Raw genomic sequence first — 57671 nt, 5'->3', positions numbered from 1 at the left:
CGGGTCGGTAATTTTCAGGGGTTCACCATTGATGCGAATTTCTCCAACATCTGCAATGTAAGCGCCTGCCAGAATTTTCATCAATGTGCTTTTACCTGCTCCATTTTCACCCATGAGGGCGTGAACTTCTCCCGGATAAATCGTGAGATTAACATTTTGGAGTGCAGATACACCATGAAATCGTTTGGTAATCCCTTGCATTTGTAATACAGGGGTGGTGGTTGGTGCATCAGGAAATGAGGTTTCAATACTTGTTGTCATGAAAATCTCCTCTAAAAATAATTTAAAAGTCGCAATTTTGAGTTATCTTATGTCCGCTCAATTGTTTATAGTTTTGGCGTTACCCCTCCCTAACCCTCCCCTTATAAAGGGGAGGGAACCGGATTTCTTATTTCCCTGCTTTACAAGGGGAGATTAAGGGGGGTAATTCTACTTGTGGGTAATTGAGCGGATTTGATATTAGAAATTCAGAACTGATGTGAAATTAAAATTATCACAAAATCAGGTTTTTAAAACTGATTCCTATCTTAGAAAGTTATGAATATCGCCTTTCGATATTCATAACTTTTTACAGATGCACATATATACATCATGGGTATGTGCAAAAACTATGTCAATGTATCAAAAGACTCAATTCAGATTAGACATTATTTTTAATAATTGTAAATTTACAAGTATTATTATTTCCAGCCTTTTTCTGTGCCAACATTATCTTTTGTAATCAGCTTAACTGGAATCAAAATGGTAGGATTGCTAGGTTTTTTGCCATTTAAAATGTCGTTTCCAACCTGAACTGCTTTTTCGGCCATCCCTCGCGGATTTTGAGTAGCGGTGGCAGCATATATACTATCTTTCGTTGCGATCGCAGTGATTGCTTCTGGCGCACCATCAACCCCGACAATAAAGAAATCTTTCCGTTGTGCTTGGTTTGCTGCTAGTTCTGCGCCAACTCCACTCGGATCGTTGATGGCAAAAACTGCATCAATTTTCGGGAAGGTTGTGAGTAAATCAGTCATAACTCTCAGTCCTCCATCCCGACTCCCTTCTGCATTCTGGTTTTTGGAGAGAATTTTGATATCAGGATATTTGGACAACACATTCTCGCAGCCACTAACTCGCTGAATCACCGAGTCAACTGGCGGCCCGTTAACTATGACAACATTGCCTTTACCTTTGAGGCGATCGGCAATATATTTACAACTCACTTCTCCAGCTTGAACATTATTAGTAGTGATGGTGGCATCCACACCTCCTTCAGCACCTGTATCTACCGCAATGACAATTCTACCTGCAAGTTTTGCTTTTTCAATTGCTGGTTTAATGCCGCTTTTATCAGCAGCATTGACGATAATAATGTCAGTATTAGAAGCAGTAAAGTTTTCAATTTGATTGGATTGTTGGTTCAAATCATAAGCACTGGAAACTACGGTTACATTGACATCTTTACCGCCAATTTTCTTTGCTTCTGCCTCAGTTGCTTGTCCCATGAGGACGAAGAAAGGGTTACTTAAATCGCCAACCGTGAAGGCAACGGATCGTAATTTGGAATTTCCAGTGGCAGTTTTAGTCTCAGCACTAGTATTGGTAGCAGGTTTTGGATCGGGGTTAGTAGCAGTGTTGTTATCGGGAGAGGCATTTGTACAGCCGACAACGCCACCACTGATGATACCTAATATGCTAGCTGCGATTACGCGAAGCGTAATACTAGAAGTGAACGCAATCCTTTTCATATCTATATATCTCCTAAATGTCTAAAAACAGGGTCAAGTATTGTAACCCTCGTATATCAAACCTTCTCTTTGTCTTGTAATTACGAATTACGAATTACGAATTACTATTACCAGCCTTTGTAGCTACTGAGGTTGTCTCTAGTAACCAAGTTGACTGGAATTAGAATGTCAGGTGACTCAGGTTTTTTACCCTGAATGATATCGTTGCCAATCTGAACTGCTTTTTCGGCCATCCCTGCGGGATTTTGAGCCGCAGTTGCAGCAAATACCCCATCTTTGTCTTCCATTGCTTTGGTTGCATCTGGCGAACCGTCAACCCCAACAATAAAAAATTCTTTGCGTTTTGCTTGTCTCGCGGCTAAGTCTGCACCCACACCGCTTTGATCGTTAGTGGCAAAAACGGCATCTATTTTGGGAAAGGTTGTGAGCAAATCACTCATAACTCTTAATCCTCCATCCCTTGTCCCTTCAGCGTTTTGGTCTTTAGAGATGAGTTTGATATTAGGATATTTGGATAATGACTTCTCGCAGCCACTAACTCGCTGATTGATTGAATCCATCGGCGTACCGTTGAGGATAACTACACTACCTTGACCTTTGATGCGATCGGCTATATATTGACAAGCAACTTCACCAGCTTGGGTATTGTTGGAGCTAATCATTGCATCTACATCTGCATCAACGGCTGAATCTACTGCAATGACAACCTTACCTGCAAGCCTTGCTTGATCAATTACTGGTTTAACTCCTTTTTTATCAACAGCACTGAGGATAATTAAATCAGTATTCGCAGCAGTAAAATTTTCAATTTGGTTGCTTTGTTGGTTCAGATCAAAGCCACTGGAAACCGCATTAACTCTAATATTACCGCCGATTTTCTTAGCTTCTATTTCCGCACCCTTTTGCACTGCATTATAAAAAGGGTTTCCCAAGTCACCCAAGGCAACACCAATTGTTTGCAATTTTCTATTTGGACTATTAACTGTAGTCTCTAAACTAGTGTTGGTAGCAGTATTAGTGCCAGTATTAGTAGCAGAATTGTCATTTTGAGCGCGATTTGTACAGCTAACAACAGTTAAACTTAGTATGCCAACTATGAGCAAAATTCTCTTCATATTCGTCTATTTTTAAGCAACGGATTTAAACTTCATAAAGTTAAGCAGAATATTAACTAGGTGTAATAAGTTCTGACCTAACCTAGATATACTGCTAGCTTTGTCAATATCAACTCTTACTAAACGTCTTATGAACTGACGTAGTTTGAGTTTGCTAATATTCAGTTCACCAAACTAGATATTTTATTTATAAAGCAATCTCTTGACGGCTAAATTACATCAAAAATTCACATTATTTTTTTGTAAAAATGCTTTTTTAATGTGTTTATAAAGAAACCACCTTTTCAACAAAAACCTAGAAAATGATCTTCTTAAAATTGCAAGTTTATACTTGTTTAATTAGTTTATCCCTCTTGAGTAAAAAAATGAGTTTTCTTTATCGATCTTTACAAAATAAAGAAAGCTTTTTAATCTCTCCTTATGTCCAAGCTCTAAGAATTACAGCATTTGCAAATATTAAGTATTTTTGAGTTTAGATAAAATTCAAAAAACTTAATATTGATATATCAAAGTTTCATAATCTAGCTTGGAGTTCGATCAATTTTAGATTTTAAATTTTTGGTAATGGAGTTGAAAGATTTAGAATCTTAAGTTTAAAGCTAGTTTTAGAGCCACTATCTTTAGGTATAGAGTTGATCTAAAATCTCAAATGCAAAATTGATCTAGTATTGCATTTTCTAGAAACAAGGGGCGTGATTAGCGCACAGCAATAGCTAGTTATCGAGTGTCATCAGTTTAAAACTTTAAGGTCGCTGGTAAATATTTAGCGACTAAATCTTCATAGTATGGTCTTAATTTTTGCCAATCAGGAGGAGTAGGGTTTTTTGAATACAAATCATAAGGATTGAATAAATTAACCCATTTAAACATCTCTCGGTCGTGATTATCCATCAAATGATTATATCCGTTTTCGCGGTGTTGAGGATAAAATGAGTGATAGCGAAGCATATACAACGCAGGTTCAGGTAAATAGTTTTTCATTATCTGATATAAATATTCATCATGTCCCCATGAAATATGTACATTACTCAATCCACAATTCGGCTCGTAAACACCATATTTAGTGTTGTAATTGGGATTATTGTAATCAGGGTTTTCTTGGAAAAATTCTGAAAAAACAATTTTATCAGAGAATGCACAACCCACAGGATAAGTATCACCTACGGTAGCCCATTGAGGCTCACCAAATAAACACAGCACTTTCCCCATATCGTGAAAGAAGCCGGTAAGTACCATCCAGTCAGGATGACCATCAGATCGAATGGCTTCTGATGTTTGCAATAGATGCTGTAACTGATCCATGTCTGTATCAGGATCTGAATCATCTACTAATTGATTCAAAAATTCAATCGCATCCCAAACAGACATTTCTTTTTTATCAAACTTGAGAAAATTCTTTTCTTTCTCAAATACAAAATTATATGTTTGATTAATATGATTTAAGCGATAAAATTCTTTTACTGTGTCTCTGGTAGGTGTTTCGTAATTTCTGTACGCTTCAGTAGTTTTACCTTCTTTAACTATGCTGTCTGGATTGGGATAGCGATTGAGTAAGTCTTCTTCCCACTCTTCTAGCGAATGTAAGGGATTGTATTGAGCTTGTTCGATGGAATTCTTGAGAATTTGAGACATATATTGTTACTCGTCGATATTGATTTGTTAAATATGCACACCTGTGCAAAACCTGTTATGAACTTATTCTTGCACACGTGTGCAAGAGAGTGTGTTAAGTTTCTTTTCTATCTGCATAACTCTGTACAACATACTTCGTTAAGCGTTTTTTACAATCTACTCGGAGCGGGATTAGGTAAAAGATTGACAAAGTACACGAAATGTAGGGCGCAGACTTAAGACCAAGTACTTATGCGATCTGGGTAGAGATAACCTTATGCCTATAGACGATTCATCTGTTCGATAGATTTTTCAATAAATAGCGTTATGCACACATCAGTAAAATCTCTCTTAAGTTTTTTGTCGGCTTCACCTAGAGGTGTGTTAATTTGCCAATTGTATGGTCTAGGAATACTACTACAGTTATGTGGTTCCTTTTAAACCTCTTTAGACTTGTTTACGACGTATTTGGTTGCTAAAAGTTCATGTTTTCCTAGAGACGTGATTAATCTTAATGTTACGGTTGTAACCAATAAGCTAAAGTCTCAAAGCCGCTCTAATGTTCTGCACGATCATCTGGGGTGGTTGTGCAACATCCATAGATATGGTATCTAATGGTTCTTCAAGGGTATCAAACTGGCTATTGAGGAGTTTTTCGCTCATATAATGATTGCTACGCTCTTGCAACCGGATTTGAATCAACTCATAAGACCCTTTCAGGTAAACTAGTTTAGTAAGTTCCCTATCCAATACCAAAAATTGCCGATAGCTGTCTTTTAAAGCCGAACAGGCCAGCACGACATTTTTATTTTCTTGTAGCCAATGTTTTATGGCTGTTTGCAAATCTTCTAACCAAGGTATCCTGTCAGCTTCACTCAACGCAATACCGCACTGCATTTTCTCAACATTTTCTGGCGAGTGGAAAGCATCAGCGTCACTAAACTCCCAGTCTAAGGAGTCTGCTAGCAGTTTTCCTATGGTAGTTTTACCAGAACCAGATACACCCATGACGATGATAATCATATTTTTTTGAAGAAAAGCTAAGTTATTGAAACTAACACAGAGCAAAATGTGAGTTGTATTAAAATCTCTTGACAAATAACGATTATTTTCTATAATACATACAAATGCACACGTGTGCAGTATTTAAAATCTAAGATAAAAATGAATAAACGAAGAATTTCAATTGAAGATATTGCTCGGAAAGCAGGCGTTTCTCATTCCACAGTTTCGCGGGCTTTGCGAGATAACGCTCTCATTAGCCCGAAAGTGCGAGAAGAAATTAAGCAACTGGCGCAGGAGATGAACTATGTGCCAAATGCGATCGCTCAAAGCTTGCAAAATAAACGTACTAATACCATTGGTGTAGTAGTAACTTCCATCGCAGATCCTTTTTTTGCTGAGGTAGTAGACGGAATTGAACAGATAGCTAGACCAGCCGGCTTGAGTGTTTTGTTAAGTGCTTCACACCGAGATTTTGAGCAAGAAATTGCAGCTATTGATACTTTTCATCGCCGGAGAGTAGACGGAATATTAGTAGCTGACTCACGAATTAGCAAACAGCATACAAAGCAACTAACTCAAATTGCTATACCAACAGTTTTGATTAATAGCCAGACTGAAGATCAATCTGAAATATTTCACTCAGTAGCAATAGACGATCGCTTAGGTGCTAAATTAGCCACACAGCATTTAATAAGTTTGGGACACACCGCTATTGGTTATTTGGGTGTGAGCGATCGCAGCAGGTCGAACCGCGATCGCCTAGAAGGATATAAAATGGCTCTTGCTGAAGCTGGTCTATCACAAAATCCTGATTGGGTTTCAATTAGTGACGAGTATGATACTAGAATCAGTGATGTCGCCACCGGACAAAAGATGCTATCTAAACTATTGACTGCTGAGGTAACAGGCATCTTTTGTTACAACGATATGGTGGCGGTTGGCGCTCTATTAGCTTGTCAAGAACTAGGTATTTTAGTACCGCGAAATTTAAGCCTGGTTGGATTTGATGGTATTGCTTTAGGTAGTTATGTTACGCCAGCACTTACAACAGTCAGCCAGCCAATGTTAGAAATTGGTGGCATAGCTATGCAAATGTTACTCGATTTATTAGAAGAAAAAACTGTGGAAAACCGCGTTTTATCTCCTTTTTTAGTAGAGCGTGGTAGTAGTGCAGCATTAATAAAATAATTTGAAATCGTGTCTAGCTTGAAAACTGTAGTTTTTGTGTAATCAGACTAAACCTACAAGAGAAAATATACTCTCCTTAAAAACTTCAGCTTTTAAAATGGACAACTCTTACTCTGTACGTAAGACAAATTCTTATTTACACTCAGCAACACTAAAAATTCTAATTAAACAAAAATATGTTAACCAAAAAACCGATTTTATCTCCCGATCGCTGCTTTTCTCCAGAACCAGTTCAAAGACGAGTAGCCCATCAATTTTTTGACAGCATATCTGCGTTACCTCTGGTCTGCCCACACGGACACGTAGATCCAGCCCTGTTAGCTAATCCAGCAGCGCGTTTTGGTTCACCAACAGAATTATTTATTATCCCCGATCATTACATTTTGCGGATGCTTTATAGTCGGGGCATACCTCTGGAAGCTTTGGGTATACCTACTCGTGATGCACCAACCGAAACTGACCACCGGAAAATCTGGCAATTGTTCGCCGAACATTTTTATCTATTCCAGGGTACTCCATCCGGGTTGTGGCTCAAAGACGAACTAACTAATGTCTTTGGGGTAGATGAACCTTTAAATTCTCGTAATGCTGGACGTATCTATGATTACCTGGAAGGTTTATTAGCCTTACCTGAATTTTCCCCTCGTGCTTTATTCAAACGCTTTAACATCGAAGTGCTTTGTACTACCGATGCAGCCAGTGATAACCTAGAAAATCAGCGATCGCTCCACGAAGAAGGTTTCACTCAAATTAGACCGACTTTTCGACCAGATGCAGTAGTTAACTTAGATGCTCCTGGTTGGCGAGAAAATCTCACCAAATTAGAAAGCAGCGTCGATAGAGAAATTAGCACTTACGCTAATTTTGTCCAAGCTTTAGAAGAACGTCGGGCTTTCTTTAAAAAAATGGGCGCAACAGCTACCGATCAAGGTGCAGCTACACCTTATACCACACGTCTTTCCGAGCAGGAAGCAGAAGCTATATTTGCAAGAGCATTAAACGGCAAACTCAATCCAGAAGATGTGGAGCAGTTTACCGGTCATATATTCATGGAAATGGCTCGGATGAGTGTAGAAGATGGTTTGGTGATGCAAATGCATTGTGGTGTTATGCGTAACCATAACTCGGCTCTATTTGAGAGATTTGGATCTGATAAAGGTGGTGATATTCCCCTCAAAATCGAATGGACTCAAAATCTGCACCCGTTGTTGTCAGCTTACGGGAACGATCAACGCTTCCGGTTAATTCTTTTTGGCATGGATGAAAGCACTTATAGCCGAGAGATGACTCCCTTAGCTGGTCATTATCCTACTGTCTTGCTTGGCCCGCCTTGGTGGTTTCACGACAGCGTAAATGGCATGGAACGCTACTTCAATCAGGTTATGGAAACAGCCGGAATTTACAATACTGCTGGGTTTAATGATGATACCCGCGCTTTCGTTTCTATTCCGGCTCGTCATAATGTTTGGCGGCGGGTAGCTTGTAACTGGTTAGCCGGATTGGTAACACGGGGATTAGTTGATGAAGAGGAAGGGTATGATATGGCCCGCGCTTTAGCTTACAACCTCGCTAAGAGTGCTTATAAATTGGACTAAGGGACTTCCAACAAATAAATTACCCAATTTTGTGGGGTGGGCCGAAAAGCCATTGGTGTCAAGTTAACGTGAAACCCTTATAAAAACTGGATATTGAGTTCACTGACTTGCGATCGCGATCCGCGTTACCCCACCCTAACCCTCCCCTTATAAAGGGGAGGGAACCGGATTTCCTTCCTGTTTCCCACCTTTATAAGGGGGGATTAAGGGGGGTAATACGACTTGTGTACACCATAGTATTGATTTTTGAATTACGAATTGAAACAAGATGTCAGATTTTATTTTAAATAAGCTTTTTAGCCTAAAAGAGCAGGTAGCAGTAGTCACAGGCGGTTCAGGCGTACTTGGTGGAGCTATGGCACGAGGTTTAGCCCTTGCTGGAGCGCGAGTAGTGGTTCTGGGTCGCAATCAAGGACGGGCGGAAGCGGTAGTGGCTGAGATTACAGCTAATGGTGGAGAAAGTATGGCTGTATTAGCAGATGTTAGCGATCGCTCCCAATTAGAAATAGCCAGAGATAAAATTGTACAGCGTTGGGGTCAAATAGACATCTTGGTAAACTCGGCTGGCGGTAATATTCCGGCTGCCACAATTACCCCTGATGCGACTATTTTTGATATGCCTCGCGTTGCCTTTGAGGAAGTAGTTAGCCTAAACTTACTCGGTACTCTACTCCCCAGCCAAGTTTTTGGTCAAGCAATGGTCGAAAAAAAACAGCCCCACGGTTGTATTGTCAATATTTCTTCTATGTCTGCTATCCGAGTAATTAGCCGCGTGGTTGGCTACTCAGCCGCTAAAGCCGGGATAGATAACTTTACTCGTTGGTTAGCCGTCGAACTTGCTCAAAAGTATGGGGATGGAATGCGAGTAAATGCGATCGCGCCAGGTTTCTTTATTGGAGAACAAAATCGAGATTTACTCCTAAATGCAGATGGCAGTTTGACCGAACGCGGGCAAAAAATTATCGAGCATACCCCTGCTGGACGTTTCGGAAAACCAGACGAATTACTCAGCACCTTGATTTGGTTATGTAGTCCTGGTTCTAGTTTCATCAATGGGGTAGTAGTGCCAGTAGATGGTGGGTTTAGTATCTACAGTGGAGTTTAATTATGCATTCACTAGCTGTAACTAACGGAACACTTTCCGACGAGCAAGTTTCCGGGCTAGTTCATCAAGCTTTGGCAGACCGTCAGTTAGATGGACAGCGTATCTTAGTCTTAATTCCAGATAGCACCCGCACTGCTCCCATCCCGCAAATGTTTCGATTGCTGCATCAGGAGTTAGGAAAAAGGGTAGCGGCTCTGGATTTTTTGATTGCTCTCGGTACACATAATCCCATGAGCCAAGAGCAAATTAATCACCTAATAGGGGTAACACAAGAGGAACGAGAGACAACCTTTAAAAAAGTTTGCATCTTTAACCATCTGTGGAATGAACCAGATACCTTTACTTCTTGTGGAGTAATTTCAGCAGATGAGATAGCAGAGATTAGCCGAGGAATGCTACATCAATCCGTTGAAGTTCGTGTTAACAAGCTTGTAAACCAGTACGATTTAATCATGATTTGCGGCCCCGTCTTTCCCCACGAGGTTGTCGGTTTTTCTGGTGGAAATAAATACTTTTTTCCCGGTATTGGTGGTCAAGAAGTAATTGATATATCCCATTGGTTGGGTGCTTTAATCACCAGTTACGAAATCATTGGGACATCGGGAATAACCCCAGTTCGGCGCTTAATTAACCGAGCCGCTAACCTAATTTCTACCCCGAAACTTTGCTTGGCGATGGTGGTTGCACCTAAAACGAATCAGCTAGCTGGACTTTACATAGATAAACCAGAGCCAGCCTGGGAAACTGCTGCAAAATTATCCGACAAACTGCATATTACTTATGTAGATCGGTCTTTTAAACAAGTGCTTTCAATAATGCCCCAAATGTATGATGACATTTGGACAGCAGCTAAAGGAATGTATAAGCTAGAGCCAGTAGTGGCCGACGGAGGCGAAGTAATTATATATGCCCCTCACATTACCGAGTTTAGCTATACACACGGCGAAATCCTATCCCAAATTGGCTATCATGTGCGAGATTATTTCCTTAAACAGTGGGATAAATTTAAGGTTTATCCCGGTGGAGTGCTGGCTCATAGTACTCACTTAAAAGGTATGGGTACATTTGATTTTATAGAAGGCGAACAAGCTCGGATTCGCGTCACTTTAGCGACAGGTATTTCTGCTGAACGCTGTGCTGCTCATAACTTAAACTATCGAGATCCGGCTACCATTCGACCCACAGAATGGGCTAACCGTGAAGATGAAGGGATCTTGCTTGTGCCAAAGGCTGGGGAGATATTGTATCGGATAACTACTCTGTAATTCGTAATGACTTATACCAATTCTGTATGAAGATGCACATAATAAGTCCCCCCTTCACAAGGGGGGACGGCGTAGCCGGGGGGTAAATATATGCAGCTTCACAAAAAAATGGTATTAGCGTAATTGTAGAGAGTCCGCGAAGGTAATTAAGTTGAGTCAATTTTTTGGCGTTGGTGACAGGGCGATCGCAGAAGCACAGAGGATGCTTTGTAACAAAATCTGTAACAGCATTACTATTTGAGCTAGCACTCGTATAGATTGATGAGAAATCTACGGGTAATCCCGGAATTTAAGGATTAATGCTGCTCAAAGATATACGAGATTATCAAATTCTCTTTCTTGGCTTGTTCCTAGTATTGGGAATCGGTACACGAGACTGGACGCTACGACCAGAGTTAATTGGGGTAGCGATCGCCACCAGTCTTGTAACCCAATGGATATTGTCATTAGTTACTGGTAAAGAACAAATGGCAAATCTTCGCAGTGCTTTAATTACCTCCTTGGGACTAAGCCTGTTGTTACGGGCTGATTGCTGGACGACAATGGCAATAGCCGCAGTAATTGCGATCGCTAGCAAATTCCTCTTCCAAGTTGGCGATAAACATTTCTTTAATCCCACCAATTTTGGCATCATATCTGCCTTGATTCTGACCCCCGATGCTTGGGTTTCACCGGGACAATGGGGTGAAGAGTGGTGGTATGGGCTATTATTTGCCGGCACTGGTGGCATGATTTTGCAGCGCGTTGGTCGCTGGGACACCACAGCAGCCTTTTTGGGTTCCTACTCCTTACTAGAGGCGATTCGTAATCTCTGGCTGGGTTGGACTTGGGATGTTTACTGGCATCGATTGATGAGCGGATCTTTGCTGCTGTTCGCCCTATTTATGATTACAGATCCGCGATCGATTCCCAATTCCCGAATTGGGCGGGTAATTTGGGCAATCTGCATCGCCGGATTAACTTTTATTCTGCGAAATTATTTCTTTATTTCCACAGCAGTTTTCTGGGCGCTGTTTGCCCTTGCGCCATTGACGATCTTGTTAGATGTTCTGTGGTTAGCCCCAAGGTTTTCTTGGCAAGAGGCAGATAAAGAAGCAGGAGAAGAAGTGCTTCTTGTACAGAAGCGATTAATCGCGTCTCTAATTAAAAATGCAGAGGTATAAAATGAGATTTTTTCGACCTTTAACGCCATTATTGTTGACAATTGTAGCTGTTTTGTGCTTTGCACCAGCAGCTTGGGCATTTTGTGGATTTTATGTAGCTAAAGCTGATACAAAACTGTATAACAAAGCTTCTCAGGTGGTAATCGCACGAGATGGCGATCGCACCGTCTTAACAATGGCAAACGACTTTCAAGGCGAAGTCAAAGATTTTGCAATGGTAGTACCTGTGCCAACAGTGCTGCAAAAAGAGCAAGTTCATGTCACTGAACCCAAAATTATCGAACGCCTAGATGCTTTTAGTGCGCCGCGATTGGTTGAATATTTTGACTCAGATCCTTGTGCTGTAGGTGATTTGGTAGATCGACCTGCTCCGGCATCTAGAGCAAGCGCAGTCAATGAGGAAGCTAAAAAGACAAGCGATCGCAGTTTGGGTGTAACAATCGAAGCACGTTTCAACGTCGGCGAATATGACATCCTGATCCTTAGTGCTAAAGAATCTGGCGGACTAGAAACTTGGCTCAAACGCAATGGCTACAAAATCCCCAGAGGTGCGAAAGAGTTACTCAAGCCCTACATCCGCTCCTCAATGAAATTCTTTGTTGCCAAAGTCAACTTAGATAAATTCGAGAAATCCGGCTACCAGTTCCTTCGTCCGCTACAAATTTCCTACCAGTCACCCAAGTTCATGCTGCCAATTCGTTTAGGCATGATCAATGCCACGACAGAGCAAGATTTGATTATCTACATCCTCTCGCCCCAAGGACAGGCAGAAATCACTAACTATCGAACGGTAAAAATCCCCTCTGACGCAAATGTTCCCTTGTTTGTCAAAGATAAATTTGGTGAATTTTACAAATCAATGTTTCAAACTGCCTACACCAAAGAAGACAGGAAAGTTGGTTTTTTGGAATACGCTTGGGACATGGGTAGTTGCGATCCCTGTTCAGCCGATCCTCTAACCCAAGAAGAACTCAAGCAAGCAGGCGTATTTTGGCTAGATGATAATTCTGGAAGTAATGTACCAGTATCTCCAAGCTTTCGTCGTCCCTCTCCTACAAGCAGCGTCTTCATCTCCCGGTTGCATGTCCGCTATACCCGCGATAAATTCCCTGAAGACTTGATATTCCAACAAACTGCTAACAGTGAATCTTTCCAAGGGCGTTATGTTTTGCAACATCCGTTCCAAGGGGAACTCAAATGTCAGGCGGGTAGAGAATATAAGCGAACTTTGCCCAAGCGTTTTGAACAAGAAGCGCAAACTCTGGCTAAACTAACCAACTGGAATATCCAAGACATTCGCAACAAAATGAAGCTGAGTGTTGGTAATCTGAGATATTCCTGGTGGGAAAATTTATTTTCTTGGCTGGGATTATATTGAGGGGCATGGGGTATGGGAAAGAAGGAAGGGAGCAGGGAGATGAGGGAGACAAGGGGAAATTATTTAACAAGTTTCTTCCCAAATTCCCAATTCCCCAAATATTGACGAAAGGTAATTTTTTGTGCGGTTATTATACGCAATACTAAGATATTCTTGCTTTCTTTCTGCCCCAACATTGTCATGGTTCACTTCGATGAACAGCTACGCCGCTTAGTTACCGAAGCCTGTGGACACCCACTTGGAAGTCCTCAGCGTCAAAAGCTGCTCACGCAAATTATTCGTTTGACAGCAAATAGACTCTGGAGGGAAAGTACTCCCTACTATCAAGATGCACTACAACAAACTTGGTTGTATTTCTGCCGCAATGTTTGTGATGGTTTGACTGGTCAAATCTATGACCCCACCTATGGCAGTGTCATCACCTGGCTGAATGCTTACCTAAAACGGAGACTACAGGACTTTTACATTAACCAGAACCGCGAACAAGCCATAACAGTCCCTCTTCGGGTTCGTCAGTCTACATCAGGTGGAACAGGTCAAACAATCGATCCTATAGATAACCTTCCAGCTACCCCCCAAGCACCTCCCATTTTGGAAGAGTTGGAGACATGGGCTAGGACAGATTCTGAAGGTGAACTGCGCCGTACCCATATTAAAGGGCGGCCAGATGTCAATTGTCAGGTGCTAATTCTTAAACGCCTACCCCCGGAAGTTAGCTGGAAAGAATTATCTGAGGAATTTGACTTGTCAATTCCGACATTAAGCAGTTTTTATCAGCGCCAGTGTGTACCACGTTTGCGTAAATTCGCTGAATCGGAGGGATTGTTTTAAACAAGAAAGAAGGCAGAGGTTTAGAGGTTATTTATAAAGTAAAAATAAAATTCCTGTAGGGGAGCCAGTGCGTCCTTCCGTTTTCCCGACTTGTTCGCTTTTAGCGTTCTCGCAGGGTAATCTTGCAGCAACCAAGAGAAACGAGGAAATACGTTATTAACGGTTTGTGAAGCGATCGCTAGCTGCCCGTCCTTAGCTTTTACAAGACCTCTAATACTTATTATTATCTTGGTATCTATTTCAATACGTATCTTTTCAGAAATGAAACCTGATTCCTATACAATACGGTTCGGTTAACGTTTTAATATGTCTGAATATCCCCCCAACCCCCCTTAAAAAGGGGGGCTTTTAACCATCTTTTACCCCCTTTTTAAGGGGTCGCCGCAGGCGGGGGGATCTTAACCGAACCGTATTGGATTCCTATATATACTGCAATTATCAAGCAACGAATTAATAAGCTCCTAGTTTTAGACCTACCAGGAGCTTTTTTAATTAATTATTCATTGGAATTAGAGTAGTTCATCACAAGAAGTAATGGCATTCATCCTCAAGGCTATTTATAGTTGATTCTGCTGGTAGATTGAATATCAATAGTTGGATTGCTATTGTGTATTTGTGAGTCAAAAAGATTTATCAGATTGAAACAATGAATATTCTTGCTTGGATTGTTTTAGGTCTAATTGCTGGTGCTATTGCAAAAGCTATCTACCCCGGTCATCAAGGCGGCGGAATCTTAGCAACAATTTTATTAGGAATCATTGGAGCTTTTATTGGTGGTAGTCTGGGTATATTTTTCAGTACGGGAACCTTGGCTCTAGCGGCTCCCACTCTTAGCATTCCTGGTATTGCAGTAGCAGTTATTGGTGCAATTGTTGCTGTTTTCTTGTGGAACTTGCTACATCGTCGCAGTGCTGTGTAATCAATTAAATTGGAATTAATTAATAGTAAAAATCAGGGAACTCTTTTCACTATATATATTTTTTCCCTGAATTGAAATAAAACAATAGCGCTTACCTATATTAAGGTAAGCGCTATTGTTTTATTTTGTTGGGGTGCGATGCTGTTTAAGCGAACTACGGTTAATAAATCAGTTACAAAACCTGTTACTTGATTGAAGCATAAGCAGTCAAACAATTGACTGTCACAGAAAATATCATCTTAGAGGATGTTTGAAAAGTCATCTTTTCGGTATCAAAAGTTTTAGATCCCTCTAAATCTCCCGATAAATTGGGAGACTTTGATTCCGGTTCGCCCCTTTTTAAGGCAGTAGGGGGATCTAAAAGTGCCTAAAATCACAGCAAAACACTTGTTTATTCAACCTCTTAGTCGGGAAGTTTGGGAAATCTACACCTCCGAAAGCTTTAGGTACTCCCTATTTTGGAGAAAATCGCCACTCCGACTAAAAAAACGTTCCTTCGACGAACTAAAAAACAGCTTATTTTTTACTTTATGAACTACCAGTCCTTACTTCGTTGAAGGACTGGTAGTTCATTGTTCACCCCAGCGATTCCACTGGCGAAAATTAGTTCCGGCACTCACAGCTAAACCAATTTGGTGCTGTGAGGATAGTTCATCATAGCCACCTTCGTTTGCGCCAATATAGTACATACGAAAACTGCCATCATCCATTGCGACTATACAAGGCGTGCCTACCGCTCGTGCATCCCAACGACCAGAACCCTTTTCAGCATGGGAAAATACTGAACCTCCAACTTGCTCTCCCGGAACTTTTTGCCAATGAATCCCATCCTCAGAAACAGCTAGACCGATGGAGTGATAACCACTACTGTTAACACCTTCGTAAAACATTACATACTCTCCCTTTATTTTCAGAACATGGCGAGTACCAATGCCTCTCTCATCAAAACTTCCAGATTCACCTGGTTCTAAAATCTGACCGACTTTTTGCCAATGAAAACCATCGCTAGACACAGCTAAACCCACTAAGAATCCTTTCTCAGGATTTAAGGTATGGTAGTACAATTTCCACATTCCATTATCATCAGGTAAAACTTGTGGCCAGGCACAAAACAAGGCATCAAACTCCCCTGGCTTGCCTAAATCTAGAAAGGCTCCTTTGTAAGTACTTTCCAACCGTACCCAATTAATCCCATCACGCGATATAGCAGAGCCAGGGAGCATATTTAACCCTTTCGCTTTAAACCCTCCCCGATCGACAACTGTGCCATCACCCCCAAAATACCACATCCAATAAAGACCATCCTGTTCGTATACATTGCTTACACCAACATGGGCTGAGTCGAACCGATTTGGATCTGGATGAGGCTCAAAGACAGCCCCCCTAGTTAATAATCCCTGGACGCGTTGCCAATCAATTCCATCAGCAGAAATCGCTAAACCACATCTACCTGTGGGCAAATTTATTTCCCGATCAAAGGACGAATCCCGACCGTAATACCACATCCTCCAAGTTCCATCGGCACAAAACAAAACCTGTGGCGAAGATACTCGTTCGGAATCCCACCAACCTTCAGAGCCTGGCATGAAAATTAATCCTGGTTGATGGTTTGAGGTTTTTGAGTTACTCATATCTAGAATCTAATTAACTATTAGGGCTATCAACATAGTCACGGGGGCTAATAAAGATTAAATAACTACTCATAGTACCTTGTCTAATTAAATATAGAGGTACTTCAGTCCCCGCATGATGTATATTTGGTAAGTACTGATAACCAGATAATTGTAAGTACGACTAAACACTAGGATGATAAGCGATCGCATTTATCATCTATAAGTCTTGGTTAAGTGGAATAGATAGCAGATAGCTTTCAGTACTAAATACTGGCGGATTTCAGTCCTAATTGAAGGAAAAATTTAACTTAATCTTATCCTTTTGTTGATTTGTTCTTAGTTGTGCTGAGACTTTTAATACAATATATTCTACTTAATCAGTATTAAATCTTCTATAAAAATCCAATTTTATTTTTGAAAAGCTTCACTACTGTTAACTTTGAGCGTTCTAAATCAGAAGCTCAGTATACTTAACAAGATTCATACCGGATTCTTAAGAATTCTATGTGATATTGTCAAAGTAGATTTAAATATTTCAGCCTGACTGTTTGGTATCGTACTCACTAAAGCAGGATAAACTCTATGTATCGATTCCAGATCAGTGCATACACGCAAACTGGTGAATCCATCGGTCTGGTCGGTTCTACTCCAGAGTTGGGACTGTGGGATATCAAAAAATCTGTCCATCTGCGAACAAGTGGCGATCGCTATCCTTCATGGTGGACAGATATTGACATTCAAGAGTCAGGCAATCGCCAGAGAGTTGAATATAAGTATGTACGTCTCAATGCCAACGGTAACGTCCAATGGGAGAGTTTACTAGATACAAATCGGTGGATACCGATTGATTATCGGGATGATTCAAACACGATTATTGTGGATGATGGTGCATTCGGTTACTTACAACCTTACCCCTTTGGATACATTGAGAAATCGGCTGTCAAGATGCCCGTGGTGGAACAAGGGGCTGAGAGACTCAAAATCGTGGTCATTGGCAGTTCCGTCGCATTAGGTCATAAAGCCTGGTTTTTGAAAGGTTGGGTCTGGTTGTTGGCACAGGCTTTAGAGCAAAAATATGGGCATCAACTAGTGAATGTGTCAGAGGTGGGGGTGAATGTCAGCAAAACGATCGCTAGATTCCCTTCAGTTGTCATCCCAGAACAACCGGATATCGTGATTATTGCTTTATCTCTGGGCAACGAGGGATTAGCCTACTGTCCACCTCACGAACGGCGGGCAGTACAACGGCGGTTCGAAAGTGGCTTACAGCAGTTAGTGAAAATGACGCGGGACATCGGCGCAATTCCAATTCTGGGGGGTGTGTATCCCAATGACGACTATTCTCTGGAGCATTACTGGCTGCTCCAAGACACACACAAGCGGATGCTAAGTTGGGACGTAACTGTACTAGATTGGTTGGCAGCCGTGGATGATGGACAAGGACGATGGAAAGCGGGGACATCCTTCGATCCGGCTCACCCAAACATTCTCGGTCATAGCCTCATGTATGAGCAGATCGACCAGCACCTATTCGACATCGATAAAGACGAACTGACAGAAAAACAACGTTTCCAGCAACCGAATGAGTTTCCCGTCTACTTTGACAATGCTGGCTTTCATATCTCTGTGTGTATCGAAGAGAAGCGTTTACGGATTGTTAATTCATCACAATACAGTTACACGATCGCTCCCTATTGGCAGGAATTGCAAACTGCATTACAAAGTCGGGCAGGATTGATACCAGGTATTTACGTTGCAAAGTCTGTTAAACCAGGGATACTCCCCTTCTTTGCCGTGCAAGAAGATGGTGCGATCGCAACCACAGTAAATATCCCCCCTGGTGCAGACTTAGAATATAGCGCTGGCTTCAATCTCTTTTTGCCGAACAACTCACAAGTTTTATTCTATGACGGGCATCTAGGGATTTTGCAAGCAAACGAACGGCAGATATGGGCGATCAACGAATCAGATAACGAGTACAACATCCAACCCATGTGGACAGAGGTTTGCAACGCCCTTAAAGCCATGCCATCGGGTGTTTACGAAGATCCGCTTCATCCCGACATTCCCTTTCGGACAATGATAATTGGCAAGGATGGGCTAGAAAGTCGGGTGAAAGCACCACCTAAGTCTGCGGTGTTTTTCCAATACAAATGTAAGTTATCGGATATTAGCCGTGTCGCCATTCTTCCCCTTGGCGATCGCTGTGCCGTCCGCATGATGCTATATAAGATGGAGTACGATGGCCCCGCCTTTCCCTTTGATCTAACACGCACAACTAATATTGCAGATGTTGCGGATGCGATCGAAAACGGTTTTTATGATATGTGGAATCCTGCCTTTCTGCACTATAGCCCCGATGCGGAGAGAATTTACCATAGTAAGTGGTCGGGTCTATCCTTTGCCCATGAAGTCGAGGAGACAGACGATCCAATAAACGATATGTCTCCCGTTCATGAACGGATACGCATTCGATATACGGCACGTTCTGAAAGGTTTTGGTACGCATTGCAGCACTGCGACAAAGTGCTTTTTGTTCGTACAGGAATTAGCGATCGCGGTGGCGTAATCGATCTGGTCGAAAAGCTAGAAAAAAAATGTCAGGGGAAGCCATTTCATCTCTTGCTGCTTTCTCCCCAAAACGATGATGAGTTTTTAGACCTTCCCAATGTGCTGCACTACAATGTCGAGTTTAACCCCGATCGCATGTATGACGATTTGGGACACTGGATGTATTGCACAGAAGTGATGCGAGGAATTCTGGAATCCCTTGGGGTGTCTAGTAAGAACCTCTTTTGGTGTCCGCCCAAAACACCGAAAGGGGTGAGAAATTAGTTAAGTGTGATGCCTATTCCAAAATCAGTTTTGTTACTACTAAACTCAAATGTCCCTGAATATGAGTATCAGAAAAACATAAATAAATACTAATATCTTTATAGTTATATATAAATTAATAGTTAAATAATCTTAGGAGAAATAAAAATACCTGGATCTAAATCAGCAGTGGTACTTGCTGGATAGACTGATGCAGATCCTCTCTAAACCTAGAATAACAATCTTCTCGCTGGCACTGGCAGGCATCCTGAGTCGGTGACTGCCCAGCAGCCTTGCGCTTGAACATGAAGGAAGCAACAATGAGTAGCAATCTTGCCATTAAACTGCGTTCTGGAACTCAACAAGCCCACACATCAGCAGAAAATGTGGGATTCATGAAATGTTTTTTGCAAGGAGTTGTGGATAAAGACTGCTTCGCCAAATTTTTAAGCAACTTGTATGATGTCTACAGCGAACTAGAAGCAGCATTACATCACAATGTAGACCATCCTCTGATTAGTGCAACTTACTTCCCTGAACTTAATCGCCAATCCTCCCTCGAAAAAGACATGGTGTTCTATTATGGAGATAATTGGAGAGAGCAAATTACACCCTCATCTGCTACCCAAAAGTACATTGACCGCATTCGGGAAATTTCTGCTAGTGAACCAGCCTTATTGCTAGGTCATGCCTACACTCGCTACATGGGCGATCTTTCTGGGGGTCAAATGCTTCAAAAGGTTGCTCAATCAGCCCTAAAGCTTTCTGGCTATGAAGGCACGTCCTTTTACAATTTTGAGCAAATTCCTGATAAAAAAGCATTTAAGGATAAGTATCGTCAGGCATTAAATGCATTATCCGTTGATGATATAACAGCAGAACGGATTGTTGCAGAAGCTAATAATGCCTTTGGGTTCAATTTGCAGATGGCTCAAGAGTTAGAGGGAAGTTTAATTAAAGCACTCGGCCAAGTCCTGTTTAATAGTCTAACTCGTTAGTCATTAGTCATTAGTCATTGGTTATTTCCCCCTCCTTACTCCTCTGCTCCCCTTAACCTCACACACTCATTGGAAAGCAACTCAATGGTTTTTCTATTACCTGGTGTCAAGTTTGATCTGGATCTGATTCAAAAGTACGACACTCGCGCACCTAGATATACCAGTTACCCGCCCGCTACAGAGTTAAGCGAAACATTTACTGAAACTGATTTTAAGGCCGCGATCGCAGCATCTAATCAACGCCAAACTCCACTTTCTTTGTATTTCCACATTCCCTTTTGCCAAAGTGCTTGCTACTTCTGCGGCTGTAACACGGTAATTTCCAATAACAAGAATATTGCTAAACCTTACGTGGAGTCTTTGGTTCAAGACATCAAAAATACCGCAGCTTTAATCGATCCAGACAGAAAAGTGTTGCAAATCCATTGGGGAGGCGGTACTCCTAATTACTTGGAGCATCACCAAGTAGAATTTTTATGGAAAAACATCAATCGCTATTTCAACATCGATCCACAGGCAGAAATTTCAATTGAGATTAATCCCCGCTATATCGATAAAAACTACATCTTCTTTCTGAGAGAGATTGGGTTTAATCGCATTAGTTTCGGCATTCAGGATTTTAATCGCCAAGTTCAAGTAGCTGTGAATCGCGTTCAGCCAGAAGAAATGCTCTTTGATGTCATGAGTTGGGTTAAAGAAGCTAAGTTTGAAAGTGTGAATGTAGACCTAATTTATGGTTTACCTTATCAAACCCGCGAGACATTTCAAGAAACAGTGAAGAAGACAATTGAGTTAGATCCTGACCGAATTGTTGTCTTTAATTTTGCCTATGTTCCGTGGCTAAAACCGACACAAAAAAATATTCCTCAAGAGGCGCTACCACCAGCCGAGGAAAAGTTAGATATTCTGAAAATGACCATTGAAGAATTGACCAATAACCAATATCTCTTTATTGGCATGGATCACTTTGCTAAAACTAATGACGAACTAGCGATCGCTCAACGCAATGGCACTCTAAAACGCAATTTTCAGGGCTACACTACCCATGCAGAGACAGAATTATTTGGCTTTGGTTCTACATCCATTAGTATGCTAGAAGATGCTTATGCTCAAAATCACAAGGAATTAAAGGATTATTATCAGACAATTGCATCAGGTAATTTACCTGTTAGCAAAGGTGTCAAGCTGACTCAAAATGATATTATCAGACGGGATGTAATCATGGGGATTATGTCTCACTTTCAGTTGCATAAGCAAGATATTGAAAACAAATATCAGATCAATTTTGATGAATATTTCTCTGAGGAACTAGAGGCGTTAAAACCAATAGAAGCTGATGGTCTGGTCAGTTTATCAAAAAATGAGATCCAGATTACAGACATCGGTAGATTACTAGTCAGAAATATTGCCGTTATATTTGATACTCACACTAAAATGCGAGAGACAAAATTCTCCCGTGCTATTTAAAACAGTCGTTGATTCTGCCTAACCCTTCTTAGCTCGACTTTATCCATTTTTTAGCAACGCTCAAAGCTTTGTATGATGGTAGTTTTACTTTTTAGTTTTCACCGAAAATCAGTGATATGAAAAAAGTTTTTGCCAAAAAGCTAGGGTTTTGCCGATACAAGAGATCCAAGTTATTAATTTTGGATAAAGTCGAGCTTAGAGGGTGAATGAACAAGTATTTCACTATGATTTTAGGCACTTTTAGATCCCCCCTAACCCCCCTTAAAAAGGGGGGAACCGGAGTCAAAGTTCCCCTTTTTAAGGGAAGCCACTGTAGTGAAATTTTACAGTATTTAGCTCGCCGACTTCTTAAAGAAGTTGGTAAGCTAATTTTTCAACATCACAGCATTAATTTAATTTTTAAATAAAAAGGATCAAAAATAAATTCTATTAAATCTTGCTCAACTTGATAACTAAATATTTTTTTTACATCTTCAAAAAGTTAGATAGTATAATTACACCTTCAGATAGATATAGCGGAATTAAGATTAAAAACCTCTATCAAAAATCGGAAAATGTGTTAGTTTCAAAAACTTCGCAAAACCTAATATATTAGAGATTAAATAATTTAGGATTTATTTTGTCGACAAAAAATCATTGAGCATTTTTATGCTCCAAAGCCTAAATCAATAAATGCAAATTTCCATTCAAATCTTGATGTAAACTCTTTTGTCTAACTTTTGGATTTATCATTTACCCCATCTGGTAGAAAGAATCTGGAATCAGAGTTGATAACTTAGACACAAGTGAGATTGTTGAGGCAGTTATTGGCAGTTACCAAGACTGAAATGACTACTGTATTTTAGTAGTCTTCTACTATACCAGCCTGAGAAGCTATCAAATATCAAATTAGCTCTCCCTGGAAAATATGAGAAGACCAATAATCCACTTTTCTAACATCATAATTTTTGGAAGTGTAAATCTATGTTTTTTCACAAAAAAGAGCCTATTCATGCAGTTAACGTTAGTGAAGCAAACCCTCGTTTTGCTCAGTTACTTCTAGAGCAGTTTGGCGGAGCTACTGGAGAACTTAGCGCAGCCCTGCAATATTGGGTGCAATCTTTCCATGTAGAAAATGCTGGAATTAAAGACATGCTCCAAGACATTGCAATCGAGGAATTCGGCCATTTAGAAATGGTTGGTAAACTCATTGAAGCTCATACTAAAAATGTGGATCAAACCGAGGCTTATAAGAGTACTCTGTTTGCAGTTCGAGGAGTTGGGCCTCATTTTCTAGATAGCCAGGGTATTGCTTGGACTGCAAGCTACTTGAACGAGGGTGGAGATGTCGTGCGCGATCTAAGAGCTAACGTTGCAGCAGAAGCCGGCGCTCGTCAGACTTACGAATCATTGATCAAATTAGCAACTGACAAAGGAACCCAAGAGACTTTAGTCCATCTGTTAACCCGAGAAATTTCTCATACCCAGATGTTTATGAAAGCTCTAGATTCACTGGGTAAATTGACAGATCCATTCTTTGGTAATATTAAGCCAGATGAAACAGTTGCTCTCTACTACAACCTATCTACAAATGGTGATGGTAAAGATGAGCGTGGCCCTTGGAATTCTGAGCCTACATTCAAATACATTGCTAATCCTCTAGAAAGTCACTCTTAATTCTATTTAGACTTCTGCAATTCTCCTTGAAATTTCGCAGCGAGGGGAATTGTGGGATAAATTCTGGGGTTCGACACCATCTAGAAAAGTAGAAAATTTAAGGTAGCACAGCTAGTTGTGCTACCTTTCTGTCTTTGTCTATAAAATCAGGGGTTTGTGGGGAGATCGAGTTTTATCCGACTCGTCTTAGGATGACAGGGGCTTCCCCAACAAACCTGTCCAGAAGGCATATTAGTCAAAACAGTACTACGAGCGCCAATCACAGCATTAGCCCCAATTTGCACTCCTGGCCCCACGAAACAATCTGCTGCTACCCATGCACCATTGTTAATAGTGATACTCGCTGTTTTTAACCCAAAAGCAGGATCTTGGATATCATGACTACCAGTACATAGGTAACTTTTTTGGGAAACTACGCAGTGTTCACCGATGTGTATCCGAGCGAGGCTGTATAACACTACGTTATCTCCAATCCAACTATAGTTGCCAATGGTAACTTTCCAAGGATAGGTGAAACGGGCGGTGGGTCGAATTAATACGCCTTTGCCGATACTAGCGCCAAATAATCGTAGCAAAGCACAACGCAGAATATTTAACGGTTGAGGAGTGAGGGGAAATGCGATCGCTTGTACAAGCCACCACAATAATACATACCAACTTGGCCGTCCCCGATCAAACCAAGATTGGTCATATTTGCGTAAATCTACGAAAGGTTGGTCATTTGTCATTGGTCATTTATTATTTATCAGGAATCAATGGTTAATAGCTTTACCTCTGCTCCTCTGCTTCCCTGTTCTGCTACTTCTTCCTTTGCAGTATTTAAGTGACCACCACAGTTGCGTAATTCGTAAAGTTTAACGCCAATTTGATATTCATATTGACTCAGCAAGCGTGCATAAATATATCCGGCTTTGCCATCCAAAAAACCGCGTTGAATTATATAAAATAAAACAAAGCGTAAAATTGGTTTAAATGGCAGGTGTACCCACACTTTTTTCAAAAAGCGCTTGCGTTGCACTGCATCACCAAATAGATTCGCATCGATGGTGCCGCTATCATCTTTACCTGTGAGAATATTAAAATAAACGCTGGCTTCCCAGTTGGAATAACGGTTATGACGTTCTAACCAGTGATAAAGATCGCGGAAGTCTTCGTGGAGCATATCATTTTTGAGATACCCAACTTTGCCCTGCAAAATCACATGTTCGTGAACTTCGTTATCACCAGTATTAGGAATATCTTCTGTATGTAGGTTTTCGTAGCGGCCTTTTTTATGCTGAAATAAACGGAGATTCCAATCGGGATATTTCCCACCGTAACGAATCCATTTTCCTAAGAAAAATACGCGGCGGTTGAGGTAATAACCTGTATATTCATCATTTTGAATTGCTTGGTCAATTTCTTCCCAAAGTTCGGGTGTGATGCGCTCATCGCAATCGACAATTAGCACCCATTGGTTACGAAAAGGGAGATTATCTAAAGACCAATTTTTCTTTTTCGGCCAGCGTCCATTAAAGTTGAATTGCACGACATTCACACCGTGACTTTTCGCAATTTCAATGCTGTTGTCGGTACTTTGAGAATCTACTACAAATATTTCATCTGCTCTGCTGAGGCTAGCGAGGCAGGCTGGCAAGTTTGCTTGTTCGTTTTTTGCCGGAATTAATACAGAAACTGGTATTTTAGATGACATATCACTATAAATTATGTTATTGGTTATTTCTTATTTGATGTGAATAAAAGACCTTGAATAGCAGCATTTAAATAGCCAATCTGACCGTAAGCATATACAAGTTTGTCAAACCGTTCTGCTGGATCGGAAAAATATTGCAATGCTTTATACAAGCCACGCACAAACCGTTCGCTACCTCGCTGCAATTGAGCGATTCCAGCTTTACCAGCGAGTTGTTCTCGATAGCATTCACTGATCCCCTGCCACCAGCCTCGGTTTAAAAACCAGGTGCGTTGGAGGCGTTCTGGGGCAACATTGTGAGCAACTAGCGCTTCGGGAAGATAAGCGACTTGCCAACCACGCTGTAGGGCAAACTCGGTCATTTGCAGTTCTTCATTTGATAACAGATTTTTCCCCACTCGACCGAGATGAGGATCAAAACCGCCAATTTCTTCTAGGAAACTGCGGCGGATGGAGTAATTTAAGCCTCTGGGTGTTGAGCCAGGTTGCTCGATGTAGATGTTACTGTCACCCAAGTCGTATGCACCCAGATTTGCAGCTAGCCCTGGAGATAGCCATCGTGGTTGTTCGATTCCTGGGGGCCATAAGAGAGTGACTTTGCCACCTGCGATCGCTAGTTTAGAATTATTGTAATAGGCAAGATATAAAACTTGTAGCCAGCCAGGGCTAGCAACAGCATCGTCATCCAGATAAGCAAGAATATCACCATTAGCTACTTTTGCGCCTGTGTTACGGGCGACAGATAAACCAATGGTGGGTTCAAATACATACTTTAGGTGTGGATTGTGGGTTCTTTGTTCTACCACCTCACGGGTGCGATCGCTAGATCCATTATCAACTACTACAATTTCAAAGTCAGCAGCAAAATCCTGCGCTAAAAGACTATCAATAGCAGCCCCTAAATAGGTATCTCGATTGTGGGTACAGATAATGGCAGAGATTTGGATGTCTGGCATAGATTTTATTTTGGATTTGAGATTTGGGATTTTAGATAAAAATCTTAAATCCAACGTACACCTGCTCAGAGTTAATCTAAACCAAAAATTACCAACCCACCAACCGAGTTTCTTCGGAAATATCTTTAAAACTTCACGTTTGTTGAATATGACTGTGTAAAACTACAAGTGTTTGAGCCAGTTGACTCAGGCGGGTTTCTAAAGATTGCTTGCGTCCTAATAGTTGACGTAACTTTTGGTAACGTGCGATCGCCATACTAACATTAGGAACCTGATCTGCTGGACATGGGCGTGACCAGACTTTACCAGCATCATCCACACCACAAAGGCGGTAGCCAGTAATCGATGATTTATAAGATACTTTCCCACCAGTAGCGCAAATTTCTTCTACGTAGTTCATCAGGCGGTCAACTTCTGCATGGCGCAGTGTTGCAGTTCCTCCCGCTTCTGGTTCGCTGGGATTGGATTCTAACCAGCCATTCACAATTGGCCCTTCTAAGTAAATATCCTGAATTTGCTTCAAAATATTTTGCAGTTCTATTTGCCAACCAGCGACAGTTTCTTGAATTTCTTGCAATAGATTCATCGCCAAGGCTGGATTTGCTCCGTGGCGATGGTTACTAAAGGTCGTAGTTTTCAACTTGGGTAGGCTAGGTATTTTACCACCATTCTCTTCTGCTTGAAAGGTTTGCACAGAGTCATGGTGAGGAAAGAAATTTTGTTCAGGAGGATAATTACTCTCAATATCTACACCCAGGTTAACTGTTTCTTCTTTTTGGGATGACGGAGTTTGTGTACTTTCTGTAGATTCGTTGGCTCCGACACTGATTCTAAAGGAAAAAGGCCGTTTTGTTGTCGAATCTCCTGCTTCGGCGGCAGAGCTAGTGCCGCGATTCCCCAAATCGTGTAGAGTTGCTTCTATGCGTTTTAAACCTGCGTTCATAAAGACATCCTAAATTTTGCTGTCCCCAATGGTGTTAAGTAATTAAGAATGGGGTTGTTGGAATTTTCGGCTTTTGCCAGTTGTGACACCAATCTAATTCGTAATTAGGGACTTCCAAATAAAAAAATACCCCACAAGATTGGGTAATTTATTTGTTGGAAGTCCCTTAAAAAGGGTTTTTACCCGGTGCATGATGACCATAGTTCCATTTGCAGTGGGATTTTAATCCTGACTGGAAACAGAATTATGAATTATAAATTTTGAATGGTGCTGGTGCTAATTTTATCCCTTAAAAGTTATTTCAAACTAAAAATCTTACCGATAAAGTAAAAACTGTAGTGATAAATTTCAACTAGCTACTTATTTTGGGACTGACGCAAAAAGTCAGTCAAATCCTTGATTTACCGTAGGGGCAATTCATGAATTGTCCCTACGGTGTATAGTTTTGCGTAAGTCCTATTATTGTTAAAAAACTCAGAAAACAACTTTGGGTAAAATCATTTTAGTAACAGGGCCAGCACGATCTGGTAAAAGTGAATGGGCGGAAACTCTGGCTATGCAGTCAGGGAAAGCAGTTGTTTACGTAGCAACAGCAACCGATAATGCAGATGACCAAGAATGGCATCAACGCATTTTAGAACATCAACAACGCCGTCCCCAAGACTGGGTAACTCTATCAGTACCTGTAGAACTGTCTGCTACCCTCGCCGATGCCAAACCCTATACCTGCCTTTTAGTTGATTCTTTAGGAACTTGGGTTGCTAATCTCTTAGAGGAGGATAAATCTAGCTGGGAAAGTATTGTTGTAGAGTTATTAGAGACGGTGGATCTGGTTGCTGCTGATATCGTGTTTGTAGCAGAAGAGGTGGGTTGGGGTGTAGTACCAGCTTATCCCCTGGGGAGGATGTTCCGCGATCGCTTGGGTTCTTTGGTGCGCCAATTAGCTGCACTTAGCGAAACTGTTTATTTAGTTACTGGTGGTCATGTTCTCAATCTTAGTGTCCTTGGTTCACCATTGCCAAGCAGAGAGGATGCTGGAACATTCAGGAGTCAAGATTCTTAAACTATTGATTCAGCAATCTTTGAGTGGGGAATTAAAACCCGCCAATAATTGTAGACGGCTAAATCTTAGATATGGAGGAATTGGATAATTTATTTCTTGGAAATCCCTTGGTTTACTTTGGTGGTTGAGAATTTGGTGTTGGACAAGTTTTATTAGCAAAATCACACTTATAAATATATGGTTCTTGCCAACTCAAAGGAATTTCTAATAAATCTCGTGTTCCTGTCATACCTTGTCCAATAAATAGCAACAAAGCAATGCAGTTTAAAATCGTATGGATGATCCGCCAGCGATTAGATTTATCTTGATAAATATCTTGAACAATAGCTAATGAAAAAATCATCAGCAGTGCTGCGGTAATACCAATATAATAATGTGACCAATACCATTCATTGGTACGGCGAAATACTCCATCCTGACAGCCTAGTATTACTAAACCTGCACCAGTTAAAGTTGCAAAAATTGCCCGCCATACTCGTTGCTTTGCCCGATAAAGAAATACTAAAGAGGCGATGGTAGCAGCCAATATTAATAGGATAAAAACCACTTGAAAAGGTGTTTTATTCCATACCTGATTGTTAATAATGTTTTTACCAATAGGATAGCTTAATCCAATTAAAGTTAATCCGACAACTGCACTTGTTAGTCTTTCACCCAACTGCTTATGTTCTCCACCAACCACAGGGGGAATTTTGCTCTTACTACCGGCTAAAATTTGCAATCTGCGTTGACGTGTTTGCCAAGCAAAATTGACTACTGTCCCGATTAGTGGAAACACGAATATAATTGCGATCGCTGGATGTAAAAGACCAAGAAAATCTGTTATTTGCATACAACACCTTTAAATTAATCATCAAATTAATGTCAAATGACAATTTAAAGCATTCTACTATCACTTAAATTAATTTTAGATAAGAATCTGTTGAATGTTTATTTTTGTTATTTTTATCTGAGTTTAAGAAAGGAAACATTGCAAAAAGACTAAATAAAGCTAACAAGGTGTGCGATGTATTAAGCGACTTCCAACCTACAACCCTTTTTTATAGCCTAATAGTCAACTGCTAGATAATTTCGTCTTGCGGAGAATATCGCGTTGGCGTACACTGCGGGGTTTAGCTAGTTTCCAAACTGAATAATATTTGTCACTATAAACAACATCTGTCTTCAAACTATACTTTTTTTCTATTATTTCCCGCCAAGTGTCTGAAGGATTGAATAAAAAAACATCAGCAAACCTATCAGGAATTTTGGGGATTTTTTGATTTTGAACCAGCAGAAATTGCACCTTTGGCTTCAAAAGATAGCTCAGAGAAAAAATATTTCCATAATTATTACCCAAAGCATCACTAATCAAAAGTGGGCGAGTAGTTTGATTGATGATTTGGGCAACTTGGGGATTACCATCGCTGATACCCTTATTCCACCAGGTTTCTGCTTGGGAATTAACTTTAGAAGAAATTAAACCACAAATAATTAGCAATGCCACGATCGCATACCAAATACTCCGGCGTGACATGCTCCCATTATATATTTGGGTAGCTAGTAAGTAAGCAACAGCTAATTGAATCCCTAAGTAAGATGGTATGAAATATGGATCGGTAGATGATTGTATACTGCCAGGCATTAAGTCTGGTATTCTTAGAGGCAGTATAGGCACTACAATTAATATAATGATAAACAACCAAACTTTATAATTAGTTGTTTGGCAAAGGAAATAAATTGAATATCCTATAAAAGTTAAAGAAATTATTTTAATTAAATAGCTAAAACTATTTTCTAATCTAAGGTCTATATCAAAAAAAATACGGCTTAATTGCATAAAGAAAAATTCCAATACAGGCATCAAAGATGACTGCGTTGTTGTTTTATCTGCTGAAATCAAAAATTGGAAAAAGTCACCTATTACAGCCGCTAGCCAAGGCATGAAGGCTAAAAAACCTACCAGTGATGCTAGCAAATAAGTTCTGACAGTTTGGGACAACTGGAATCTGGCAGCAGTAATCACGTAAATTCCGTGAGCAACTGCTATAAATCCACTCCAAATAAATGTATAAAGACTAATTGCCAAAGTTACTGCATAAATGCTCCAAGCAGCGAATAAATCTGGTCTTTGTTGTTTTTTTATTAGCTCATCTTCTAGCCGCATTGCTCGCAGCAGAGAGGCGCTAGATAGTAATATGGTGACTAACCAGAGAATATATTCTTGTGCTTCTTGGGCGTATACTAGTTGGATTGGAGAAATTGCCATAAGTGCGATCGCTACACCAGGAACCGATAACGGCACATTAAATAATTCTCGACATAACCAATAAACACAAGGAAAAACCAGCAAACCGATCAAAGCAGATAAACTTCTGATCGCCGTCACCGAATTACCAAAAACTCCCATCCACAATCTCGCTATTACGTAATAAAGCGGTGGATGCAAAGAATCTTCTCTAGCCAAAGTCATGATTGTGTCATTTAAATTTTTTTGATTTACACCTTGGAACTGAGCAAAACTTTCTTTGCCAATGACACTACCATTAAACAGTTTATTTTGTGCTTCAGTTCTTGTATAACCCGAAATTCGTAATAAGGTATAAGTTTCATCATGGGAGAAAACCTTGGTATCAAGGTTAAAAAAGCGAAACAATATACCCATTGTCAATAAGAAAATAATTAAAAACCGCAACCAACTCGGAGCAAATTTGAGATGGCGCATAAGTATTTTTCCCAAGATTTTGTCTAAAATAATCCAGTGCCGCAGCTACGCCCATTCATCATAATTCGTCATTACGAACTACATTAGCGTAGCGGGGCGTAGCGGGGCGTAGCGGGGCGTAGCCCATTACGAATTAGTAATTATATCTAAGTCTGTTCATTGCACAATCTTAATAGGCATTAGAATTAAAGATAAATTTTACAATATTTGATAACGCCATCTCGCAAAGTCTTTAGTATTAGATATGGTTAAAAAATCAATAGTCTTGAAGTGTCGGTCGATAGCGGGAATACTGCATATTTTAGCTCCAATATTCAAGTATGCCTGCAAAATTTTAGGAATTTCAACATTATATGAATCTGGACAACTCTCAGGCAGTTCTAGACAAGATTGTGAATTTGGATAAACCAAAATACTTGGATGCATCAAACCATTTTGCTGAAAATAATCATAAGTGCAAGTAGCTTTAGAAGGACATTGTGTTAGTAATGATGCACAGCCAAAAAAATATTGATTTTTACTCCAGATAAGATAATTTGCTAGCCCTTTCCATAATAGTAAAAGTGCTTGACTGTTGCGGTATTCTTTAGCTATACATGCACGCCCAACTTCAACTGATGCCTGAAGCACAGAATTGGGAATTGCATTAAGATTAAATATATCGGCAGCATCAAAGCCTAATCTTTGAGAAGCCATTGTATAGGTTTGCATTCGATAAGTTCCAATGGTTTTACCTGTTTGTTTGGAAATCATGATTAAATGATGGCAAACCGCATCAAACTTATCTATATCCATCTGGGTAAAGTTAGAACCAGAAAATCCTAAGCCTAGTTCTAGATTAAAAACTTCAAAGCGCAACCGAAAAATTGATTTTAATTCTTCTTCGGTTGAAGCCAGCCGTAGGGTATATTTTTCAGTTTGAAGGACGGGAAAATCTTCAAGAGGGGGAGGAGAATTCAGTGGGTAATTGATGCTGCGTCCAGAAACTTCCATCTATCTTCCTACTTAGATTTGCGAAAATATCCTACTAGGATTTAGGCACTAAACAAATAGCTCACATTATGCATTAATGTGTCGAAGCGTAATTGAGACACTTTTTGATAAAATAACCTCTAAAGAGCTTTCTTACTCTTTCGGATTAGAGGTAGAGTGCTTTTATTATGGGCATTAATTCCTAAAAAATCTGGCAATAAGATACAAAATTTTCCTTCGATATAGGCTATAGATGCAATTCAAAGAAGAGGACAAGGAAAAAGCCCCCAGATGAATCCAGGGGCTTGGATGGTTTTGGTTGCGACTCCGAACAGCCCGTCGTAGACATCCATCGCATCTGCGATCGCCTAGTTTGGGCGGGTACGCGATCGCAATCTGCGGTAGATGCACTCTAAAATACTTAATTAATTACGGTGATTATTGTTGTAGTGAACCCTTGTACCTGCCCAAAGCAACTTCTCCCGTAGCGTCTGATAGTAGGAATTGTTCTCGCGCAAAATAATAAATTTAGCCCGAGACTCTGCCATCCGCACATCAACGCGGTGTCCCGGCCAAATTGAAGTCCCCAAAACTCCATCTGTCCACAGTTTGGTACTCAAATCGTAATCCCCCAAAGGCCAAATACTCACCACAGAACCAGGGGGTAAAACCAGGGGGCGACTAGAAAGGCTCATTGCACAAATGGGGGTAATGGTAAGCGCCTCCATACCATCGTGCATAATTGGCCCATTAGCAGAAACAGTGTAACCAGTAGAACCTGTGGGAGTGGAAATAATTAACCCATCCCCAACGTACTGATCGACTACCTCACCGTCGATTTCCATTTCTAGAATTGAGGTAATCATTCGGTCAGCAGAGGCGGGTTTGACACAAAATTCATTCAAAGCTAGGTAACGTTCACTCACGGGTTCCAAATTAGACCCGTGACCCTCATACACCGCAGCCTGTAACATCATCCGTCGTTGGATAGCATAGCGATCCTCAAACAGCCGATCCCAAACTTTCTCTGTATCTTGAAACTCTTCTACTGACTCAGTTAAAAACCCCAGATGACCGCCTACATTCACTCCCAGAATTGGGATGCCAGCTGGGGCTAAATGTCTGGCACTGGTTAAAACAGTACCATCGCCACCGAGTACCAAGGCGAGATCGATTGGTTGAGCCGCCGAAGCCAAAAAGACTGGATAGGGGTTGTCTTTCGGCCCACTAGGCCCCATCAACACCTGGCACTCGCGGCTTTCTAGTTGTTTAGCACAGATTTCTGCCCATTCTTTACTCCGGGCATCCCGCGCTTTATAAGCAATGATTACCTGCTTGAGTTGCACGCACAATTACCACTTCAGGAGATTAAACTGCTCCATATCGACGGTATCGCGGTTGCGATAAATGGCCAGCACGATCGCTAAACCTACCGCCGCCTCGGCCGCGGCCACGGTAATCACAAATACTGTGAAAACCTGACCCTTAATTAATGTTGAGTCGAGGAAGTTGGAAAATGCCATTAAATTCAGATTAACAGCATTGAGCAGTAATTCAATTGACATCAGCACCCGTACAGCGTTGCGGCTGGTAATTAAACCGTAGATGCCGATGCAAAATAAAGCTGCTGCTAGTAATAAAAAGTATTGGAGTTGCATGAATCTGGGTATCCCTCCTGAAAAATCTGGCTATTTATCTGCGAATGAAGCCGCAAATATTACTCTTTTGTTTCGCTGGTTGTTGATACCAGTTCTCTGGGGCGTTCTTGCAAAGTCAAAACAGTTTGCCGCAGATCGGATGGTGTCAGTTGATCTGGCAAATATTCACGACGTGCCAAAATAATTGCTCCTACCATCGCTATCAGTAGCAAAATGGAAGCCAGTTCAAAAGGTAGTAAAAAGTCAGTGAAGAAATGCTCTCCAATCAAAACTATAGAGCTTGTACCACCTGCTACAGGAGCAGTTGAGTAAGCCCAAGGAGTAGCCAGCACCATCGTACTTAAAAGACCGAACAATCCTACACTGACTATACCTGTTAGTACTTTCCGCACCCAAGAGTTGGGAAATGCTACAAAATCCTCGCGCTTGTTCACCAACATAATGGCAAACAAAATCAACACGTTAACCGCCCCAACGTAAATCAGTATTTGTGCAGCTGCAACAAAATCAGCATTTAGCAACAGGTAGATTCCCGCTATGCTGATGAACACACCCCCCAGCAAAAAGGCAGAATAGACGATGTTGGAGAACAGTACCACACCAATGGCCGCCCCAATCATCATCACGCCCAGTATGCCAAGCGATACTAACTGTACTCCTTCTGCTAGATTCACTGTTTTTTGTCCTTAGTCATTGGTCATTGGTCACTGGTCACTGGTCATTGATTGGTCATTGGTCATTAGTCATTGGTCAAATAACAATGGACAAATGACATTTATTTTTCTGTTTGTTCTACCATGTCTTCTGGACGCGCACCTGCACGTGGCGCATCTGCGGGTAGTCCGTGGGGTTCGAGGACACCCTTGGGTAGATAAACTAGTTCGCGCAGTGGTGTAACCATTGGATCATCTGTTACCTTATAAGGCAGACGACCTAGCGCTACGCTGTCATAGTTCAATTCATGGCGATCGTAAGTGGCAAGCTCATACTCTTCTGTCATGGATAGACAGTTAGTGGGGCAAAATTCCACACAATTACCGCAAAAGATACAAACTCCAAAGTCGATGCTGTAGTGGTTGAGTTTTTTCTTTTTGCTAGCTTTGTCGTATTCCCAATCGACTACAGGTAGATTAATTGGACAAACGCGAACGCAAACTTCGCAAGCGATGCACTTATCAAATTCAAAGTGAATTCGACCGCGAAATCGTTCGCCAGGAATCAGTTTTTCGTAAGGGTACTGTACGGTAATCGGTCGCCGCCGCATGTGGTCGAAGGTGACAGAAAGCCCCTGACCAATGTAACGCGCAGCTTGTACCGTTTCTTTGGCGTAATCACCAACTTGTTTTAGGAACTTGAGCATTTTGTGTCTCTCTCTTTTCAATTTTGGATTTTGGATTTTAGATTTCAGACTTAATCTAAAATCTAAAATCTAAAATTGCTTTACCCGCCAAAAGCGAAGGGAAAGGCTAGTTTCAGGGCGGCGGTTAATAGAAGATTAACCAAGCCAACTGGTAACAAAAACTTCCATCCTAAATCTAACAGTTGGTCAATCCTTACGCGTGGCACTGTCCAGCGCAACAGGATGGCGACAAACACTAGTAAATAGGCTTTGAAGACAGTCATTATAATTCCCAAAGCAGCAGTTACTATCTGGAACACGGGATTTAGTTCACTGACTCCCAACCAACCAGCGATGAGGTTGAGGGGAATAGGAAAATCCCAACCGCCCAGGTAGAGAATTGCTACTAGTAAGGAAGAAAGGATTAAGTTAACGTAGGAACCCAGGTAGAACAGACCGAATTTCATCCCTGAATATTCAGTTTGATAACCTGCGACTATTTCTTCTTCCGCTTCGGGTAAGTCAAAGGGTAATCGTTCGCATTCAGCTAGGGCGGCTATCCAAAAGATCAGAAAACCAACTGGTTGTCGCCAAATGTTCCAGCCTAGAATGCCGTAGCCAGATTGCTGATTGACAATATCAACAGTGTCGAGACTATTAGACATCATAGCGATCGCTAACACCGCCAATGCCAAAGGAATTTCATAACTAATAGATTGCGCTGCTGCCCGCAAGCCCCCTAAGAGGGAGTATTTGTTATTAGATGCGTAGCCAGCCATCAGCAAGCCAATGGGTTGAATACTTGACAAGGCAATCCACAAGAATACGCCCATGCCCACATTGCTAATAACGATATGCTGCCCAAAGGGAACGATCAGGAACGACAGAAACACCGGAATTACAACAATAATTGGGCCGAGGGTAAACAGCCAGGGGTCAGACTTGGCTGGTACTATATCTTCTTTAAATACCAGCTTCAGACCATCAGCTACAGGCACTAGCAACCCAAAAGGCCCCTGGTATTCTGGCCCAATTCGCTGCTGTGCGGAGGCGGAAATTTTCCGTTCTAGCCAAGTAGCAACTAATACCCCCACTGTTGCCCCAATCAGCATCAGTATCATTGGCAGGGGCATCCAAATCGCTTTGGCTGTGCCTGCTGGTAAACCTAAATCCCGGAGGGATTCAATAAAAGTTCCTTGGAGGTCAATTCCTGAGTTCATGTTTCCGCTCTTTAAGACATCGAGTCATGGTGAGTTACAACTATTAGTTAAATTAATACCTGTAAATTCACCCATTTTTAATTTTTTTCCAGATGATGCTTGATTGAAGATTTGTCGCTAATTCCCATGCCTAGTATATCCTTGGATGGTTTTAGCCCTCTGAAGCGATATGAGAACTTCTACTTATGGTTGGCATTGGGATTGGCTATTAAGGAGATGGGGGAGCAGGGAGTAGGGGCAGGGAGCAGGAAGCAGGGGAAGATGAGGGGGAAGAATTAATAACCAATGCCCAATTCCCAATTCCCAATCCCCAATCCCGAATTACCTTTTGTCAATTGGAGTATAAGTCACTTCGTGATGACCGTTATAAACCTGGGTAGGACGGAAAATCCGGTTTTCTGCTAGTTGTTCTTTCCAGTGGGCTAACCAACCGGCAACGCGAGCGATCGCAAATATTGGCGTAAACAAGTCTGTAGGAATCCCCATTTTCCTATACACCAAACCTGAATAAAAGTCAATATTTGGATAAATCCCCTTGCTACCGAGTTTTTCCTCTACCACGTGTTCCATCTCTTGAGCAATGTCGTAGAACTTGTCATGGCCAAACTTCTCAAACAGTTGCTCTGCTAGAGTTTGTAAAATTATGGCTCGTGGGTCTTTCACTTTATACACACGATGTCCAAAGCCCATAATCTTAGATTTAGTTTCCAGACAATGCTCTATGTAGGGACGGACATTTTCTACAGAGCCAATTTTCTCCAACATCTGAATTACTTCTTCATTGGCTCCACCATGCAAAGGCCCACCCAAAGTTCCGACGGCACTAGCAACCACAGCGTAAGGATCGGTTAAGGTAGAAGCTGTCACCCTAGCACTGAAGGTAGAAGCATTCATTGTATGCTCGACTTGAAGTATCAAGCAGATATCAAAAATCCGCGCCATCAGAGGATCGGGTTCTCGCTCATCAAGCATGTATAGAAAGTTGGCGGAGTAATCTAAGTCATCACGGGGACGTACTGGATCGTTGCCTTTTCGCATCAGTTGAAACGCCGCCACCATCGTCGGAATGGTTGCTATCAGGCGCACCACCGAATCTCGAATATAGACAGGATTATGTAAATCCCGGAGTGAATAAAACAAGCCTAAAGCCGCAGCAGAGGCTTGCAAGGCATCCATTGGGTGGCCGCTTTCTGGAAAGCATTTCATCATGTCCCGAATGCGGTATTTTATCCGCCGATGGTAACGAACTTCATGCTCAAATGCTTCCAGTTGTTCCTTGCTTGGCAGTTCGCCCCAAATCAAGAGATAAGCAGTTTCCAGGAATGTACTTTTTTCTGCTAGTTCCTCAATTCGGATGCCACGATATTCTAGTATTCCTTTTTGCCCATCAACATAGCTGATACTTGATTGAGCGGCGGGAATGCCTTCTAAACCAGGCTTGTATTCGCACACCATCATGGCACCACCATTTGTTTTTTGAAATATCTGATCAAGCTAACTTACCAGAAATTTATTGTCGCCATAACAGTAGCCGTTCTAACAACAATCGAAAATGTTGAAAAACTGTTATAGCAGGTACTTGGGTGGTGTCAACCAAAACATCTGACTCCGACCCAGAGGAGAACCTGTTTCTGGTAGTTTTATCCCAATCATACCTGCTTTTTTCAAGACTAAGCTTTCTTTGACTTCTCCCCACAGGAGAATTTCTGCCCAATTGCTTAAACCAGGTTCGTGTCCAACCAGCGCCAGTTGGGTATTTTCGGAATAATTTCTCGGTTCTAACCAGTCTTTAAGCCAACTAGAAATTTCACCATCTGGGGCGAGGTGGCTAGATTCCTCTAACTTGGTGCTTAGTTTTTCTGCTATAAGGATTTCAGCCGTTTGGCAGGCCCGCACTAAGGGGCTGGTGAGAATTAAATCAAAGCTTAAACCCAATTTAACAAGTTTCTGGGCAACTTTCTCTGTTTTTTGCCTTCCTTCTTTGGTAAGGCTGCGTTCCTCATCTTTGATGCCTAATCCCTTGTCTTCGGCGATGCCATGACGAATTAAGTATAGTTCCATACTTTGTATTATGAGTTATCAGTTAAGCTGCTCGTAGGCAATGTTAGAGCGCTATCCACCATTTAGCAATCTGTCATATCCTGGATGTGACCCAATCCAAAACCATACAAAATTATCATCTTCTTTTACAGCAAGCGCCCGATAATGTATACCAATACGCACTGACCAAAACTGACCAACTTTAACTTTTTTTTTTGAAATGCAATGATGGATATTTGGGATCTTCCTGAAGAAAATCGTAACATCGGTCAGCAAGCTCTTGGATATCAATTGGTAACTGGCGATAGTAATACCAAAAATCTGGGGTTGCTCGATGTTTCACAGATCAGTACAACGCCCTTCTCGAAGATGTTTGAGTGCTTTCTCTGCTAATGCATCTAACCGGCCATCGGTTGCATCTTTTTCAATCTGTTTATCCCAGGCTGCTGCATCGAATTCCGCAAACCAGGTACGAAAAGCAGCCAGATCCTCTGGTGAAAGTTGACTAATAGCGAATTTGACGTTTATAACCTGCTCGTCGTCTAATTCCTTCTTTAGTTTTTTCTCACTTATCTCATTTATTAAATCTATAGTTAGTTCTAGTGAGATGAGATTGCTCTTCTGAACTATTAAATTTCTCCATAATTCTTGTCGTTTATCCAAGGCTGCTGCATCAAATTCCGCAAACCAGGCACGAAAAGTAGCTAGATCCTCTGATGAAAGTTGACTAATAGCGAGTTTTACTTTCCATTCCGCTAACAATTCACGAACCAAATTGTCAAAATTATGCACAACTGACAAAGTTAGGTTTTCAATATATCCGTGAGCAAGACGATTACGAACTTCAAAACAAGCTTGAGCAAGGTCAAATTGAGAGATTGATAACTCTCCCAAAGAGTACAGATGTCTTAGTAATCCTATGACTGGGAAACGCTCAATAGGAATTGACACATCAATTGCTCGCTTTCTTAAAGCCCCCTCAAAAATACTCCACATATAAAGAAAAGTAGGTTCAATTGCATCATTTTCAATAAGCTTATGTGCTTGGAAAAACCGATCGGTTAGCTCTTGCCATGAAGGAAGTTGTTCCGATATTCCAGGTAATGACTTAGCTTCTATATCTTCCAGACTTACCAATAAAAAATGCCAACCTGGATGCATATTAACTTCTTCTGCTAAGGCCTGTAAACGCTCCACAGAAATTCGGCTGAAGCTGGTTCTTATTTCGATTACTAAACCTGAGTTATTCTTAGTAGCAATCATATCTGGCTGATAGTTATCCAAATTAAAGGGTAATTCATCCGTTTTTGGTTTAATCAAAACTTGAAATCCTTCACTAACATACTTATCTGCCAGAGATTTTATTTTTTCATTAAGGAGATTTTTAGTATTGTTAATCATAAGTATTTTTCCAGTGTTTGAGATTCGCTCACTTTTACATAAACACACTCTTTACCTAGAATAACAGCACTCTGTAACAAGGAAGGTAGACTTTTAATATCAATCGGGTCAGACAGAAACCGACGATGACTATCTACATCTGATATTAAGCTATCATCTTCAAAAACTAAGTCTACAAGTGCATCTTGAATTGGCTTGATAATGTTATCAATATCAGCCGGAAACTCATCACAAATATAAACTAACGTCAACTGTATATCGCCTTTTGTAATGGGACTTTTATCTTTCCAAACCTTTTGGGCTTCAACGCGCACAAAATTCTTCCATGCCTGAAGATTTTCCCTTTTCTTTGTCTGTAACGAAACAGGCCGTCTTGGAATGAGAAATTCAAAAGGCATTATTCGCATTCCAAGTGCATATCTTGATAATTAGTTAACAAACTTACAATAATTTTCACAACTGACTCCTTATTTCTTGGGCATATTTATATATATACAACATAGTTATTCGTTACCGTTGGGATAAAAGTCTAAGTCTAAAATCTCATCTACAGAAAAGGGACAGACGATACAAATAACATTAGGCATTCACTAAACCCTCAATCAGTTCAGCCCCTATGAAAACATACTTCCCGACTTTTATAAAAAGTCGGGAAGTATGTTTATCACCAATGACTTAGGGATGTTATCTGACCAAACACTTTGACTGCTGCATGAGTTAGGAGTTTTCCGCATCTCCTTAATCTCCGTCTACTCCGACTGAATGGGGTTGTCTCTAGGGTTAACCAACCTCAGCAGTTTTTGCTTAATTTGAGTGTCGAATACTTCCCATTTCATTTTCGCATAAGCGGAATTTTCGTTGCTGCCAGATAAGAAACCCATCGGAATTTCAAAGCCGCCTGCGCTTGTCCTTCCACCACCGAAAAAGCGCCCGGCACTATCTTGTCCAAAGGCTTCTTTGATGAATTCATCAGGGTCAAGGGTAAGTTTGCTAGTTCTCAGGGAGCCAATGACTATTTCTAATTCTTCATCTTCATCATGAACAATGCCGTAAACTACGGCGGTGTGGACGTTTTCTTCGGTGACGAGAAAATCAGCCGCTTGGGGGATGGCATCGCGGTCTTCGTAGCGTAAGTAACCTACACCAGCAATGGAAAAGTTATTTTGGACGATGCGATTTTTGAGCGATCGCTCGATCACATCCATTACCCGCTTGGAACGGTTCGCCTGTAAAATAGCATTTAGCAGTTGAGCATCATAAAATCGGCTTAAATACGCAGCTGCCATAAAGTCTTCTTCTTGTGCTTGCATCAATCGATTTGTATCCGATCGCAAGCCGTGCATCAAGGCAGTTGCACATTTAACGTGTTGATTTATGCTGCTATCTAATGCCAATAACCCTGTTTGGAGATATTGAGTAAAAATTGTTGCCGTCGCTCTTACGTAAGGACGGATATCTTCAAACTCTGAGTGGAGATCGCCTTGGATACTGTGATGGTCTATGAGTACCACTAAGGGAATTCTCGCGTGCTGCACTGCTGAAAGTAGCTGCGAAGTGGTTCCCTGGTTATCAATTAACACAAAACCTTGATAACAGGATAAATCTTTGGTTCTCAAGGTTTGCGGTGTACAGCGTTGGATAGGTAGATTAGTCAATCTCACCAAGGCAATATTTTCTTGATGGCTCAATGCGCCTGCATAAATGATTTCGCATTTGATATCATATTGCTGGGCAATTAACTGGTAAGCCCAGGCACAAGAAAGCGCATCCGGGTCAGGGAAATCTTGCAGAATTACCAATTGGCGATCGTGTCGGTGTGCCAAAAGAGTTTTTTGCAGTTCTTCTGACTTTTGTTGTGCCAGAGAATTACTACGGTTACTGAGAAATATAGCTCCTTCACCTACCGATGGCGGTAATGATGGACTTTTAAATGCAACTTCCACTGGCGCTTTCTCGATTTCAGGTTCCTCTGGGCTTGGCTCTGCTGTGGTCAATGACAAACTCTCAAACTGAGTAACGGAAGAATTCAAATACATAGGGAACTTTTTTTAAAGTGTGAGGCTCCTTTAATTCAGAAATACTAAGATCGGTAATTCACTGAATTTAGCCACATTATTTTGATCTTCGCAAAAATATCAAGACATTGCACTATACATCTAAGTATATTTTTTGTCAGTAACAGTGCTTGACATCAACTAAATTCTACTAGAGGGTGTATGAGTGCTAAAAGCAAGGAAGTCTTATATATCGGGCTGGATCTGGCAGCATAAATCTGTTTGAGGAGATTTTTTCTTCTTCTGTAAATTGAATCAGTAGGATTTTTATCTTACTTTGGGTCTACTTCTATCTTATACTTTTGGGTTAGTCCTTGATATTTAAAATATTCTTATGCTCAATAATCTCATTATTGTGACTATTGAGCAATTAACAATTACTTTTGGTTAACAACGCCTGTTTGTATCCCCTTTGAAATTCTGATAATTCAGAGAGGATGGAGAGCAAAAGGGAAACCTCATACACAAGTGTAGAAGATTGAGCGTTAATTAATTGCACCTGTCTACAAGACGCGATCGCTTCGTTGCAGCTCATACTAGCCAGCAATTCCTTAACACCCTACAACTAAAGTCGTTTAGTGTATCCCAAACCAAGAAGATATTTCTTCTTTCTGCTCTGCTCCTTTATATTTTTGCTCAAAGACCTATAACATACTTTTGCCACTCTGTATGCAGTCCACTCTTAAGATGTTTACTGACCTCGAAATAGAGGCTGCTATAAGGTTGCCGGGGAGGATGGCGTAAAGGCATGTGAGCTTCATTGGGAGTGCGACTGCCTTTTTTAACATTACAACGGACACAAGCTGTCACAATGTTCTCCCAGGTATCGCCCCCGCCGCGCGATCGCGGTATTACATGGTCTAAGGTCAACTCATCCCCTGTGTAACCACAGTATTGACAGGCATGACCGTCACGGTGCAAGATATTTCGGCGAGTTAGAGGAATTTCTTTATAAGGAACGCGCACGTAATGACGTAACCGGATCACGGTCGGCAATGGAAAATCCGAGTACAAGAATTTACCATTGTGTTCTACGTGTTCTGCTTTGCCTTTGATTAACAGAACAACAGCACGTCGCCAACTCGTTATATTGAGAGGTTCGTAAGATGCGTTTAAGACTAAAACCTTCCCCATGTATCTGCGCTCAGGGTGTTAGCTTTACATAAATGTTAACACAAATACACCCTGCTAGAGAGATGAGAATAAATTATACTTTCCGTATAATTCGGCAATTAAGTTATGAGTCAGGAGAGACGCGATTAATCGGGTCTGTACAGTAGTTAGAATGGAACGACTGCTTCTAACATTAGCGAGTCTGCAAGCGTCTGGCTTTGCCAAAATCAAGGGCAAACAAAACTTTTCAATCCAAGGGACACGTTCAGGCAACGTCCTGCACTTAATAAAAAATAACAAAGAGTTCCAGAAAGTTTTCGCTTAAGTCCTAAACTCCTCACTCACAACTCCTAACTCTTAGTTTACTACCGCAATATCTTGTATCAATTCCAATATGAAGGTTAAACTTCCTATTTAATCTGATCTCGCTTTTAGGAGCGTGTATAGATAGATAACTTGAAAGTTTAGCCGTAGTGGGATAGGAGTCAGTACAAATGTTAAGTCGCAAAGAAATCCCTGGTGTAGTTCCTAATCAGCAGTGCGATCCCTACGCGTGGTTTTCGCAACGAGCTTGGGTAGAAATTGATTTAGGGGCGTTGTCGTATAACGTACAGCAATTGGTGCAGTTTTTATCGCCGCGTACTCAGTTGATGGCAGTAGTAAAAGCTGATGCTTATGGACATGGAGCGGTAACAGTTGCCCAAACTGTAATTCAATCGGGAGCTAGTTGGCTGGGAGTCGCTACAGTTCCAGAAGCTATTCAATTGCGAGAAGGCGGGATTGAAGCGCCCATTTTGATTTTAGGAGCAACTAATACACCAGAACAGATTCATGCGATCGCACATTGGAATCTTCAGCCCACACTCTGTAGCCCTAAACAAGCTTTGGTATTTTCCGATATCCTGGAATCCATGAATCATAGTTCTCCAGTGCCTGTACACATCAAATTAGATACGGGAATGTCTAGGTTGGGAACTAATTGGCAGCAAGCTGGGGAATTTGTGCAGTTAGTGCAGCGCTTACCACATCTGTCTATTGCCAGTATTTATTCTCATTTGGCAACAGCAGACGATCCTGATACTACGGCAATGGAAGAACAGCATAGACGATTTGAGTCAGCGATCGCCCAAATCAGAGTAATGGGAATTGAAGTGCCATGCTTGCACTTGGCAAACTCAGCAGCCGCACTGACAGATCGGGCATTGCATTACGATATTGTACGAGTAGGTTTAGCTGTTTACGGACTTTACCCAGCACCGCATTTACAAAATGCGATTGACCTCAAGCCCGTTTTGCAACTTAAAGCACGAGTCACCCAAGTTAAAACAATTGCCAAAGGAACTGCTGTCAGCTACGGGCATAAATTTGTAGCCCCGCGCGAACTTCGCCTCGCTGTCGTGGGAATTGGCTATGCTGACGGCGTTCCTCGCAGTCTTTCTAATAAAATGCAGGCGTTAGTTCGCGGTCAGCGAGTTTCGCAAATCGGGACAATTACAATGGATCAGTTGATGCTGGATGTGAGTGCTATACCGAATATCCAAGAAGGGGAAGTGGTCACTTTGCTAGGGGAACAGGGAAAAGAAGAAATTTCAGCAGACGATTGGGCAGAACAATTAAATACTATTTCATGGGAAATTCTCTGTGGCTTTAAGCATCGTCTGCCTCGCGTTGCAGTTATGTAATTGGGCATTGGGCATTGGGCATTGGGCATTGAGCATTGAGCATTGAGCATTGAGCATTATGATTCTGCTCGTTTGCCCTATTCCCAAAAATAATTTCTTGTGGTAATATAGTAAACTGATGCGGATATGGCGGAATTGGCAGACGCGCTAGATTTAGGTTCTAGTTCCGAAAGGAGTGAAGGTTCAAGTCCTTTTATCCGCACTTATAATTTTGCGATCGATCATTTATTGGGTAATATCAAACTTCAAGACAATCATCTGTTGTGGTAATTGTTGCCATATCTCATCCTTGACGTTTTTTCTTTAGAGGAAACTTCAGGCTGTGGCTGGGCTTTGTCATTTGCTGTAGCACTGCACTGTGGGGGCATTTGCCACAAGGCTAAAGACTAACTTCAAGGGAGCAAAATGTTCTGTACACGGATTTTCAGTTATATAAAGTTTTGAATAATCATCTCTAATATAGAAATCCGATTTGAGTCTTGCTAGGCATAGTAGAGTATAACCCATGTCAGGTAAGGTTTCAGGCGTTATAAATTTTCAGAAATAAAATATAAATCCTAATATTAGTTACAAAAGTAACTATCTCAACATGACTTTGTATACAGGCGTATGCCTGATTATTCGGATTACATTGAGAATGTACAAATCAAGTAATGCAAGGCGCATTAAAGAATATATGAACCGCTTTAAATCTATTGTTCTTGGAAGCTTATTAGCAGTTGCTTCAATTGCTGCTGTTTCTCAAAATGCTAATGCTGCTGAATTTAAATCCGATCGCGATCGTTTTAATCATGATACTGTAGCTTTTAATAACAGTAAATTCCAACACGAACGTCAAGTCCGCGAACAACGCGCTCGTGAATTACGGGAACGCCAAGCTCGTGAACGACGCGCTCGTGAATTACGGGAACGCCAAGCTCGTGAACATCATGCTCGTGAATTGCGTGAACGTCAAGCGAGAATGCACCGCTAAAAAATAAATTCTAACTCACTCATATTACGTTAGGAGAGTATTGCTACTCTCCTTTTTTTATGTGCAAAAACCTGCTTAAATTAATGCCCAAATTCAACTAAATCTGAGGTGATGAGTTTTTCAATTAGTTCTATAACACCATCACCCCGACTACCATTAGTCACAAAATCCACACGCTCTTTGAGCGTCGGTAAAGCATTGGCAGCTGCTACTGAATAACCACAAATACTCAGGAAATCAAGGTCATTTTCTGCATCGCCAATCCCGACTACATTTTGAGGTGATAACTGCATCTCATCCAAGGCGGCGGCTAACCCTGTGGCTTTATTAATTCCTGACGGTAGCACCATCACCGCACCTTTATTCAATATGACTTGTAATTCTAATCCCATCTTGCGGATAGTTTCTAAAACTATGGTTTCTTGGGGATGCCAAGTGGCGACAATGACACGGCCAACTGACAGGGACTTGACTTGGCGATCGCGCAATGCCTTAATAAATTCTGCTGGTGGTTGCGAACCTAATAATTTCTGTTCGCGGGTAGCTGGTGAGTACAGCAAAGCGCCGTTTTCTGCTACTACATAATCAAATAAATCTACTTGTACAAAAACTTGCAGCAATTCATCTAGCCGTCTACCTGTCACCAAGATAAGCTTGTAACCAGAATTCCGCAGACGCGAAAGTGCCGCCAAAGTCTTTTGATTTACATGATTGTCAGTTGCTAGTGTACCGTCGTAGTCAGTGGCCAATACAGAATAACGCATAAAGCCAGTAAATAAAGACACGGAGCATTCAGCAATTATACATCTAATGCTTAATCTAGAGATGTGGCAAGCGCACTAACACTACATCCACAGTACGAATAAACTGGCGATCGCGCAAATCTTTTGAAAAACCAGAAAAATTCACCTGGAGACTTGATTAATTTCACGCCTTTTTCTAGTTTTGTCATTAGCTATTCTAAATTGTGTTTTATTTTTATCAAAAAAATCAGTATTATCCCTGTAGTCACAACGGGGTTACTTAATGGAGAGTGGCTTTATTTAGTACTGATATGCTTAAAGACTTGATTTAATTTAAGTGTAAATACATAAGTTTGAATATATTGATTTAAGAAAATCAGTATTATTCCTGTGGTCAGATTGGGGTTACTCAATGGAAAGTGGCTTCATCTAGTCTTGACATTTTTATGTCTTATTCTCCAAAGATGTCTGTAAATCTCAGTAACAGGAAGTAAATTAATAATAATTTACCAATTTGCTGAGATTTGATCGTTTGAAAATAACGCTATTTTCGTTGAGTTTCACACAAACCCTAAATATTAACTGATGTATTTTAATATACAAAAGTTTTATGCTTTTTACTTGATTTTAATTGTGTGATAACTCTATACGAATTTAGTTTACACGGATCGAATTTAGCTGAAGTAAAAGCAAAATGAGCACAACTCCTATAGGTAGCTACAGGTTGTTCCAGAAACTACATCCGCTATCTCTGTTGGCACAATTAACTAGTCGGCGTGCTACAGGGTGCTTAAGCATATTTACTGGAATAGTTTCTTGGTCACTTTATCTAGAGGACGGTAAACTTACTTATGCCTCCTATTCAGATAAACTGTTTGAGCGGCTTGATAGTCACTTACGACGCTTAAGCCAACAAATTCCCGCTCTCAACAGCGCCACTCGCGTGCAGATGCGACTGATGTTTGAGACAAAGAATGAACATCAATCAATACCTAATGCGGATTACCAAGCTATTTGTTGGTTAGTAAATCAGGATTATATTACCACTGTGCAAGCAGCAATTCTGATAGATGAATTAGCAAAAGAAGTACTGGAATCATTTTTATGCTTAAAAGAAGGTAGCTATGAATTCAGTCCGGAAAGCTCTTTGGATGAACTACCAAAGTTCTGTCGCCTGGATTTACGGTTACTTGTTGAACACTGTCAAAAGCAGTTACGAAATCGGCAGAATATCCAGTCATCAATTCCGGCTGGTGCGGGTTCTCAAGTTTTGTCTAAAATACAACCGTCTCAAGTTCAGCCACAACTACAAATAAAACTTGGGCAAAAGTTGCCGATACCAATCAATTTTGATATTCCTGAAAATAATAAAACTACTCAGCCAACTGTTGGCAAAAAACTATATACAATTGCCTGCATTGATGATAGCCAAACAGTTTTGAATTCTATCAAACACTTTTTGGATGAAAACGCATTTTCAGTTGTAACTATCAATGATCCGGTGAAGGCTCTAATGCAAATTCTTCGGAGTAAGCCCGATCTGATTTTGCTAGATGTTGAGATGCCAAGTTTAGATGGTTATGAGCTATGTTCCTTATTACGAAAACATTCAACTTTCAAACATACACCTATCATTATGGTAACAGGGAGAACAGGATTTATCGACAGGGCAAAGGCAAAAATGGTCAGATCGTCAGGATATTTAACTAAGCCTTTTACACAATCAGAATTGCTAAAAATGGTTTTTAAGCATCTTGATTGATTAAAACAAGGCAAATAAAAATAACAAAGCTAATATGTTTAATTTATTTTTTTAGGAGATTTAATAGTGAGCCTAACTTTGCTTGGCACAATTCTGATTGTAGAAGATTCTCCCAGTGAACTGGAGTTAATGAGCCATTATCTGAAAGAGAGTGGTTACAACGTAATTAAAGCAAGTGGTGCAAAAGAGGGTTTAGAAAAAGCTGTGTTAGAAAAGCCAGATGCGATCGTTACTGATGTAGTAATGCCAGAAATGAGCGGATTTGAATTGTGTCGTTCTCTGAGAAAAAATCCAATTACTGCAAAAGTACCGATTGTTATTTGTAGTTCCAAAAATCAAGAAATTGACCGTTTATGGGCGATGAGACAAGGTGCAGATGCCTACATAACTAAACCTTATACGCGGGAACATCTCTTACGTACTATTAAATCAGTGGTAATTTAAATCAATGACTAGTCTAAACATTACACTTCCTTTAAAATCAACTCAAAATAATTTAGCAGCCGGTTATCTAAAGTTTCAACTAAATCAACAGACTGCTGCTGTTTTATCAATGAAACATACGCAAGAAGCAATTATTGTGCCTATTGAATCCGTAACGTCAATGCCTAATATGCCTACCTGCATATTAGGATTAATGAATTGGCGGAGTCGGATAATTTGGGTAGTTGATTTGCCAAGAATGCTGAATTTAGAATCTCTAGATTATCGACTGCGGCACTACAGTGCGATCGTTATCCAAGTGGAATCATTGGTGTTGGGTTTAGTTGTGCAAGAAATCAAAGGTACAACTAAGTTCATTCCTGATGATATTCAATCGCCTATAGGACAAGTGGCATCCAGTTTAGTTCCTTATTTATGTGGCTGTGTTGTCCAGCAAGAAGAAATATTGCTGGTATTAGATGCACAGGCAATTGGGCAGTCTTCTATTCTCCGCAGTGAGTAGGGTGTACTACTAAAAATTTTAGTGTTCTTATTCACATAGTTAGGAGAATTACTTTTATGTTTAATAAAACTAATGCAAATCAAGGTAGTAGCGCTCAAAATCGAGCATCACTGATTTCATCCCAAAAAATAACTGGTAGTGCCATCAAATTGCCAACTAAAAATAGTAATGAAACGGCTAATAATTCTTCGCTAAATCAAGCTTTTGCCTCTTTTAAAAAGCTTGGGTTGGCTAAGAAAGCGACTATTTTAGCGATCGCAATCGCTACAATACCAGTATTGGGCATCGGTGCGATCGCTTTTACTTTTGCCAATAAGTCCATTACTAAGCAAATTACCCAGTCTCAACAAGCTGAAGCCACTGGTTTAAGTGATAAAATTAACCGCTTCATGTTGGGACGCTACGCAGATATTCAAGTGATATCAAGTTTGCCTTTTTTGACAAGTTCCCAAGGTAGTATCAGCAATTTACAAAAGCAAGCAGTCCTAGATCGAGTTGTTGAAGCCTACAAAGCTTATGATAGCGTTGCTGTTTTCGATCGCCAAGGTAATTTGATTGTCCAATCCACAGGCGAACCCCTGGATAACCAAAAAGACTTTACCTACTTTCAAGAGGCTTTACAAAAAGATACTCCTGTCATCAGTAAACCGGAAGCAGCAAAAAATACTGGTGTAGTGAATATTTATATAGCCGCACCTGTGAAAGACACAAGGAAAGGCCAAACTATTGGCATAGTAAGAGCGCGGATGCCCGTAAAATCTTTACAAGAAGTAATCAAGAACTACGTAGCCAATGGACAACAATACTATTTACTTGATGCTTCAGGAAGAGTTTTCTTGAGTCCCCAAAAGGAATTATTAGGGAAAGAGGCAAAGCAAGAGTATGCTAATTTACCTAAACTGCTGACAGCAAACAAGGTAGATAGTTTTATAGATGTTCCCAAAACTGACAAAAAACCAGAATTAGTCAGCTACGTACCAGCCAGTAGGCTAGACGGCTTACCAGATTTAAACTGGCAAGTACTTTTATCTACAGATACAGCAATTGTATTTGAGCCACAAAGACAATTGTTGTGGACTATAGCCATCGGTACAGCACTGACAGCATTAATTGTGGGTGCGATCGCATCTTGGTTAGCTAAACTGACTACACTGCCAATTCTCACTGCAACTGCGGCATTAGCAAAGCTTGGTCAAGGTAAATTCAATACCCGTGTGGAAATCGAAAGTGAAGACGAATTAGGGGTATTGAGTGCAAATATCAACCTTATGGCCGAACAATTGCAGGTTTTAGTTAAGGAACAAGAAGTAAACGTTGAAGGAGCAAAATTACTAGCAGATATTACCCTACGAATTCGGAAAAGTCTCAAAACTGAAGATATTTATCACGCAGCAGTGAAAGAAGTTGAGCAAGTGCTAAAAACAGACAGGGTAATCATTTATGATCTGAATGCAGATAATCGGGATGGCGTTGTCGTTGCGGAATCGGTAACTGGTAATTGGCCGGAAATGCTCGGAGTGAAAATCGACGATCCTTATTTTCGAGAACGTTATCTAGAAACTTATCGTGATGGACAGGTGCAAGTAGTTGCAAATATTCATCAAGACCAAAGTCTGAAAAATGCTAACAGTTACATTCAATTTTTGGAAAAATTTGCTGTCAAAGGTAATTTGGTCGTACCAATTCTTGCCCAAGAGCAACTTTTAGGCTTATTAATTGCTCATCATTGCGAAACTGTGCGTGTTTGGCAACAACCGGAAATTGACTTGTTTCAACAGATAGCGACTCAAGTTGGTTACGCCTTAGAACAAGCGAAGTTATTAGAAGAGATAGAACAAGTTAGGAATGTCGCAGTTATCGGTTCTGACGACGAACGGCATCAAAAAGAAACACTGCAACAGCAACTTTTAGAACTGCTCAACGATGTAGAAGGTGCAGCCAGAGGTGACTTGACTGTGCGTGCAGACGTGACGGCTGGAGAAATAGGAACTGTTGCCGACTTTTTCAACTCCATTGTCGAAAGCCTCCGGGATATTGTTACCCAAGTTCAACAAGCCGCCACCCATGTTAATACTGCCATTGGCTCTAACGAAGGAGCCATCCGCCACTTAGCAGAAGAAGCGCTTACCCAAGCTGCCGAAATCAACCGCACCCTCGATGCTGTTGACCAAATGACCCAATCCATGAAAGCTGTAGCCGAAAGTGCCGAAAAAGCTGCTTTCGTTGCTAATCATGCCGCCCACACTGCTACCAAGAGTGGACACGCGATGGATTTAACAGTCCAAAATATCCTGTCTTTGCGGGAAACTGTGGGTGAAACTGCTAAAAAAGTGAAACGTCTGGGAGAATCTTCACAACAAATTTCTCGTGTGGTGTCCTTGATTAACCAAATCGCTATTCAAACTAACTTGCTTGCAATTAACGCCGGCATTGAAGCAGCGCGTGCAGGTGAAGAAGGTCAAGGTTTTGCCGTAGTTGCTGAAGAAGTTGGCGAACTAGCAGTTAGGAGTGCCGCAGCAACCCAAGAAATTGAACAAATTGTTGAAAATATCCAACGAGAAACCAGTGAAGTGGTGCTAGCGATGGAAATAGGCACTACTCAAGTAGTGGAAGGAACTCGAATTGTGGAGGAGGCTAAACAAAGTCTGAGTGAAATTTTGGATGTCTCAGTTCAAATTGACTCCTTAGTGCAGTCGATTTCCACTGCAACTGCATCTCAGGTTGAAACATCGCAAAGTGTTAGCCAATTGATGAAAGATATTGCTGCTATATCACAACGCACCAGCGATTCTTCTCATCAAGTTTCCCAATCTCTGCAACAAACTGTAGAAATTTCCCAGCAGTTGCAAGAGACTGTAGAGGCTTTCAAAGTTAGTTAAGTTTGTCATTTGTCATTTGTCCTTTGCTAGTGACCAATGACGAATGATTTTTGTTATTTTTCCGTTGTCTTTTGTCTTTTTAATAATGACCAATGACTAATAACTAAGGACAAAAACCATGTTACAAGACAAAGAATTGGAAATCCAGATGCAGTTTCTGGAAGAAGCAACTGATTACTTAAATACGTTAGAAGGTGTGTTGCTGGAAATCGATACTAGTAACCGTATCGATTTAGATAAAATCAATGCTGCACTCCGCGCCGCTCATTCTATTAAAGGTGGTGCAGGGATGATGGGATTTAAATCGCTAAGTCATTTATCTCACCGTTTAGAAGATTCCTTCAAAGTTTTAAAAACTAAAAAAAATTCTCTAGAAATTGACACCCAGTTGCAAAGTTTATTGCTATCTGGAGTTGATTGGCTGCGGCAGATTGTCGAATTGCTTGCAGAAGGAAATGTGGTTGAAGATGCGTGGTTAGCAACCTTTTGTTACCCAGTTTTTGATGAGTTGCACGATCGCTTGGGCGATCCCACCCCAGAGGATGCCTCATCCATGCTATCCCCGGAGGATGGGCAAGACGTTATCCCCTTGCTATTTGCCACAGAAGTAGAAGAGTGTTTGCAGCGTCTAGAATCTTTGTTGGCAGATAGCCAACAGCCCGGTTTGCATGAAGAAGTTGTGATTATGGCGGCTGAATTGGGCGGTTTGGGTGAAATGCTCCAGTTGGTAGCTTTTAGCAAGCTTTGTGAGTCAGTAACGCAGCAATTGGAAACGGCTAGCAGCGATCGCATTCCCGAAATAGCCCAGTTAGCATTGCAAGCATGGCGGCGATCGCAAGCTTTGGTGCTGACAAATCAATTAGATAACTTACCTACAGAACTTGACTTTGGTAGTTATACGCAATCACCACTACTATTACCAGCAGCAGCAGAAATATCACAGCTTCCTGCCGCAGATACAGATATCGTCGATACAGAAGTTGTGCCTACATCTGTTTGGCAACCAGAAAACATTAGAGAAAATTGGACTAATCATGAAGCGTTGGCGCAGCCCACCGCAGGTATCGCTGCTAATTTTACATTTGTAGATGCAGAATTTGCAGATGATGCTAATGCTATCAATGTCACTGAGCAAAATACAATATTCACTAGAGAAAATAATTCTCTCGATGCTAAATATAGCGAAGGTAAAGGAGAGTCAAATGGTGTTATTAAAGATCGGGAAATTCATGAAAATAGCGTTCGAGTTCCCAGTAAACAACTAGAACAAATTAATGATTTGTTTGGCGAACTGATTGTTCAACGAAATGGCTTAAACTCGCAACTAGAAAGGTTACGCAAACTGGTTCGTAACCTGAACCAGCGAGTACAAGTTCTCGACCGGGAAAATCAGGATTTACGTGTAGCTTATGGCAAAATTTCTACTCCAGTGCGATCGCCATCTGAAAATAGCGACCAAACACAAGGTGTAGACACAGAATTTGATGCCTTAGAAATGGATCGATATAACGATTTAAACCTGCGATCGCAGGAAGTTATGGAAACCATTGTTCAGGTACAGGAAGTTACAACTGATGTGCAACTCAGTGTAGATGATACAGATCAAATTGCTCGTAAAATTAACAAAACATCCAAACAGTTACAGACAAAGCTAAATCACATCAGGATGCGGCCGATATCCGATTTGACCGAACGTTTTCCTAGAGCTTTGCGCGATTTAAATGTAGAGTATGGAAAAAATGTCCAGTTAAAAATTGAAGGTGGCAACACTTTAATTGAACGCAGCATTTTAGAAACATTAAACGAACCTTTAATGCATCTCTTAAGGAATGCTTTCGATCATGGTATCGAAGACTCTGGTACTCGTCGCCTTTTGGGTAAACCAGAACAAGGATTAATTGAAATTACAGCTAGTCACCGCAGTAATCGCACCCTAATTACCATCCGAGATGATGGTTGGGGCATTTCTCTAGAGAAAATTCGCACCCGCGCTTTAGCTATGGGATTGGATGCTTCTTTACTCGCAAATGCTAGTGATGAAGAACTATTATCACTAATTTTTGAACCAGGTTTTACTACCTCCGAACAAGTTACAGCATTATCTGGTCGCGGTGTCGGCATGGATGTAGTTCGTAACAACCTCAAACTAATTCGAGGAGATGTGAAAGTTGATACGGAACCAGGAGTTGGGACTACTTTCACCCTATCATTACCATTTACACTTTCCGTTGCCCGAGTTCTGCTGGTAGAAATCAACAAAATGCTGTTGGCATTTCCTACAGATGTCATTTCAGAAATATCTTTACTCCAAGATGAGCGAGTTTTCCAAATGGCAGGTAGCGAAGTTCTCAATTGGCAAGGAAGTATGTTGCCACTGATTCGCCTAACTCGTTATTTAGAGTTTAATTGTCTGCGCTACGATACTTCAGAATTAGATACTCCGGCAGCAATTAATGCTAACAGCGTGTTAGTAGTCAAAGGGAATAATCAGCCAGTAGCAATCCAAATAGATCGTTGCTGGGGCGAACAAGAAGTTGCTATTCGCCAAGTTGAGGGAAATATACCTTTACCCGAAGGCTTCAGCAACTGCACAATTCTCGGTGATGGTCGAGTAGTGCCGCTAGTTAATGTTAATGAATTGTTGTATTGGATTGCTACAAATCGGCGGACTTCCAAAGGTACTCAATTACCATCAGCAAGGTTAAAAACACCATTTTTGATATTTGATGAAAATAAAATATCCGCCGCATCTGTTAAGCAGAAAGGTACAATATTAATTGTGGATGACTCGATTAATGTCCGCCGATTTTTAGCTTTGACTCTTGAAAAGGGAGGTTATCAAGTAGAACAAGCAAAAGATGGTCAAGATGCTTTAGAAAAACTCCATAGTGGATTAAGAGTTGAAGCGGTAATTTGTGATATTGAAATGCCTCGCCTAGATGGATATGGCTTTTTAGGTAAGGTTAATTCAGATGTTGATACAAAAAATATTCCAGTTGCGATGCTGACTTCTCGTAGCAGCAATAAACATCGACAACTAGCTATGCAATTGGGAGCGCGGGCTTACTTTGCTAAACCTTATAACGAGCAAGAATTACTCCAAACGCTGGAGGAGATAATTCGTAATGTGGCAGAAAAGGCAGCTTCCAATTAATAATTCATAATTAGGTTTCATATATTTCGTAGGGTGCGTTATGCCAATGGCTAACGTACCGATTATTTTATAGTGCCTTGGCGATTAGAAATCACGGCTACATAAGACTTTACCCGCCTGCGCGGGTTAAAAAAGTGGGTTATATCAGTAATAATCGCCCAGCTTTTGCGTAATACTATTTGTATTATTTAATTTAATTTGTAGTGAATTTATGGTAACTGTAACACTTACGGCTGTTGCTACTGCGATCGCAACTACGCTTTGGACTAAAGCACAGGAAAAAATCGGCGAAAACATTGGTGGTGCTTTATGGACGGCTCCTGGTAAGTTAATCGGATTACTCCGCCAGAAGAATAAATCGCCATTACTCACCAGTGCTGTTGCGGGAAATGAACCGCAGCGATTAGATTATGGTCAAGCAGTGCTGGAACTGAAAGCAGCAGCAGACGCAGATCCAGAAATTGCTCAAGCTGTTGTGGAAGTGGAAGCAGCAGCAAAAGCAGAACCAAAACTTACTCAAAAAATTGAAGAAATAGAAAATACTCTCAAGTCTCAACAGCCAACTATTCAAAATCTGACGCAGCTAGCAGAAAAAATTGGGGTTGTAAATCAAGGACAGATAAATAACCAAACTAATAACTTCAACTTTTGACTACAGTCGTCTCAAGGGGAGCATGGGACAAAGTTAACTCCCGATCGCTGGCGTGAAGTCTGCCGTGAAATACTTGCAGAACGGCGAAAGTTAACTACAAACCCTCTGACATCAACTGAAGGGGTCGCCCTACAAGTTGATGATGTTTATGTACCACTGGGATTAGTTGAGCGCAAAAAAGTATCGAAGCGTCAAGGTGATGTTTCTCCAGAACAGGGTTCAGAACTGTACAAAGAGACAGAAATCACCAAAACATTTGAGCATGATGCTTTTCTCGAACAAGTTCTCAAAAAGAAGAACACGCCTAAAAGTCAAGGTAAGCAAATTGCAATCATTGGCGAACCAGGTGCAGGAAAGACAACACTTTTACAGCAAATTGCTGATTGGGTATCTCGTGAGATTAACCAGTCAATTGTGATTTGGGTATCTTTAGCAGATTTGCGAGAGAAGGAACTAAAAACTTATCTGTTGGAGACTTGGTTAACTCAGGTTGCTGAGAAAACAGGTAAAACTGAAGCCACTAAGCAACTTAAGGATGATTTTGTTGCTCTGTTTAATCAAAATAATGTGTGGCTGCTGCTAGATGGGTTAGATGAAATGTCCGCATCTAATCCTCTAACAGAAATTGCCCAACAATTCCGTGAAGTAGGGTTAATTTCTCAAGCGCGAATTGTGCTGACTTGTCGGGTTAATCTGTGGGATGGCAGCATTAATGCACTTGATGATTTTGATACCTATCGCAGTTTAGATTTTTCTTATCCACAACAGGTAGAGAAATTTATTGCCAAATGGTTCGTTGCTATTCCCGAAACTGGGAAGCAGTTATGTACTGCGTTGAAAGAATCAGGTAAAGAACGGATTCAGGATTTAGTGAAAAATCCTCTTCGGTTGACGCTGCTGTGCTTGAATTGGCAATCAGGAGATGGCAAGTTACTGGATACTCAAGCGGGACTCTATCAGCAATTTGTTGATGACTTCTACAAGTGGAAAAAAGAGGAATTTGCTACAAACTCTCACCAGCGTCAGCAACTCAATATCAAATTGGGGGAATTGGCTAAAGCAGCAATAGACAAAGAAGCAACTCGTTTTCGCTTGGGGCAGGATTTTGTTAATCAGTTATTGGGAGATGTTGATGATGACAATTCGCTTTTGAAGTTGGCACTAAATCGCGGCTGGCTGAACTGTGTAGGGATAGATACAAATAGAAACCCTGTTTACGCTTTCTTTCATGCCTCATTTCAAGAGTACTTTGCTGCTAAAGCAATTGATGACTGGCATTTTTTTCTCAAGCACGTTCCTAAAAATCCCTGTCAAGGAACTTATCGCATCTTTGAACCGCAATGGAAGCAAACAATATTACTTTGGTTAGGGCGAGAAGAAGAAAACCTCAAACAGCAAAAGCAAGAGTTTATTAATGCTTTAGTTAATTTTAAAGATGGATGTCGAAAATTTTATGAATATCGCGCCTATTTTTTAGCCGCCGCAGGAATTGCAGAGTTTAGAGAATATTTTAAAGCAGATGAAAAAGCAGATGAAATAGTAACACAAATTGTCAAGTGGACAATTCATAGCCAGAGTTCAATCAAAGACGAAGCTAGATCAGCACTGCAACAAACAGACCGCAAAAAAGCGATCGCCGCCTTGGTGAAACTCCTGGAATCAACAACTGTGGATGACTCCACCCGTTGGCGGACGGCAGATAGCTTAGGGGAAATCGGCACTGGCAATAAAGATGCGATCGCAGCCTTAGTGCAACTGCTGCAATCAACTACTGTGGATGACTTCACCCGTTGGCAGGCAGCAGAAAGCTTAGGCAAAATCGACCCTGGCAATGAATTTGCGATCGCAGCCTTAGTACAACTGCTGCAATCAACTACTATGGATGACTCCACCCGTTGGCATGCAACATCAAGCTTAGGGAAAATCGACCCTGGCAATGAATTTGCGATCGCAGCCTTAGTGCAATTGCTGCAATCAACTACTGTGGATGACTTCACCCGTTGGCAGGCAACATCAAGCTTAGGGAAAATCGGCACAGCCAACAAAATTGCGATCGCAGCCTTAGTGCAACTGCTGCAATCAACTACTATGGATGACTCCACCCGTTGGCATGCAGCAGAAAGCTTAGGGGAAATCGACCCTGGCAATGAATTTGCGATCGCAGCCTTAGTGCAACTGCTGCAATCAACTACTGTGGATGACTTCACCCGTTGGCAGGCAACATCAAGCTTAGGGAAAATCGGCACAGCCAACAAAATTGCGATCGCAGCC

48 protein-coding genes and 1 tRNA gene (1 of these 49 running past the window's edge) are annotated in these 57671 nt (G+C 41.0%); 23 read left to right on the top strand and 26 right to left on the bottom strand.

Features of this window, described 5'->3' with window-relative positions:
• The 5 genes from V7K38_RS08125 to V7K38_RS08105 form a co-directional block, all read right to left on the bottom strand.
• Nucleotides 1–261, bottom strand: partial view of a sugar ABC transporter ATP-binding protein gene (locus tag V7K38_RS08125; RefSeq protein WP_334856876.1) — the start only. Its footprint begins 1296 nt before the window's first position; 261 of the gene's 1557 nt are visible here — the first part of the coding sequence; its start codon is at nt 259–261; its stop codon lies beyond the left edge, outside the window.
• Nucleotides 262–680: 419 nt separating this feature from the next.
• Entirely contained in the window at nt 681–1730 is a 1050-nt protein-coding gene (locus tag V7K38_RS08120; RefSeq protein WP_334856874.1) for an ABC transporter substrate-binding protein, read from the bottom strand.
• 107 nt (nt 1731–1837) lie between these two features.
• On the bottom strand, nt 1838–2845 hold the full coding sequence (locus tag V7K38_RS08115) for an ABC transporter substrate-binding protein (protein WP_334856872.1): 1008 nt from the start codon (nt 2843–2845) through the stop codon (nt 1838–1840).
• A gap of 735 nt (nt 2846–3580) precedes the next feature.
• A complete protein-coding gene (locus V7K38_RS08110) occupies nt 3581–4477 on the bottom strand; it encodes an inositol oxygenase family protein (protein WP_334856871.1) in 897 nt (298 codons plus the stop codon).
• Nucleotides 4478–4993: 516 nt separating this feature from the next.
• On the bottom strand, nt 4994–5479 hold the full coding sequence (locus tag V7K38_RS08105) for a gluconokinase (RefSeq protein ID WP_334856869.1): 486 nt from the start codon (nt 5477–5479) through the stop codon (nt 4994–4996).
• A gap of 141 nt (nt 5480–5620) precedes the next feature.
• On the opposite strand from V7K38_RS08105, the gene V7K38_RS08100 reads away from it, so the two are divergent.
• The 8 genes from V7K38_RS08100 to V7K38_RS08065 all read left to right on the top strand — a co-directional run bounded on the left by V7K38_RS08100 (nt 5621) and on the right by V7K38_RS08065 (nt 14905).
• The gene (locus V7K38_RS08100; protein WP_334856868.1) at nt 5621–6649 is read left to right on the top strand and encodes a LacI family DNA-binding transcriptional regulator; all 1029 of its coding nucleotides are present in this window, start codon (nt 5621–5623) and stop codon (nt 6647–6649) included.
• Between the two features lie 176 nt (nt 6650–6825).
• Entirely contained in the window at nt 6826–8244 is a 1419-nt protein-coding gene (gene uxaC, locus V7K38_RS08095) for a glucuronate isomerase (RefSeq protein ID WP_334856866.1), read from the top strand.
• A 268-nt stretch (nt 8245–8512) separates the two neighbouring features.
• Nucleotides 8513–9349 carry an SDR family oxidoreductase gene (locus V7K38_RS08090; protein WP_334856864.1) on the top strand — a complete coding sequence of 279 codons (837 nt, stop codon included), beginning with the start codon at nt 8513–8515 and terminating at the stop codon, nt 9347–9349.
• Between the two features lie 2 nt (nt 9350–9351).
• Nucleotides 9352–10614, top strand: a complete 1263-nt coding sequence (locus tag V7K38_RS08085; RefSeq protein ID WP_334856862.1) for a lactate racemase domain-containing protein — start codon at nt 9352–9354, stop codon at nt 10612–10614.
• 299 nt (nt 10615–10913) lie between these two features.
• Complete coding sequence (locus V7K38_RS08080) at nt 10914–11777, top strand: RnfABCDGE type electron transport complex subunit D (protein ID WP_334856860.1); 864 nt, start codon at nt 10914–10916, stop codon at nt 11775–11777.
• Between the two features lies 1 nt (nt 11778).
• Nucleotides 11779–13155 carry a DUF2330 domain-containing protein gene (locus tag V7K38_RS08075; RefSeq protein ID WP_334856858.1) on the top strand — a complete coding sequence of 459 codons (1377 nt, stop codon included), beginning with the start codon at nt 11779–11781 and terminating at the stop codon, nt 13153–13155.
• Nucleotides 13156–13335: 180 nt separating this feature from the next.
• On the top strand, nt 13336–13986 hold the full coding sequence (locus V7K38_RS08070; protein WP_334856856.1) for a sigma-70 family RNA polymerase sigma factor: 651 nt from the start codon (nt 13336–13338) through the stop codon (nt 13984–13986).
• A 646-nt stretch (nt 13987–14632) separates the two neighbouring features.
• Nucleotides 14633–14905 (top strand): GlsB/YeaQ/YmgE family stress response membrane protein, encoded by a 273-nt coding sequence (locus tag V7K38_RS08065; RefSeq protein WP_334856855.1) that lies wholly within the window; start codon nt 14633–14635, stop codon nt 14903–14905.
• Between the two features lie 569 nt (nt 14906–15474).
• On the opposite strand, the gene V7K38_RS08060 is transcribed toward V7K38_RS08065, so the two are convergent.
• On the bottom strand, nt 15475–16536 hold the full coding sequence (locus V7K38_RS08060; RefSeq protein WP_334856853.1) for a glycosyl hydrolase: 1062 nt from the start codon (nt 16534–16536) through the stop codon (nt 15475–15477).
• A 564-nt stretch (nt 16537–17100) separates the two neighbouring features.
• Between V7K38_RS08060 and V7K38_RS08055 the strand changes: the two genes are divergently transcribed.
• From V7K38_RS08055 to V7K38_RS08040, 4 genes are all read left to right on the top strand, one after another.
• Nucleotides 17101–19353, top strand: coding sequence for a DUF1796 family putative cysteine peptidase (locus V7K38_RS08055; protein ID WP_334856852.1), 2253 nt, complete (start codon nt 17101–17103; stop codon nt 19351–19353).
• Between the two features lie 299 nt (nt 19354–19652).
• The gene (locus V7K38_RS08050; RefSeq protein WP_334856851.1) at nt 19653–20330 is read left to right on the top strand and encodes a biliverdin-producing heme oxygenase; all 678 of its coding nucleotides are present in this window, start codon (nt 19653–19655) and stop codon (nt 20328–20330) included.
• An 84-nt stretch (nt 20331–20414) separates the two neighbouring features.
• Entirely contained in the window at nt 20415–21797 is a 1383-nt protein-coding gene (gene hemN, locus V7K38_RS08045) for an oxygen-independent coproporphyrinogen III oxidase (protein WP_334856850.1), read from the top strand.
• 963 nt (nt 21798–22760) lie between these two features.
• Nucleotides 22761–23453: a manganese catalase family protein gene (locus V7K38_RS08040; RefSeq protein WP_334856849.1), complete on the top strand. Its 693-nt coding sequence runs from the start codon at nt 22761–22763 to the stop codon at nt 23451–23453.
• 146 nt (nt 23454–23599) lie between these two features.
• Here the strand turns inward: V7K38_RS08040 and hpsU are convergent, their stop codons facing one another.
• From hpsU to V7K38_RS08020, 4 genes are all read right to left on the bottom strand, one after another.
• Nucleotides 23600–24181: a hormogonium polysaccharide biosynthesis acetyltransferase HpsU gene (gene hpsU / locus V7K38_RS08035; protein WP_334856848.1), complete on the bottom strand. Its 582-nt coding sequence runs from the start codon at nt 24179–24181 to the stop codon at nt 23600–23602.
• A 17-nt stretch (nt 24182–24198) separates the two neighbouring features.
• Nucleotides 24199–25146 carry a glycosyltransferase family 2 protein gene (locus tag V7K38_RS08030; protein WP_334856846.1) on the bottom strand — a complete coding sequence of 316 codons (948 nt, stop codon included), beginning with the start codon at nt 25144–25146 and terminating at the stop codon, nt 24199–24201.
• A 23-nt stretch (nt 25147–25169) separates the two neighbouring features.
• Nucleotides 25170–26102, bottom strand: coding sequence for a glycosyltransferase (locus V7K38_RS08025; protein WP_334856845.1), 933 nt, complete (start codon nt 26100–26102; stop codon nt 25170–25172).
• A gap of 133 nt (nt 26103–26235) precedes the next feature.
• Nucleotides 26236–27045 (bottom strand): hypothetical protein, encoded by an 810-nt coding sequence (locus V7K38_RS08020; protein ID WP_334856844.1) that lies wholly within the window; start codon nt 27043–27045, stop codon nt 26236–26238.
• A gap of 487 nt (nt 27046–27532) precedes the next feature.
• Between V7K38_RS08020 and cobU the strand changes: the two genes are divergently transcribed.
• Entirely contained in the window at nt 27533–28108 is a 576-nt protein-coding gene (gene cobU / locus V7K38_RS08015; protein ID WP_334856843.1) for a bifunctional adenosylcobinamide kinase/adenosylcobinamide-phosphate guanylyltransferase, read from the top strand.
• A 112-nt stretch (nt 28109–28220) separates the two neighbouring features.
• Here cobU and V7K38_RS08010 read toward each other — a convergent pair whose 3' ends face one another.
• From V7K38_RS08010 to V7K38_RS07940, 15 genes are all read right to left on the bottom strand, one after another.
• Nucleotides 28221–28940, bottom strand: coding sequence for a DUF4079 domain-containing protein (locus V7K38_RS08010; RefSeq protein WP_334856842.1), 720 nt, complete (start codon nt 28938–28940; stop codon nt 28221–28223).
• A 222-nt stretch (nt 28941–29162) separates the two neighbouring features.
• On the bottom strand, nt 29163–30812 hold the full coding sequence (locus tag V7K38_RS08005; protein ID WP_334856841.1) for a glycosyltransferase family 39 protein: 1650 nt from the start codon (nt 30810–30812) through the stop codon (nt 29163–29165).
• A gap of 198 nt (nt 30813–31010) precedes the next feature.
• Complete coding sequence (locus tag V7K38_RS08000) at nt 31011–31805, bottom strand: GNAT family N-acetyltransferase (protein ID WP_334856839.1); 795 nt, start codon at nt 31803–31805, stop codon at nt 31011–31013.
• A gap of 404 nt (nt 31806–32209) precedes the next feature.
• Nucleotides 32210–33130 (bottom strand): NAD(+) kinase, encoded by a 921-nt coding sequence (locus tag V7K38_RS07995; RefSeq protein ID WP_334856837.1) that lies wholly within the window; start codon nt 33128–33130, stop codon nt 32210–32212.
• A 6-nt stretch (nt 33131–33136) separates the two neighbouring features.
• Nucleotides 33137–33442, bottom strand: coding sequence for an NADH-quinone oxidoreductase subunit NuoK (gene nuoK / locus V7K38_RS07990; RefSeq protein ID WP_006199065.1), 306 nt, complete (start codon nt 33440–33442; stop codon nt 33137–33139).
• Nucleotides 33443–33501: 59 nt separating this feature from the next.
• Nucleotides 33502–34116, bottom strand: a complete 615-nt coding sequence (locus tag V7K38_RS07985; RefSeq protein WP_334856835.1) for an NADH-quinone oxidoreductase subunit J — start codon at nt 34114–34116, stop codon at nt 33502–33504.
• Between the two features lie 101 nt (nt 34117–34217).
• Nucleotides 34218–34802: an NAD(P)H-quinone oxidoreductase subunit I gene (gene ndhI / locus V7K38_RS07980; protein WP_334856833.1), complete on the bottom strand. Its 585-nt coding sequence runs from the start codon at nt 34800–34802 to the stop codon at nt 34218–34220.
• Nucleotides 34803–34882: 80 nt separating this feature from the next.
• Nucleotides 34883–36001 (bottom strand): NADH-quinone oxidoreductase subunit NuoH, encoded by a 1119-nt coding sequence (gene nuoH, locus V7K38_RS07975; RefSeq protein WP_334856830.1) that lies wholly within the window; start codon nt 35999–36001, stop codon nt 34883–34885.
• A gap of 321 nt (nt 36002–36322) precedes the next feature.
• Nucleotides 36323–37459: a citrate synthase gene (locus V7K38_RS07970; protein WP_334856828.1), complete on the bottom strand. Its 1137-nt coding sequence runs from the start codon at nt 37457–37459 to the stop codon at nt 36323–36325.
• A 108-nt stretch (nt 37460–37567) separates the two neighbouring features.
• Complete coding sequence (gene sixA / locus V7K38_RS07965) at nt 37568–38062, bottom strand: phosphohistidine phosphatase SixA (protein ID WP_334856826.1); 495 nt, start codon at nt 38060–38062, stop codon at nt 37568–37570.
• Between the two features lie 51 nt (nt 38063–38113).
• The gene (locus V7K38_RS29625; protein ID WP_442940758.1) at nt 38114–38224 is read right to left on the bottom strand and encodes a hypothetical protein; all 111 of its coding nucleotides are present in this window, start codon (nt 38222–38224) and stop codon (nt 38114–38116) included.
• A 156-nt stretch (nt 38225–38380) separates the two neighbouring features.
• Nucleotides 38381–39442 (bottom strand): hypothetical protein, encoded by a 1062-nt coding sequence (locus V7K38_RS07955; protein ID WP_334856824.1) that lies wholly within the window; start codon nt 39440–39442, stop codon nt 38381–38383.
• Entirely contained in the window at nt 39439–39840 is a 402-nt protein-coding gene (locus V7K38_RS07950) for a RusA family crossover junction endodeoxyribonuclease (RefSeq protein WP_334856822.1), read from the bottom strand. Before V7K38_RS07950 ends, V7K38_RS07955 begins: the two co-directional genes overlap by 4 nt.
• Nucleotides 39841–40191: 351 nt before the next feature.
• On the bottom strand, nt 40192–41478 hold the full coding sequence (locus tag V7K38_RS07945) for a DHH family phosphoesterase (RefSeq protein ID WP_334856821.1): 1287 nt from the start codon (nt 41476–41478) through the stop codon (nt 40192–40194).
• 654 nt (nt 41479–42132) lie between these two features.
• Nucleotides 42133–42630 (bottom strand): HNH endonuclease, encoded by a 498-nt coding sequence (locus tag V7K38_RS07940; protein ID WP_334856819.1) that lies wholly within the window; start codon nt 42628–42630, stop codon nt 42133–42135.
• A 473-nt stretch (nt 42631–43103) separates the two neighbouring features.
• Here V7K38_RS07940 and alr point away from each other — a divergent pair, with 473 nt between their 5' ends.
• The 3 genes from alr (at nt 43104) to V7K38_RS07925 (ending at nt 45264) form a co-directional block, all read left to right on the top strand.
• Entirely contained in the window at nt 43104–44291 is a 1188-nt protein-coding gene (gene alr, locus V7K38_RS07935; protein ID WP_334856818.1) for an alanine racemase, read from the top strand.
• A 120-nt stretch (nt 44292–44411) separates the two neighbouring features.
• Nucleotides 44412–44493, top strand: a tRNA-Leu gene (locus tag V7K38_RS07930).
• 387 nt (nt 44494–44880) lie between these two features.
• Nucleotides 44881–45264 carry a hypothetical protein gene (locus tag V7K38_RS07925; protein WP_334856816.1) on the top strand — a complete coding sequence of 128 codons (384 nt, stop codon included), beginning with the start codon at nt 44881–44883 and terminating at the stop codon, nt 45262–45264.
• Nucleotides 45265–45344: 80 nt separating this feature from the next.
• On the opposite strand, the gene V7K38_RS07920 is transcribed toward V7K38_RS07925, so the two are convergent.
• Nucleotides 45345–46049, bottom strand: a complete 705-nt coding sequence (locus tag V7K38_RS07920) for an HAD family hydrolase (protein WP_334856815.1) — start codon at nt 46047–46049, stop codon at nt 45345–45347.
• A gap of 652 nt (nt 46050–46701) precedes the next feature.
• Between V7K38_RS07920 and V7K38_RS07915 the strand changes: the two genes are divergently transcribed.
• The 7 genes from V7K38_RS07915 to V7K38_RS07885 all read left to right on the top strand — a co-directional run.
• Nucleotides 46702–47769 carry a response regulator gene (locus tag V7K38_RS07915; RefSeq protein WP_334856814.1) on the top strand — a complete coding sequence of 356 codons (1068 nt, stop codon included), beginning with the start codon at nt 46702–46704 and terminating at the stop codon, nt 47767–47769.
• Nucleotides 47770–47835: 66 nt separating this feature from the next.
• On the top strand, nt 47836–48213 hold the full coding sequence (locus tag V7K38_RS07910; RefSeq protein ID WP_334856812.1) for a response regulator transcription factor: 378 nt from the start codon (nt 47836–47838) through the stop codon (nt 48211–48213).
• Nucleotides 48214–48217: 4 nt separating this feature from the next.
• On the top strand, nt 48218–48715 hold the full coding sequence (locus V7K38_RS07905) for a chemotaxis protein CheW (protein ID WP_334856811.1): 498 nt from the start codon (nt 48218–48220) through the stop codon (nt 48713–48715).
• 56 nt (nt 48716–48771) lie between these two features.
• Nucleotides 48772–51594: a methyl-accepting chemotaxis protein gene (locus V7K38_RS07900; protein ID WP_334856809.1), complete on the top strand. Its 2823-nt coding sequence runs from the start codon at nt 48772–48774 to the stop codon at nt 51592–51594.
• A gap of 118 nt (nt 51595–51712) precedes the next feature.
• A complete protein-coding gene (locus V7K38_RS07895) occupies nt 51713–54748 on the top strand; it encodes a hybrid sensor histidine kinase/response regulator (RefSeq protein ID WP_334856808.1) in 3036 nt (1011 codons plus the stop codon).
• A gap of 211 nt (nt 54749–54959) precedes the next feature.
• Entirely contained in the window at nt 54960–55400 is a 441-nt protein-coding gene (locus V7K38_RS07890) for a hypothetical protein (protein ID WP_334856806.1), read from the top strand.
• A gap of 69 nt (nt 55401–55469) precedes the next feature.
• On the top strand, nt 55470–57671 hold a 2202-nt coding region (locus V7K38_RS07885), incomplete at its 3' end, for an NACHT domain-containing protein (protein WP_334857079.1).

The organism is Nostoc sp. (genome assembly GCF_036917465.1).
GTDB lineage: Bacteria > Cyanobacteriota > Cyanobacteriia > Cyanobacteriales > Nostocaceae > Nostoc.
Note: the sequence above shows the minus strand (reverse complement) of the source record. Positions and strands in the feature narration are given on the sequence as shown.

Excerpts from the sequence above, each read along its gene's own strand:
- V7K38_RS08120 (WP_334856874.1), bottom strand. The coding sequence starts at position 1,730 with ATGAAAAGGATTGCGTTCACTTCTAGTATTACGCTTCGCGTAATCGCA.
- V7K38_RS08115 (WP_334856872.1), bottom strand. The coding sequence starts at position 2,845 with ATGAAGAGAATTTTGCTCATAGTTGGCATACTAAGTTTAACTGTTGTT.
- V7K38_RS08110 (WP_334856871.1), bottom strand. The coding sequence starts at position 4,477 with ATGTCTCAAATTCTCAAGAATTCCATCGAACAAGCTCAATACAATCCC.
- V7K38_RS08105 (WP_334856869.1), bottom strand. The coding sequence starts at position 5,479 with ATGATTATCATCGTCATGGGTGTATCTGGTTCTGGTAAAACTACCATA.
- V7K38_RS08100 (WP_334856868.1), top strand. The coding sequence starts at position 5,621 with ATGAATAAACGAAGAATTTCAATTGAAGATATTGCTCGGAAAGCAGGC.
- uxaC (WP_334856866.1), top strand. The coding sequence starts at position 6,826 with ATGTTAACCAAAAAACCGATTTTATCTCCCGATCGCTGCTTTTCTCCA.
- V7K38_RS08090 (WP_334856864.1), top strand. The coding sequence starts at position 8,513 with ATGTCAGATTTTATTTTAAATAAGCTTTTTAGCCTAAAAGAGCAGGTA.
- V7K38_RS08085 (WP_334856862.1), top strand. The coding sequence starts at position 9,352 with ATGCATTCACTAGCTGTAACTAACGGAACACTTTCCGACGAGCAAGTT.
- V7K38_RS08080 (WP_334856860.1), top strand. The coding sequence starts at position 10,914 with ATGCTGCTCAAAGATATACGAGATTATCAAATTCTCTTTCTTGGCTTG.
- V7K38_RS08075 (WP_334856858.1), top strand. The coding sequence starts at position 11,779 with ATGAGATTTTTTCGACCTTTAACGCCATTATTGTTGACAATTGTAGCT.
- V7K38_RS08070 (WP_334856856.1), top strand. The coding sequence starts at position 13,336 with ATGGTTCACTTCGATGAACAGCTACGCCGCTTAGTTACCGAAGCCTGT.
- V7K38_RS08065 (WP_334856855.1), top strand. The coding sequence starts at position 14,633 with ATGAATATTCTTGCTTGGATTGTTTTAGGTCTAATTGCTGGTGCTATT.
- V7K38_RS08060 (WP_334856853.1), bottom strand. The coding sequence starts at position 16,536 with ATGAGTAACTCAAAAACCTCAAACCATCAACCAGGATTAATTTTCATG.
- V7K38_RS08055 (WP_334856852.1), top strand. The coding sequence starts at position 17,101 with ATGTATCGATTCCAGATCAGTGCATACACGCAAACTGGTGAATCCATC.
- V7K38_RS08050 (WP_334856851.1), top strand. The coding sequence starts at position 19,653 with ATGAGTAGCAATCTTGCCATTAAACTGCGTTCTGGAACTCAACAAGCC.
- hemN (WP_334856850.1), top strand. The coding sequence starts at position 20,415 with ATGGTTTTTCTATTACCTGGTGTCAAGTTTGATCTGGATCTGATTCAA.
- V7K38_RS08040 (WP_334856849.1), top strand. The coding sequence starts at position 22,761 with ATGTTTTTTCACAAAAAAGAGCCTATTCATGCAGTTAACGTTAGTGAA.
- hpsU (WP_334856848.1), bottom strand. The coding sequence starts at position 24,181 with ATGACAAATGACCAACCTTTCGTAGATTTACGCAAATATGACCAATCT.
- V7K38_RS08030 (WP_334856846.1), bottom strand. The coding sequence starts at position 25,146 with ATGTCATCTAAAATACCAGTTTCTGTATTAATTCCGGCAAAAAACGAA.
- V7K38_RS08025 (WP_334856845.1), bottom strand. The coding sequence starts at position 26,102 with ATGCCAGACATCCAAATCTCTGCCATTATCTGTACCCACAATCGAGAT.
- V7K38_RS08020 (WP_334856844.1), bottom strand. The coding sequence starts at position 27,045 with ATGAACGCAGGTTTAAAACGCATAGAAGCAACTCTACACGATTTGGGG.
- V7K38_RS08010 (WP_334856842.1), bottom strand. The coding sequence starts at position 28,940 with ATGCAAATAACAGATTTTCTTGGTCTTTTACATCCAGCGATCGCAATT.
- V7K38_RS08005 (WP_334856841.1), bottom strand. The coding sequence starts at position 30,812 with ATGCGCCATCTCAAATTTGCTCCGAGTTGGTTGCGGTTTTTAATTATT.
- V7K38_RS08000 (WP_334856839.1), bottom strand. The coding sequence starts at position 31,805 with ATGGAAGTTTCTGGACGCAGCATCAATTACCCACTGAATTCTCCTCCC.
- nuoK (WP_006199065.1), bottom strand. The coding sequence starts at position 33,442 with ATGCAACTCCAATACTTTTTATTACTAGCAGCAGCTTTATTTTGCATC.
- ndhI (WP_334856833.1), bottom strand. The coding sequence starts at position 34,802 with ATGCTCAAGTTCCTAAAACAAGTTGGTGATTACGCCAAAGAAACGGTA.
- nuoH (WP_334856830.1), bottom strand. The coding sequence starts at position 36,001 with ATGAACTCAGGAATTGACCTCCAAGGAACTTTTATTGAATCCCTCCGG.
- V7K38_RS07970 (WP_334856828.1), bottom strand. The coding sequence starts at position 37,459 with ATGATGGTGTGCGAATACAAGCCTGGTTTAGAAGGCATTCCCGCCGCT.
- sixA (WP_334856826.1), bottom strand. The coding sequence starts at position 38,062 with ATGGAACTATACTTAATTCGTCATGGCATCGCCGAAGACAAGGGATTA.
- V7K38_RS07955 (WP_334856824.1), bottom strand. The coding sequence starts at position 39,442 with ATGATTAACAATACTAAAAATCTCCTTAATGAAAAAATAAAATCTCTG.
- V7K38_RS07950 (WP_334856822.1), bottom strand. The coding sequence starts at position 39,840 with ATGCCTTTTGAATTTCTCATTCCAAGACGGCCTGTTTCGTTACAGACA.
- V7K38_RS07945 (WP_334856821.1), bottom strand. The coding sequence starts at position 41,478 with ATGTATTTGAATTCTTCCGTTACTCAGTTTGAGAGTTTGTCATTGACC.
- V7K38_RS07940 (WP_334856819.1), bottom strand. The coding sequence starts at position 42,630 with ATGGGGAAGGTTTTAGTCTTAAACGCATCTTACGAACCTCTCAATATA.
- alr (WP_334856818.1), top strand. The coding sequence starts at position 43,104 with ATGTTAAGTCGCAAAGAAATCCCTGGTGTAGTTCCTAATCAGCAGTGC.
- V7K38_RS07925 (WP_334856816.1), top strand. The coding sequence starts at position 44,881 with ATGACTTTGTATACAGGCGTATGCCTGATTATTCGGATTACATTGAGA.
- V7K38_RS07915 (WP_334856814.1), top strand. The coding sequence starts at position 46,702 with ATGAGCACAACTCCTATAGGTAGCTACAGGTTGTTCCAGAAACTACAT.
- V7K38_RS07905 (WP_334856811.1), top strand. The coding sequence starts at position 48,218 with ATGACTAGTCTAAACATTACACTTCCTTTAAAATCAACTCAAAATAAT.
- V7K38_RS07900 (WP_334856809.1), top strand. The coding sequence starts at position 48,772 with ATGTTTAATAAAACTAATGCAAATCAAGGTAGTAGCGCTCAAAATCGA.
- V7K38_RS07895 (WP_334856808.1), top strand. The coding sequence starts at position 51,713 with ATGTTACAAGACAAAGAATTGGAAATCCAGATGCAGTTTCTGGAAGAA.
- V7K38_RS07890 (WP_334856806.1), top strand. The coding sequence starts at position 54,960 with ATGGTAACTGTAACACTTACGGCTGTTGCTACTGCGATCGCAACTACG.